The sequence below is a fragment of the Bacillus sp. 01N45 genome, from assembly GCF_056399205.1.
The window spans coordinates 230,687-286,999 of sequence record NZ_JBFTQW010000001.1 but is presented as its reverse complement, the minus strand read 5'-3'; the positions used below and the strand labels follow the sequence as shown (position 1 = coordinate 286,999).

63 protein-coding genes and 2 pseudogenes (2 of these 65 only partly in view) are annotated in these 56,313 nt (G+C 35.7%); 46 read left to right on the top strand and 19 right to left on the bottom strand.

All coding sequences use genetic code 11. The features are described from left to right. The 3 genes from AC1DMU_RS01385 to AC1DMU_RS01375 all read left to right on the top strand — a co-directional run. A protein-coding gene (locus AC1DMU_RS01385; RefSeq protein WP_000301171.1) for an N-acetyldiaminopimelate deacetylase crosses the window boundary here: on the top strand, window positions 1–613 show its 3' portion. The gene continues 518 nt to the left of window position 1, outside the view; 613 of the gene's 1,131 nt are visible here — the last part of the coding sequence; its start codon lies off the left edge, out of view; it ends in the stop codon at window positions 611–613. A gap of 254 nt (window positions 614–867) precedes the next feature. Continuing rightward, window positions 868–1,734, top strand: coding sequence for a hypothetical protein (locus tag AC1DMU_RS01380; protein ID WP_046956446.1), 867 nt, complete (start codon window positions 868–870; stop codon window positions 1,732–1,734). A gap of 83 nt (window positions 1,735–1,817) precedes the next feature. After that, window positions 1,818–2,483, top strand: a complete 666-nt coding sequence (locus AC1DMU_RS01375; RefSeq protein ID WP_000504032.1) for a potassium channel family protein — start codon at window positions 1,818–1,820, stop codon at window positions 2,481–2,483. A 38-nt stretch (window positions 2,484–2,521) separates the two neighbouring features. On the opposite strand, the gene rnjA is transcribed toward AC1DMU_RS01375, so the two are convergent. Together rnjA and AC1DMU_RS01365 are read right to left on the bottom strand one after the other, a co-directional pair. After that, window positions 2,522–4,189 (bottom strand): ribonuclease J1, encoded by a 1,668-nt coding sequence (rnjA, locus tag AC1DMU_RS01370; RefSeq protein ID WP_000670370.1) that lies wholly within the window; start codon window positions 4,187–4,189, stop codon window positions 2,522–2,524. 4 nt (window positions 4,190–4,193) lie between these two features. Continuing rightward, entirely contained in the window at window positions 4,194–4,406 is a 213-nt protein-coding gene (locus tag AC1DMU_RS01365; protein WP_048546139.1) for a DNA-dependent RNA polymerase subunit epsilon, read from the bottom strand. Window positions 4,407–4,953: 547 nt separating this feature from the next. Between AC1DMU_RS01365 and AC1DMU_RS01360 the strand changes: the two genes are divergently transcribed. After that, window positions 4,954–5,727 carry a Cof-type HAD-IIB family hydrolase gene (locus tag AC1DMU_RS01360; RefSeq protein ID WP_000998280.1) on the top strand — a complete coding sequence of 258 codons (774 nt, stop codon included), beginning with the start codon at window positions 4,954–4,956 and terminating at the stop codon, window positions 5,725–5,727. Window positions 5,728–5,787: 60 nt separating this feature from the next. Here the strand turns inward: AC1DMU_RS01360 and def are convergent, their stop codons facing one another. Both def and AC1DMU_RS01350 read right to left on the bottom strand, forming a co-directional pair. Then, window positions 5,788–6,342, bottom strand: coding sequence for a peptide deformylase (gene def, locus AC1DMU_RS01355; protein ID WP_076539891.1), 555 nt, complete (start codon window positions 6,340–6,342; stop codon window positions 5,788–5,790). Window positions 6,343–6,507: 165 nt separating this feature from the next. Continuing rightward, a complete protein-coding gene (locus AC1DMU_RS01350) occupies window positions 6,508–6,654 on the bottom strand; it encodes a YjcZ family sporulation protein (protein ID WP_000274561.1) in 147 nt (48 codons plus the stop codon). A gap of 513 nt (window positions 6,655–7,167) precedes the next feature. On the opposite strand from AC1DMU_RS01350, the gene pdhA reads away from it, so the two are divergent. The 4 genes from pdhA to lpdA all read left to right on the top strand — a co-directional run bounded on the left by pdhA (window position 7,168) and on the right by lpdA (window position 12,065). Beyond that, window positions 7,168–8,283: a pyruvate dehydrogenase E1 component subunit alpha gene (gene pdhA / locus AC1DMU_RS01345; RefSeq protein ID WP_000536893.1), complete on the top strand. Its 1,116-nt coding sequence runs from the start codon at window positions 7,168–7,170 to the stop codon at window positions 8,281–8,283. 3 nt (window positions 8,284–8,286) lie between these two features. After that, a complete protein-coding gene (pdhB, locus tag AC1DMU_RS01340) occupies window positions 8,287–9,264 on the top strand; it encodes a pyruvate dehydrogenase complex E1 component subunit beta (protein ID WP_000068162.1) in 978 nt (325 codons plus the stop codon). Between the two features lie 93 nt (window positions 9,265–9,357). Then, entirely contained in the window at window positions 9,358–10,647 is a 1,290-nt protein-coding gene (gene pdhC / locus AC1DMU_RS01335) for a pyruvate dehydrogenase complex dihydrolipoyllysine-residue acetyltransferase (RefSeq protein WP_000863412.1), read from the top strand. A gap of 5 nt (window positions 10,648–10,652) precedes the next feature. Beyond that, a complete protein-coding gene (lpdA, locus tag AC1DMU_RS01330) occupies window positions 10,653–12,065 on the top strand; it encodes a dihydrolipoyl dehydrogenase (RefSeq protein ID WP_000260109.1) in 1,413 nt (470 codons plus the stop codon). A 39-nt stretch (window positions 12,066–12,104) separates the two neighbouring features. Here lpdA and AC1DMU_RS01325 read toward each other — a convergent pair. Continuing rightward, window positions 12,105–12,760: pseudogene (locus AC1DMU_RS01325) on the bottom strand (DHHW family protein); the annotation flags it as partial. Window positions 12,761–12,789: 29 nt separating this feature from the next. After that, window positions 12,790–14,183: pseudogene (locus AC1DMU_RS01320) on the bottom strand (MBOAT family O-acyltransferase). 246 nt (window positions 14,184–14,429) lie between these two features. Here AC1DMU_RS01320 and AC1DMU_RS01315 point away from each other — a divergent pair. Further along, window positions 14,430–14,657 carry a hypothetical protein gene (locus tag AC1DMU_RS01315; protein ID WP_048546134.1) on the top strand — a complete coding sequence of 76 codons (228 nt, stop codon included), beginning with the start codon at window positions 14,430–14,432 and terminating at the stop codon, window positions 14,655–14,657. 1 nt (window position 14,658) lies between these two features. On the opposite strand, the gene AC1DMU_RS01310 is transcribed toward AC1DMU_RS01315, so the two are convergent. After that, window positions 14,659–15,051: a DUF1885 family protein gene (locus AC1DMU_RS01310; protein WP_001163318.1), complete on the bottom strand. Its 393-nt coding sequence runs from the start codon at window positions 15,049–15,051 to the stop codon at window positions 14,659–14,661. A 127-nt stretch (window positions 15,052–15,178) separates the two neighbouring features. Here AC1DMU_RS01310 and AC1DMU_RS01305 point away from each other — a divergent pair, with 127 nt between their 5' ends. From AC1DMU_RS01305 to AC1DMU_RS01290, 4 genes are all read left to right on the top strand, one after another. Continuing rightward, complete coding sequence (locus AC1DMU_RS01305; protein WP_088064496.1) at window positions 15,179–15,475, top strand: DUF3055 domain-containing protein; 297 nt, start codon at window positions 15,179–15,181, stop codon at window positions 15,473–15,475. A 194-nt stretch (window positions 15,476–15,669) separates the two neighbouring features. Further along, window positions 15,670–15,798, top strand: coding sequence for a GapA-binding peptide SR1P (locus AC1DMU_RS01300; protein WP_000536778.1), 129 nt, complete (start codon window positions 15,670–15,672; stop codon window positions 15,796–15,798). A 59-nt stretch (window positions 15,799–15,857) separates the two neighbouring features. Beyond that, window positions 15,858–15,986, top strand: a complete 129-nt coding sequence (locus AC1DMU_RS01295) for a GapA-binding peptide SR1P (RefSeq protein WP_000536801.1) — start codon at window positions 15,858–15,860, stop codon at window positions 15,984–15,986. 45 nt (window positions 15,987–16,031) lie between these two features. Next, window positions 16,032–16,160: a GapA-binding peptide SR1P gene (locus tag AC1DMU_RS01290; protein ID WP_000536796.1), complete on the top strand. Its 129-nt coding sequence runs from the start codon at window positions 16,032–16,034 to the stop codon at window positions 16,158–16,160. 35 nt (window positions 16,161–16,195) lie between these two features. Here the strand turns inward: AC1DMU_RS01290 and AC1DMU_RS01285 are convergent, their stop codons facing one another. After that, a complete protein-coding gene (locus AC1DMU_RS01285; RefSeq protein ID WP_088064321.1) occupies window positions 16,196–17,026 on the bottom strand; it encodes a protein-glutamine gamma-glutamyltransferase in 831 nt (276 codons plus the stop codon). A gap of 75 nt (window positions 17,027–17,101) precedes the next feature. Beyond that, entirely contained in the window at window positions 17,102–18,574 is a 1,473-nt protein-coding gene (gene speA, locus AC1DMU_RS01280) for an arginine decarboxylase (protein WP_142291804.1), read from the bottom strand. 366 nt (window positions 18,575–18,940) lie between these two features. Here speA and AC1DMU_RS01275 point away from each other — a divergent pair, with 366 nt between their 5' ends. Continuing rightward, on the top strand, window positions 18,941–19,210 hold the full coding sequence (locus tag AC1DMU_RS01275) for a UPF0223 family protein (RefSeq protein ID WP_000456567.1): 270 nt from the start codon (window positions 18,941–18,943) through the stop codon (window positions 19,208–19,210). Between the two features lie 80 nt (window positions 19,211–19,290). Here the strand turns inward: AC1DMU_RS01275 and AC1DMU_RS01270 are convergent, their stop codons facing one another. Then, the gene (locus AC1DMU_RS01270; protein ID WP_000175087.1) at window positions 19,291–19,917 is read right to left on the bottom strand and encodes a YktB family protein; all 627 of its coding nucleotides are present in this window, start codon (window positions 19,915–19,917) and stop codon (window positions 19,291–19,293) included. Between the two features lie 206 nt (window positions 19,918–20,123). Here AC1DMU_RS01270 and AC1DMU_RS01265 point away from each other — a divergent pair, with 206 nt between their 5' ends. Both AC1DMU_RS01265 and AC1DMU_RS01260 read left to right on the top strand, forming a co-directional pair. After that, entirely contained in the window at window positions 20,124–20,312 is a 189-nt protein-coding gene (locus AC1DMU_RS01265; RefSeq protein WP_001250166.1) for a hypothetical protein, read from the top strand. An 88-nt stretch (window positions 20,313–20,400) separates the two neighbouring features. After that, a complete protein-coding gene (locus tag AC1DMU_RS01260; RefSeq protein ID WP_088064319.1) occupies window positions 20,401–21,192 on the top strand; it encodes an inositol monophosphatase family protein in 792 nt (263 codons plus the stop codon). A 44-nt stretch (window positions 21,193–21,236) separates the two neighbouring features. Here AC1DMU_RS01260 and AC1DMU_RS01255 read toward each other — a convergent pair whose 3' ends face one another. Beyond that, entirely contained in the window at window positions 21,237–21,416 is a 180-nt protein-coding gene (locus tag AC1DMU_RS01255; protein WP_000400128.1) for a DUF5325 family protein, read from the bottom strand. A gap of 140 nt (window positions 21,417–21,556) precedes the next feature. Between AC1DMU_RS01255 and typA the strand changes: the two genes are divergently transcribed. From typA to AC1DMU_RS01240, 3 genes are all read left to right on the top strand, one after another. Further along, entirely contained in the window at window positions 21,557–23,401 is a 1,845-nt protein-coding gene (gene typA, locus AC1DMU_RS01250) for a translational GTPase TypA (protein ID WP_000914755.1), read from the top strand. Window positions 23,402–23,556: 155 nt separating this feature from the next. Next, window positions 23,557–23,859, top strand: a complete 303-nt coding sequence (locus AC1DMU_RS01245; RefSeq protein ID WP_000893656.1) for a YlaH-like family protein — start codon at window positions 23,557–23,559, stop codon at window positions 23,857–23,859. A gap of 14 nt (window positions 23,860–23,873) precedes the next feature. Further along, window positions 23,874–24,149, top strand: a complete 276-nt coding sequence (locus tag AC1DMU_RS01240; protein WP_088064318.1) for a hypothetical protein — start codon at window positions 23,874–23,876, stop codon at window positions 24,147–24,149. A gap of 35 nt (window positions 24,150–24,184) precedes the next feature. On the opposite strand, the gene AC1DMU_RS01235 is transcribed toward AC1DMU_RS01240, so the two are convergent. After that, window positions 24,185–24,385 (bottom strand): YlaI family protein, encoded by a 201-nt coding sequence (locus AC1DMU_RS01235; protein WP_001995040.1) that lies wholly within the window; start codon window positions 24,383–24,385, stop codon window positions 24,185–24,187. A gap of 145 nt (window positions 24,386–24,530) precedes the next feature. Between AC1DMU_RS01235 and AC1DMU_RS01230 the strand changes: the two genes are divergently transcribed. Beyond that, window positions 24,531–24,986, top strand: coding sequence for a PNPOx family protein (locus AC1DMU_RS01230; RefSeq protein ID WP_000024571.1), 456 nt, complete (start codon window positions 24,531–24,533; stop codon window positions 24,984–24,986). Window positions 24,987–25,232: 246 nt separating this feature from the next. Continuing rightward, window positions 25,233–26,561, top strand: a complete 1,329-nt coding sequence (locus AC1DMU_RS01225; RefSeq protein ID WP_000358079.1) for a PhoH family protein — start codon at window positions 25,233–25,235, stop codon at window positions 26,559–26,561. A gap of 45 nt (window positions 26,562–26,606) precedes the next feature. Here the strand turns inward: AC1DMU_RS01225 and AC1DMU_RS01220 are convergent, their stop codons facing one another. Beyond that, window positions 26,607–27,104: a molybdopterin-binding protein gene (locus AC1DMU_RS01220; protein WP_088123318.1), complete on the bottom strand. Its 498-nt coding sequence runs from the start codon at window positions 27,102–27,104 to the stop codon at window positions 26,607–26,609. 150 nt (window positions 27,105–27,254) lie between these two features. On the opposite strand from AC1DMU_RS01220, the gene AC1DMU_RS01215 reads away from it, so the two are divergent. From AC1DMU_RS01215 to pyc, 3 genes are all read left to right on the top strand, one after another. Continuing rightward, window positions 27,255–27,542 carry an Fpa/YlaN family protein gene (locus tag AC1DMU_RS01215; protein ID WP_000135698.1) on the top strand — a complete coding sequence of 96 codons (288 nt, stop codon included), beginning with the start codon at window positions 27,255–27,257 and terminating at the stop codon, window positions 27,540–27,542. 125 nt (window positions 27,543–27,667) lie between these two features. Next, window positions 27,668–28,846, top strand: coding sequence for an FtsW/RodA/SpoVE family cell cycle protein (locus AC1DMU_RS01210; RefSeq protein ID WP_088064316.1), 1,179 nt, complete (start codon window positions 27,668–27,670; stop codon window positions 28,844–28,846). A gap of 333 nt (window positions 28,847–29,179) precedes the next feature. Next, window positions 29,180–32,626, top strand: a complete 3,447-nt coding sequence (gene pyc / locus AC1DMU_RS01205; RefSeq protein WP_048546114.1) for a pyruvate carboxylase — start codon at window positions 29,180–29,182, stop codon at window positions 32,624–32,626. 238 nt (window positions 32,627–32,864) lie between these two features. On the opposite strand, the gene ctaA is transcribed toward pyc, so the two are convergent. Next, window positions 32,865–33,800 (bottom strand): heme A synthase, encoded by a 936-nt coding sequence (gene ctaA, locus AC1DMU_RS01200; RefSeq protein WP_088064315.1) that lies wholly within the window; start codon window positions 33,798–33,800, stop codon window positions 32,865–32,867. 496 nt (window positions 33,801–34,296) lie between these two features. On the opposite strand from ctaA, the gene ctaB reads away from it, so the two are divergent. From ctaB to AC1DMU_RS01165, 7 genes are all read left to right on the top strand, one after another. After that, entirely contained in the window at window positions 34,297–35,220 is a 924-nt protein-coding gene (gene ctaB / locus AC1DMU_RS01195; protein WP_000017546.1) for a protoheme IX farnesyltransferase, read from the top strand. Between the two features lie 93 nt (window positions 35,221–35,313). Next, on the top strand, window positions 35,314–36,363 hold the full coding sequence (gene coxB / locus AC1DMU_RS01190; RefSeq protein ID WP_000745278.1) for a cytochrome c oxidase subunit II: 1,050 nt from the start codon (window positions 35,314–35,316) through the stop codon (window positions 36,361–36,363). Window positions 36,364–36,423: 60 nt separating this feature from the next. After that, on the top strand, window positions 36,424–38,250 hold the full coding sequence (ctaD, locus tag AC1DMU_RS01185; RefSeq protein ID WP_476941472.1) for a cytochrome c oxidase subunit I: 1,827 nt from the start codon (window positions 36,424–36,426) through the stop codon (window positions 38,248–38,250). Continuing rightward, complete coding sequence (gene ctaE, locus AC1DMU_RS01180; protein WP_000557858.1) at window positions 38,250–38,873, top strand: cytochrome c oxidase subunit III; 624 nt, start codon at window positions 38,250–38,252, stop codon at window positions 38,871–38,873. Before ctaD ends, ctaE begins: the two co-directional genes overlap by 1 nt. Window positions 38,874–38,876: 3 nt before the next feature. Then, entirely contained in the window at window positions 38,877–39,209 is a 333-nt protein-coding gene (ctaF, locus tag AC1DMU_RS01175; RefSeq protein WP_000985692.1) for a cytochrome c oxidase subunit IVB, read from the top strand. Window positions 39,210–39,294: 85 nt separating this feature from the next. Next, on the top strand, window positions 39,295–40,200 hold the full coding sequence (ctaG, locus tag AC1DMU_RS01170; protein WP_000069010.1) for a cytochrome c oxidase assembly factor CtaG: 906 nt from the start codon (window positions 39,295–39,297) through the stop codon (window positions 40,198–40,200). A gap of 228 nt (window positions 40,201–40,428) precedes the next feature. Further along, on the top strand, window positions 40,429–41,427 hold the full coding sequence (locus AC1DMU_RS01165; protein WP_000535797.1) for a formamidase: 999 nt from the start codon (window positions 40,429–40,431) through the stop codon (window positions 41,425–41,427). 46 nt (window positions 41,428–41,473) lie between these two features. On the opposite strand, the gene AC1DMU_RS01160 is transcribed toward AC1DMU_RS01165, so the two are convergent. Beyond that, window positions 41,474–41,839 carry a YugN family protein gene (locus AC1DMU_RS01160; RefSeq protein WP_001160938.1) on the bottom strand — a complete coding sequence of 122 codons (366 nt, stop codon included), beginning with the start codon at window positions 41,837–41,839 and terminating at the stop codon, window positions 41,474–41,476. A gap of 206 nt (window positions 41,840–42,045) precedes the next feature. Here AC1DMU_RS01160 and AC1DMU_RS01155 point away from each other — a divergent pair, with 206 nt between their 5' ends. From AC1DMU_RS01155 to AC1DMU_RS01130, 6 genes are all read left to right on the top strand, one after another. Continuing rightward, entirely contained in the window at window positions 42,046–43,080 is a 1,035-nt protein-coding gene (locus AC1DMU_RS01155; protein WP_000735384.1) for a CAP domain-containing protein, read from the top strand. 186 nt (window positions 43,081–43,266) lie between these two features. Beyond that, window positions 43,267–43,716: a YlbD family protein gene (gene ylbD, locus AC1DMU_RS01150; protein ID WP_001143337.1), complete on the top strand. Its 450-nt coding sequence runs from the start codon at window positions 43,267–43,269 to the stop codon at window positions 43,714–43,716. An 11-nt stretch (window positions 43,717–43,727) separates the two neighbouring features. Further along, window positions 43,728–43,973, top strand: a complete 246-nt coding sequence (locus AC1DMU_RS01145) for a YlbE-like family protein (RefSeq protein ID WP_001200991.1) — start codon at window positions 43,728–43,730, stop codon at window positions 43,971–43,973. Between the two features lie 82 nt (window positions 43,974–44,055). After that, window positions 44,056–44,628 carry a histidine phosphatase family protein gene (locus tag AC1DMU_RS01140; RefSeq protein ID WP_033657734.1) on the top strand — a complete coding sequence of 191 codons (573 nt, stop codon included), beginning with the start codon at window positions 44,056–44,058 and terminating at the stop codon, window positions 44,626–44,628. Between the two features lie 116 nt (window positions 44,629–44,744). Beyond that, a complete protein-coding gene (locus tag AC1DMU_RS01135) occupies window positions 44,745–45,194 on the top strand; it encodes a YlbF/YmcA family competence regulator (protein ID WP_000634355.1) in 450 nt (149 codons plus the stop codon). A 126-nt stretch (window positions 45,195–45,320) separates the two neighbouring features. Then, the gene (locus AC1DMU_RS01130; RefSeq protein ID WP_002080814.1) at window positions 45,321–45,587 is read left to right on the top strand and encodes a YlbG family protein; all 267 of its coding nucleotides are present in this window, start codon (window positions 45,321–45,323) and stop codon (window positions 45,585–45,587) included. Window positions 45,588–45,642: 55 nt separating this feature from the next. Here AC1DMU_RS01130 and AC1DMU_RS01125 read toward each other — a convergent pair whose 3' ends face one another. After that, the gene (locus AC1DMU_RS01125; protein WP_000616012.1) at window positions 45,643–46,032 is read right to left on the bottom strand and encodes a DUF7147 family protein; all 390 of its coding nucleotides are present in this window, start codon (window positions 46,030–46,032) and stop codon (window positions 45,643–45,645) included. 530 nt (window positions 46,033–46,562) lie between these two features. Between AC1DMU_RS01125 and rsmD the strand changes: the two genes are divergently transcribed. Further along, complete coding sequence (gene rsmD, locus AC1DMU_RS01120; RefSeq protein ID WP_001266975.1) at window positions 46,563–47,129, top strand: 16S rRNA (guanine(966)-N(2))-methyltransferase RsmD; 567 nt, start codon at window positions 46,563–46,565, stop codon at window positions 47,127–47,129. After that, window positions 47,126–47,617: a pantetheine-phosphate adenylyltransferase gene (coaD, locus tag AC1DMU_RS01115; protein WP_000200598.1), complete on the top strand. Its 492-nt coding sequence runs from the start codon at window positions 47,126–47,128 to the stop codon at window positions 47,615–47,617. Before rsmD ends, coaD begins: the two co-directional genes overlap by 4 nt. Here coaD and ylbJ read toward each other — a convergent pair. Further along, a complete protein-coding gene (ylbJ, locus tag AC1DMU_RS01110) occupies window positions 47,609–48,838 on the bottom strand; it encodes a sporulation integral membrane protein YlbJ (protein ID WP_088064314.1) in 1,230 nt (409 codons plus the stop codon). The two genes, coaD and ylbJ, sit on opposite strands and share 9 nt — an antisense overlap. Window positions 48,839–48,951: 113 nt before the next feature. Between ylbJ and AC1DMU_RS01105 the strand changes: the two genes are divergently transcribed. Together AC1DMU_RS01105 and AC1DMU_RS01100 are read left to right on the top strand one after the other, a co-directional pair. After that, window positions 48,952–49,743 carry a patatin-like phospholipase family protein gene (locus tag AC1DMU_RS01105; RefSeq protein WP_000662602.1) on the top strand — a complete coding sequence of 264 codons (792 nt, stop codon included), beginning with the start codon at window positions 48,952–48,954 and terminating at the stop codon, window positions 49,741–49,743. Next, entirely contained in the window at window positions 49,736–50,761 is a 1,026-nt protein-coding gene (locus AC1DMU_RS01100; RefSeq protein ID WP_000476311.1) for a SepM family pheromone-processing serine protease, read from the top strand. The genes AC1DMU_RS01105 and AC1DMU_RS01100 overlap by 8 nt, the downstream gene beginning before the upstream one ends. Before the next feature lie 24 nt (window positions 50,762–50,785). Here AC1DMU_RS01100 and AC1DMU_RS01095 read toward each other — a convergent pair whose 3' ends face one another. Next, window positions 50,786–52,027, bottom strand: coding sequence for a nucleotidyltransferase (locus AC1DMU_RS01095; RefSeq protein WP_176546123.1), 1,242 nt, complete (start codon window positions 52,025–52,027; stop codon window positions 50,786–50,788). Between the two features lie 153 nt (window positions 52,028–52,180). Between AC1DMU_RS01095 and AC1DMU_RS01090 the strand changes: the two genes are divergently transcribed. The 3 genes from AC1DMU_RS01090 (at window position 52,181) to AC1DMU_RS01080 (ending at window position 53,552) form a co-directional block, all read left to right on the top strand. Next, complete coding sequence (locus AC1DMU_RS01090; RefSeq protein WP_000872150.1) at window positions 52,181–52,681, top strand: YceD family protein; 501 nt, start codon at window positions 52,181–52,183, stop codon at window positions 52,679–52,681. A gap of 61 nt (window positions 52,682–52,742) precedes the next feature. Then, the gene (gene rpmF, locus AC1DMU_RS01085) at window positions 52,743–52,916 is read left to right on the top strand and encodes a 50S ribosomal protein L32 (protein WP_001984764.1); all 174 of its coding nucleotides are present in this window, start codon (window positions 52,743–52,745) and stop codon (window positions 52,914–52,916) included. A 129-nt stretch (window positions 52,917–53,045) separates the two neighbouring features. Then, entirely contained in the window at window positions 53,046–53,552 is a 507-nt protein-coding gene (locus tag AC1DMU_RS01080; protein ID WP_000246481.1) for an RsfA family transcriptional regulator, read from the top strand. Between the two features lie 34 nt (window positions 53,553–53,586). On the opposite strand, the gene AC1DMU_RS01075 is transcribed toward AC1DMU_RS01080, so the two are convergent. Beyond that, a complete protein-coding gene (locus AC1DMU_RS01075; protein WP_000506704.1) occupies window positions 53,587–54,060 on the bottom strand; it encodes an N-acetyltransferase in 474 nt (157 codons plus the stop codon). Between the two features lie 375 nt (window positions 54,061–54,435). Between AC1DMU_RS01075 and panE the strand changes: the two genes are divergently transcribed. Both panE and bshC read left to right on the top strand, forming a co-directional pair. Next, window positions 54,436–55,326 carry a 2-dehydropantoate 2-reductase gene (panE, locus tag AC1DMU_RS01070; RefSeq protein ID WP_088064312.1) on the top strand — a complete coding sequence of 297 codons (891 nt, stop codon included), beginning with the start codon at window positions 54,436–54,438 and terminating at the stop codon, window positions 55,324–55,326. Between the two features lie 79 nt (window positions 55,327–55,405). Then, window positions 55,406–56,313 carry the 5' portion of a bacillithiol biosynthesis cysteine-adding enzyme BshC gene (bshC, locus tag AC1DMU_RS01065; protein ID WP_088064311.1) on the top strand. The gene runs 709 nt beyond the window's last position, so the window shows 908 of its 1,617 coding nt (coding positions 1–908); the start codon lies at window positions 55,406–55,408; its stop codon lies off the right edge, out of view.

Sequence of the window (56,313 nt, the reverse complement as noted above, 5' to 3'; positions counted from 1 at the left end):
AAATACATCAGAGTTATATGTTGATTTGAAAGGGAAAGGTGGACATGCAGCCTACCCGCATACTGCAAATGATATGATTGTAGCGGCAAGTCACCTTGTTACACAACTTCAATCCGTTATTAGTCGTAATGTGAATCCTCTTGATAGTGCAGTGATTACAATCGGAAAAATAACAGGTGGTACAGTTCAAAATATCATAGCAGAAAAGTCTCGGTTAGAAGGAACGATTCGAACTTTATCAGTGGAATCAATGAGGCGTGTTAAAAGTAGGATTGAGGCAATTGTTGCAGGTATAGAAGCTTCCTTCCAATGTGAAGCTGTTATTGACTATGGAGCGATGTATCATCAAGTATATAACCATGAAGTATTAACGAGAGAGTTTATGCAGTTTGTAAGTGAACAAACTGATATGAATGTAATTACATGTACTGAGGCAATGACAGGGGAAGATTTTGGTTATATGCTTCAAGAGATTCCTGGATTTATGTTTTGGCTTGGGGTAAATTCAGAATATGGTTTACATCATGCAAAATTAAAACCAGATGAAGAGGTTATTGAGAAAGCTATCGCATTTTTAGATCAATATGTAAAGTGGAAAGGAACTAGAAAGTAAACTCGCTCGCCAACTTTGAAAAAACTTACAGTGGGTACTTGTTAGTTCCAAGACGAAAACATCTTTCATATTTGTTTTGGATACACATGGGCATACAAATGGATAAAGTAATGAGCAGCGGTTTTGAGCCGCTGCTCATTATTCATTATCGCTTATTGAGAAGATGATTAGTTAACTAGCTTATATATGTTTACATTTCGTGTAGAAAGTGTGTAAAATCAAGGTGAAACATAGAAAAAAGGGTGGGGAATTACGTGCAAATTAGCAGTGCAATGTTGTGTTTCGTCTTATATGCGTATGTTATTATTGCGGCGGTGTATTTTGGGATAAGTTTTTATGCCTACCGTTTAGTAGATAATCACGAATATGACGAAACATATAAATGGGTGAAAAGATATTTATCACCTGTATTAGAAATTATGAATGGGTTTGTGCTCTTTTTATTTATTGGATTAATTGCTTTCTCGACGAGTTTAGTAGGGAATAAAACGACATTATTTGTACTAGGTATCATTATTTTTATGTTGTTAGGGATACGGATTGGTAACACAGTGTTTTGGAATGAAAGAAAAGTAGATGGTTGGACTGGAATGTTAATCCCGTGTATGTTAGCGGCTATCGTGACAAACATAGAGCATGAGTATTATCAATTACATTTTTGGCTTATTATCGTTTTAACAATTCTTTCAGTTTTGTACATAAGTACGGTAGTACTCACATACATTGCACATGAAAAAGGTGATGTTAAAGGAACACGCTTCTTTAGAGGGCGAGCATTATTTTGGAGTGTGCCAACGATGGCTGTTATAGGAATTATTGCGATATTAGTAAATGGATATCAATTTACTAATTGGCAACTGTTTTTAGAAAATTGGTGGATTTTCATTATTTCGTTTATCGCTTTTTTAGGTGCAACACATTATTTATTCCATCAACATCATTATATATTGGCATTGCTATTCGCATTTACACAACTATTATTTGCTTTCTTCGGACAAGAAACGTTATTATTCGTTTTTGAAACATTTAGTTCATTTGGAAATATATTTGTATTTGGTATGTTAATTTTCAGTATCGCATTTTATTTACAACAGTATTTTTATATGCAAAAACAAAAATAAGAATGATATACAGGTTTTTGTAGCAAATCTAAAGTATGTTACAATAAAAATACATAGTATTCGATGTTATTGGAGGAATTCCTGTGGGTGAAAAAGAGAAAGAATTTGCTGTCATTGGCCTTGGACGTTTTGGTGGAAGCATTTGCCGAGAACTCGCTCAATTAGGTATGGAAGTAATGGCAATTGATTCAGATGAAGATAAAATTAATGAGTTTGCAAATATAGCTTCACATGCTGTAATTGCAGATTCAACAGATGAGATGGTATTAAAAAGTCTTGGTATTCGTAATTTTGATCATGTAGTCGTTGCTATTGGAGACAATTTAAATTCAAGTATTTTAACAACATTAATTTTAAAAGAGTTAGGTGTAAAAAATATTACTGTAAAAGCTCAAAATGATTACCATGAAAAAGTGTTAAGTAAAATAGGGGCAGATCACATTGTGCACCCCGAGCGTGATATGGGAAAAAGGATTGCTAATAATATTGCATCAAGTAATGTATTAGACTATCTTGAGCTTTCAGATGAGCATAGTATTGTAGAGATTATTGCAAATAAAAAAATTGATGGTCATTCTTTAATCGAATTAGATATTCGTGCGAAGTTTGGATTGAATATTGTAGCGATTAAACGTGGTAAAGAAGTTATTGTATCTCCTCGAGCTACGGAAAATATTCAAGCGGGAGATATATTAATTGTAATTGGTCATGACGATGAAGTAGATCGTTTTAAACACTTTTTAAGATAAGAGAAAAGGACAATACCATGAAGGTATTGTCCTTTTTCTTATATTTCCATAATGATTGGTAAAATCATTGGGCGACGTTTCGTTTTCTCATATAGGAATGGTGCTAATGTATCTGTAATTTCATTTTTAATTTCAGACCATTGTGTTGTTTTACGCTCCATTACTTTTTCTAAATGAGTTGTAATTAATGTTTGAGCATCATTAATTAAATCACTACTTTCGCGCATATACACAAAACCACGTGAGATAATATCAGGTCCTGCTGCAACTTTAAACTCTTTCATATCAATGCTTACAACTACAATAACAAGTCCTTCTTCAGAAAGAATACGACGATCGCGTAACACGATATTACCGATATCTCCAATACCATTTCCGTCAATATAGACAGATCCAGATGGTATTTTACCAGCTACGCTTGCTTCATCAGAACGAAGAGCAAGAACATCTCCATTATCCATGATGAAACAGTTTTCTTCTGGAATACCACAATCGTTTGCTAACTTCATATGCATACGTTGCATGCGGTATTCACCATGAATTGGCATGAAATACTTCGGTTTAATTAGACGAAGCATTAGTTTTTGTTCTTCTTGTCCACCGTGTCCACTCGTATGAATGTTTGACAGTTTTCCGTGGATTACATCAGCACCAGCACGATACAACATGTTAATTGTACGGCTTACACTAATTGTATTACCAGGGATTGGTGAAGAAGAGAAAACAACTGTGTCGCCAGGAATGATTTGAATTTGACGATGAGTACCATTAGCAATACGTGAAAGTGCTGCCATTGGCTCACCTTGACTACCTGTACATAAAATAACAACTTTATTAGCCGGTAGGCGGTTTAGTTGAGCTGTATCTATGAATGTATCCTTCGGACAGCGAATATAACCAAGGTTTTGTCCGATTTCAATCGCCGCTTCCATACTGCGACCGAACACAGCCACTTTACGATTGTTTTCAACAGCCGCTTCAACAACTTGTTGTAGACGATGGATATTTGATGCAAAGGTTGCAAAGATAATACGACCTTCTACTTTGCGGAAAATATCTTGAATACTATCACCAACACGGCGCTCAGACATTGTAAAGTTTGGAACTTCACTGTTTGTACTGTCAGATAAGAGACAAAGTACGCCGTCTTTTCCGATTTCAGCCATTTTTGTTAAGTCCGCTGGTTCACCGACTGGTGTGAAATCAAATTTGAAATCGCCAGTATGAACAACTTGTCCTTGAGGTGTTTTCACAACAACTCCGTATGAATCTGGGATACTGTGAGTTGTACGGAAGAAGGAAACAGATGTCTTTTTAAATTTAATAACATCATCTTCTTGAATTTCATAAAGTTTTGCTTTACGAAGTAATCCGTGCTCTTCTAATTTGTTTTTGATTAGTGCAATTGCTAATTTTCCGCCATAAATCGGGATGTTTACTTGACGTAATAAGTAAGGAATTCCACCGATATGATCTTCGTGACCATGTGTAATGAATAATCCTTTAATTTTATCTTCGTTTCGCACAAAATAAGTGTAATCTGGTATTACATAATCGATTCCGAGGAGTTCGTCTTCTGGAAATTTAATTCCAGCATCAATAATAATAATTTCATCTTGAAATTGAACAGCATATGTATTTTTACCGATTTCACCAAGTCCACCTAAAGCAAAAACGGCAGCTTGATCATTCTTTAGAAATTTCATATGACTATACGATTTCCGCTAATATTAAATCAGCGTTTTCTTTTTCATATTCAAGATGAGCACCAGTAACAGACTGAACGAACTCGATATTATATGCGAACTTATTTAATTTCTTACGAACATCCTTTTCAGACGTAGCCTCTAAATATAAAACTTTTGTATTTTCACGTACTGGAACCTCAGTCAATTTTACTTGATAAAATACTTTAAAAATCATTTGGAAAACCTCTCCTTGTCTATGTTTTGCATTATCTGTTACTTATTATAAAGCAAACAGTCACGATTTTCATGTTTTTTCGAATGAGAATGAAGAAAAAGCCCGAAATGGGCACAATTTAAGCGATTGTCTTTTTACGGACTAGATCTTTTAAATAACGCTTGAGCTTTTTCTTCAGCTTCTTCAGCATGATTACTCCTTCCTTTCCTTATTTAAAACATGCATATTACTAGTGAAAACTCCGTCTCTGATATAAGAAAGAAGACAAAAGTGAATGTTGAATCTTGTCCTTTCTCATACAGGGAAAGTTATTCTATAGTAACGATTAGTAGCCGTTAGTTATAGGTATAGTATGAGAAAGAATAGAAAAGAAAATTCATACGAACAAGTATCCACATTTTTTACTAATATATATATGCAGGTTTCATAAATAAGGTCAGAAAGTGAACGCTTTCTTCACAGATGTTTAATATGTTATACTTTTTTTTAGAATTTGAAAAGCGATAATCAAAATAGGAATATAGAGTAACAGAAAGGATTTTGACAAATGAATGATAAAATTGTCTTTTTTGATATTGATGGAACATTATTAGATCATGATAAGAAGATTCCGCAATCTACACGAGATGCAGTAAGACATTTACAAGAGAAAGGTGTGCATGTAGCAATTGCGACAGGACGTGCGCCATTTATGTTTGAAGATATTCGTGAGGAACTCAATATACATAATTATGTTAGCTTTAATGGACAGTACGTTGTATTTGAAGATGAGGTAATATTTAATAACCCGTTACATCCAGCTGCCTTACATAAGTTTACTCAGTTTGCAAAACAAGAAGGATATCCACTTGTATATCTTGATCATCAAGAAATGAGAGCATCGGTGGAATATCATGATTATGTGAAGGAAGGTTTTGGAAGCTTAAATTTTGAGCATCCGGCATATGAACCTGATTTCTATGAGAAACGTAATATTTATCAAACACTTCTTTTCTGTGAAGTGAATGAAGAAGAAAAGTTTATTAATCATTATCCAGACTTTCATTTTATTCGCTGGCATGCATATTCAATGGATATTATTCCGAATGGTGGTTCGAAGGCAAAAGGAATTGAGAAATTCATTGAAAAATTAGGATTTAACCGTGAACAAGTGTATGCATTTGGAGATGGTTTAAATGATTTAGAAATGATCGAAGCAGTTGGGACAGGTATTGTGATGGGTAATGGTCATGAAGACTTGAAAAAACTTGCAAATCACGTGACAAAGGATGTTAGTGAAGACGGCATATATCATGGATTAAAATGGGCTGGATTGCTATAAGTGAATATGGAACCCATTTCATATAAAAAAAGGCGGAAGATTAACTTCCGCCTTTTTTTATTATCGCTCTAAAGGTTTTGAATCGTCAGGAGCAGCAAATGGATTTTCTTTATTAATGTGATCATAGAACATAACACCATTTAAATGGTCAATCTCATGCTGAAATACGATTGCTGGTAAACCTTTTAAACGTAATTTTACTTCTTCGCCGTTGATAGATGTTGCTTTCACTGTAATTCTTGTGTAACGAGGGACATAACCAGGTACTTCGCGGTCTACTGATAGACAGCCTTCTCCACTTTGTAAATATGTACGTTCAACAGAATGACTAATGATTTTTGGGTTGAATAATGCATGACTATATAACGTACCGTCCGTATCAGTTACATGAACCGCAATCATTTTCTTCGAAATACCGATTTGTGGAGCCGCTAATCCGATTCCAGGGCGCAAACTATATTTTTCAGCCATTTCAGGATCTTGGCTATTTATTACAAATTCAATCATTTCTTTAAGGGTAGTTGTATCTTCTTCGCTCGCCGGCATTGATACCTCTTCTGCAACGTTTCGCAAAATAGAATCTCCTTCGCGAATTACATCTTTCATTGTAAGCATATGTAATCTCTCCTTTCTTCTTTAGTCTACCAAAGGAGGTGGAAAAAGTCATCGACAAGTAGGGAAGCACTTTGGAAAGTGTTTTACTATAGAATATTTATGTATGTAATAAAAAGAAAAGACGGCAAAGCCGTCTGTTTCTTTCCATAGTTGTTTCATTTTACATTAGCGAATGCAAGCAGCACCAACGATAATTAAAAGAATAAACAACACAACGATTAAGGCGAAGCCGCGTCCAGACCCGCCACAAGAACCGCCATAACCGTAGGATGGATTTGAACAAGTTGGATAGCAATATGAGTATCCGTACATGAGATGACCTCCTTTATCATTTCCCGCTAACACTGCGGTTACTATAATGTATGGAGGGAAGGATAGAAATGTATGGGTAATTACCTATAAAAGGAAGAAGAGTTTGTATATTTTTGCTAAGAAGAGAGAAAAACTAAAGAGAATTAAATCGTTTACATATTATTCTAAGAGAAAAAATAAGTTGAAAAGGGAATAATATAACAGTAGGTTAATGCTTACTAATACAGATGTGAAAAATAAAAACACGTTTGTGTAGAAGAAACCTGCAGATTATTTATAAAAAAACGTATCCAAAGTAATTGACATCGTAATTAGAATAGTTGTAAACTAAAAAACGTGATCAAGATTGTATTAATATGTTTCTGAAAAAACATTAGTACAGATTGTTAGGTACACAAAATTATTCTCAACCGACAGATAAATTTGTTGGTTTACATTGTTGCGTTTTCAGTCTAGCTAATAGATAGTGAAAGCGTTTCAGAATATGGTTCAAGAGAGGAAGAGGTGAACGGAATGGGTACTAAAACAAAAAAGACCCTATTTAATGTTGATGAGCAAATGAAAGCTATCGCAGCTCAATTTGAGACATTACAAATTTTAAATGAAAAAGGCGAAGTTGTGAATGAAGCGGCTATGCCTGAATTATCTGATGATCAATTAAAAGAATTAATGCGCCGTATGGTGTATACTCGCGTACTAGATCAACGTTCTATTTCTTTAAACCGTCAAGGACGTTTAGGTTTCTACGCACCAACAGCTGGACAAGAGGCTTCTCAATTAGCAAGTCATTTCGCACTTGAAGCAGAAGATTTCATCTTGCCAGGATATCGTGATGTGCCACAATTAGTATGGCACGGTTTACCATTATACCAAGCATTCTTATTCTCTCGTGGACATTTCATGGGTAACCAAATGCCTGAGAATGTAAATGCACTTGCTCCACAAATCATTATCGGTGCGCAAATCATCCAAACTGCTGGTGTTGCGTTAGGTATGAAACTACGTGGGAAAAAATCTGTTGCAATTACTTACACTGGTGACGGTGGTGCTTCACAAGGTGACTTCTACGAAGGTATGAACTTTGCGGGTGCATTCAAAGCTCCAGCAATCTTCGTTGTACAAAACAACCGTTATGCAATCTCTACTCCAGTAGAAAAGCAATCTGCAGCTAAAACTGTAGCACAAAAAGCAGTAGCAGCAGGTATTTACGGAATTCAAGTAGACGGTATGGATCCATTAGCTGTATACGCAGCAACTGCTTTCGCTCGTGAGCGTGCAGTAAACGGAGAAGGCCCTACTTTAATCGAGACTTTAACATTCCGTTACGGTCCACATACAATGGCTGGTGATGACCCAACTCGTTACCGTACAAAAGATATCGAGAACGAATGGGAACAAAAAGATCCAATCGTACGCTTCCGTGCATTCTTAGAAAACAAAGGCCTATGGTCTCAAGAAGTTGAAGAGAAAGTAATCGAAGAAGCAAAAGAAGATATCAAACAAGCAATTGCTAAGGCTGACCAAGCTCCAAAACAAAAAGTTACTGATTTAATGGAAATCATGTACGAAAAAATGCCTTACAACTTAGCTGAACAATATGAAATTTACAAAGAAAAGGAGTCGAAGTAAGCCATGGCTCAAATGACAATGATTCAAGCAATCACTGATGCTTTACGCGTTGAAATGAAAAATGACCCTAACGTACTTGTGTTTGGTGAAGACGTTGGTGTAAACGGCGGTGTATTCCGTGCTACTGAAGGTTTACAAGCTGAATTCGGTGAAGATCGTGTAATGGATACTCCACTTGCAGAGTCTGGTATTGGTGGACTTGCAGTTGGACTTGCATTAGAAGGCTTCCGTCCAGTTCCAGAAATCCAATTCTTCGGTTTCATTTATGAAGTAATGGATTCAGTTTCTGGTCAATTAGCTCGTATGCGTTACCGTTCTGGTGGACGTTGGACTGCTCCAGTAACAATTCGTTCTCCATTCGGTGGCGGTGTTCATACTCCTGAACTACATGCTGATAGCTTAGAAGGATTAGTGGCTCAACAACCTGGTCTAAAAGTTGTTATTCCATCTACTCCATACGATGCAAAAGGTCTTTTAATCTCTGCGATTCGTGACAACGATCCAGTTATCTACTTAGAGCATATGAAATTGTACCGTTCATTCCGTCAAGATGTACCAGAAGGCGATTACACAATTGATTTAGGTAAAGCTGATATCAAACGTGAAGGTACAGATGTATCTGTTATCGCTTACGGTGCTATGGTTCATGCTGCATTAAAAGCTGCTGAAGAACTTGAAAAAGAAGGTATCTCTTTAGAGGTAGTTGACTTACGTACAGTTCAACCATTAGATATCGAAACAATCATCGCTTCTGTTGAAAAAACAGGCCGCGTAGTTGTAGTTCAAGAAGCACAAAAACAAGCTGGTATTGCAGCTAACGTTGTAGCGGAAATTAACGACCGTGCAATCTTAAACTTAGAAGCTCCAGTTGTACGTGTTGCAGCTGCTGATACAGTATTCCCATTCTCTCAAGCTGAGAGCGTATGGTTACCAAACCATAAAGATATTGTTGAAGCTGTTAACAAAGTAATGAACTTCTAATTTTTAGCTTTTCATGTGCAAAAGAAATCAGCACATGCTGGTTTCTTTTGTACATATTCCATAATAATGAAATGAATCAGGGGGCTGAATTCCGTGGCATTTGAATTTAAACTACCAGATATCGGTGAAGGTATCCACGAAGGTGAAATCGTAAAATGGTTTATTAAACCAGGCGATGAAGTAAACGAAGACGATGTACTTCTTGAAGTACAAAATGATAAAGCAGTAGTAGAAATCCCTTCTCCTGTTAAAGGTAAAGTACTTGAAGTACTTGTAGAAGAAGGAACAGTTGCAATTGTAGGAGATACATTAATTAAATTTGATGCTCCTGGATACGAAAACCTTAAATTTAAAGGTGACGATCATGATGCAGCTCCAAAAGCTGAAGAAGCAGCAGTAGAAGCTCCAGCAGCGGAAGCTACTCCAGCAGCAACTGCAGAAGTAGTAAATGAGCGCGTAATCGCTATGCCATCTGTTCGTAAATATGCTCGTGAGAACGGCGTAGACATTCATAAAGTAGCTGGTTCTGGTAAGAACGGCCGTATCGTAAAAGCTGACATCGATGCATTTGCAAATGGTGGACAAGCAGTAGCAGCAACTGAGGCTCCAGCAGCAGTAGAAGCTACTCCAGCAGCAGCGAAAGAAGAAGCACCAAAAGCACAACCAATCCCAGCTGGTGAATATCCAGAAACTCGTGAGAAAATGAGTGGTATCCGTAAAGCGATTGCTAAAGCAATGGTTAACTCTAAGCATACAGCTCCTCACGTAACATTAATGGATGAAGTAGATGTAACAGAACTTGTTGCTCACCGTAAGAAGTTCAAAGCTGTTGCAGCTGACAAAGGTATTAAATTAACTTACCTTCCATACGTTGTTAAAGCTTTAACATCTGCATTACGTGAATACCCAATGTTAAACACTTCTTTAGATGATGCTTCTCAAGAAGTAGTTCATAAACATTACTTCAACATCGGTATCGCAGCTGATACAGACAAAGGTCTATTAGTACCAGTTGTTAAAGATACAGATCGCAAGTCTATCTTCACTATTTCTAACGAGATCAATGATCTTGCTGGTAAAGCACGTGATGGTCGTTTAGCTCCGGCTGAAATGAAAGGTGCTTCTTGCACAATCACAAACATTGGTTCTGCAGGTGGACAATGGTTCACTCCAGTTATCAATCACCCAGAAGTAGCAATCCTTGGTATCGGCCGTATCGCTGAGAAGCCAGTTGTGAAAAACGGTGAAATCGTTGCAGCTCCAGTATTAGCATTATCTCTAAGCTTTGACCATCGTTTAATTGACGGCGCAACTGCTCAAAAAGCATTAAACCAAATTAAACGTCTATTGAATGACCCACAATTATTAGTAATGGAGGCGTAATAACAATGGTAGTAGGAGATTTCCCAATTGAATTAGATACAGTCGTTGTTGGTGCAGGTCCTGGTGGATACGTTGCGGCAATTCGTGCAGCACAATTAGGTCAAAAGGTAGCAATTATCGAAAAAGCTAACCTTGGTGGCGTATGCTTAAACGTTGGATGTATTCCTTCAAAAGCGTTAATCAATGCAGGTCATCGTTATGAGAATGCAATGCATTCTGATGACATGGGTATCACTGCAGAGAACGTAAAAGTTGACTTTACAAAAGTTCAAGAATGGAAAAACGGCGTAGTTAAGAAATTAACTGGCGGTGTTGAAGGCCTTCTTAAAGGTAACAAAGTTGAAATCATTCGCGGTGAAGCTTACTTCGTAGATGCTAACACATTACGCGTAATGACTGAAGATGCAGCACAAACGTATACGTTTAAAAATGCTGTTCTTGCAACTGGTTCTACACCAATCGAAATTCCAGGATTCAAATACTCTAAACGTGTTATCAACTCTACAGGTGCTTTAAGCTTACCTGAAATTCCTAAAAAACTTGTTGTAATCGGCGGCGGTTACATCGGTATGGAATTAGGAACTGCATATGCTAACTTCGGTACAGAAGTTACTGTAGTAGAAGCTGGCGACGAAATCTTAGCTGGTTTCGAAAAAGCTATGAGCTCTGTTGTTAAACGTGCTCTTCAAAAGAAAGGTAACGTAAATATCCATACAAAAGCTATGGCTAAAGGCGTTGAAGAAACAGAAACTGGCGTAAAAGTTAGCTTTGAAGTTAATGGTGAAATCCAAACTGTAGAAGCAGATTACGTATTAGTAACTGTAGGTCGTCGTCCAAACACTCAAGAAATTGGTCTTGAGCAAGTTGGAGTTAAAATGACTGACCGCGGCATCATCGAAATCGATGAGCAATGTCGTACAAACGTATCAAACATCTATGCAATCGGTGATATCGTTCCTGGACCACCATTAGCTCACAAAGCTTCTTACGAAGGTAAAGTAGCTGTTGAAGCAATTAGTGGCCATGCATCAGCAATCGATTATATCGGAATTCCTGCAGTATGCTTCACTGATCCTGAATTAGCATCTGTTGGTTACACTAAGAAACAAGCTGAAGAAGCAGGAATGACAGTAGCTGTATCTAAGTTCCCATTCGCTGCTAACGGTCGTGCATTATCATTAAACAGCACTGACGGTTTCCTACAACTTGTAACACGTAAAGAAGATGGTCTTCTTGTAGGTGCTCAAGTTGCAGGTGCAGGCGCTTCTGATATTATCTCTGAGATTGGTTTAGCTATCGAAGCAGGAATGACAGCAGAAGATATCGCTCAAACAATCCACGCTCACCCAACATTAGGTGAGATCACAATGGAAGCAGCTGAAGTTGCTCTTGGAATGCCAATTCACATTGTAAAATAATTATAAAAAAACGTCTTCTAAATTTAGAAGACGTTTTTTTTATTCTTTATTTTCAAATTGATACATTTTTTATTTGTACTAGTGTCATTATAAAGGAATAACACGATATCAGCATTTAGTTTTTCGAGTTCTTGTTTTACATTTTTGCTTGCCGCAAATCGTGGATCAATAAATGTTGTTTGTTCAAACTCTTGTGCAAATAAAGGATAAGTTGCATCTGCATAAGAATCTTTAATAATGACAGCATGTAGTTTGGTTTTTGCATCTGGATTTAAAATATTTATCTGTGCATAGTCTGTTTTGTAAACGGAACTATAGTCTGGTGAAAGCTTATTTTTGTCCACTGCAAAGAATTCCTTCATCGGCATTTTCATCGATTCTTCTGATTTTGGACCGAGATATACAGTGTAATTATCCCACATATTTGGGTTTTGCTTTAATTGTACATATGGGATTGTTTCAGGTGTTTCTATTAAATTATACAGTTGTTTATTCCAGCTACCGATAAAGTGTCCATTCGGTTTTTCTATAGTTATTTTATAATCATCTCGATTAACAGCATTACCTTTAAATGTTTTAGATTCATTAGCAATGTGCTTCATTGTTTGCTCGTATGCATAAAATGCACCTTTCATATTCCAATGATGATCGGTCTTAAAGTATAGATCTTCTAATTGTTCATGAGTAAATTCCTTTAGTGAAATTTTTCATAGTTAGCCCTCCTTTAGAAGCGGAAGTAAATAAATGGATTGTAAGTTGCATTCGTTAAATACATCATAGTTATGATTAAGACACTCAAGTAATAAAGTGGAGATAAAATGACTACCTTTTTATTTGCTAATTGATTCTTGATCCAAGAGAAAAATGGAGCGGATGTAATAATAGCAAGTATTAAAGATTCCCCAATAATTCATCACATAGAAATAACTCGTAATGTCAGTCAACGATCTATTTAATCCGAACATTGCTTGTGAAAATTTAGAACAGTAGCTAAAATTATCAGCGCGGAAGAACATCCAACCAATAATCACTAAAAACATAACGTATACGTGTTGAATCGGCCAACATAATTTTTGTAATAATTTTTCGAAACCAGCCTTTTCTAAAGCGATTAAACATCCGTAATAAATACCCCAAATCATAAATGTCCAACTAGCTCCATGCCAAAATCCGGTTAACGCCCATACAATGAAGAGATTACGATAGATTTTCCAAGTGGATACGCGATTCCAACCTAATGGAATATAAACATAATCACGGAACCAAGAACGAAGTGAAATGTGCCAATGACACCAAAATTCAGAGATGGATTTTGAAATATATGGGTAATTGAAATTTTTTAAGAAATCAAATCCGAACATTTTTCCTAATCCGATTGCTATATCACTGTAACCTGAAAAATCGAAATAAATTTGTAATGTGTAAGCGATCGCACCAATCCAAGCGGTAGATACGCTCATTGTTGCTGGATCCATCGCAAATATTTCATCGGCAATAGCTCCTAATTGATTCGCAATTAAAACCTTCTTTCCTAATCCAATGATAAAATGACGAATTCCTTCTGAAAACTTATCAGCAGTAACTGTTCTAACATGTAATTGAAAAGCGATTGTATTATATCGAACAATGGGTCCTGCTACTAATTGTGGGAAAATAGTAAAGTATAGTGCAAGGTCAAATAGATTTCGCTGAGCTTCTACTTTTTTCTTATATATGTCAATAATATAACTCATTGCATGGAAAGTGAAAAATGAAATCCCAATTGTAAGGGGATTTTTTCTAGTACAATGTTTGTATGAAAAATGTCATTTATATTATCTACTAAGAAATTAGCGTATTTAAAATATCCGAGTATAGCAGTATTGACAACGATTGCTATAGTCAGAATAACTGTTCTATTTGTACTAGACAGTCGGTCTTTATTAAGCCATATTTCGAACCAATAGTTGATGAAAATAGAAAAAAGCATTAGGAAGACATATATTGGTTCTCCCCAAGCATAAAATAATAAACTAAATAATAGAAGAACTATGTTTTGTAATTCTTTCCGTACTAAGTAGTACACGAAAAGAATTGCAGGTAAAAAAGGCATAAGAAAAACAAATTGCTAAATAACATGTATCATTAAATCCGTTCTATCTTTTCTCTTTAAGGAGTATGCCATGCGATGAATGAATAATCTATCTTATAGGAGATATGAGAGAATGTATTGTTAAAAACGAGGAATATTCGCATTAGAATAGTTGGAGAATTTGAAAAAGAAAAATACAACGATGAATTAGGTGGGATTTGGAAAAGTCTACCTTCAAAATGTTAAGAGGGAAGAGCTGAAGCATATAATAGGAAGAAAAAGGAGGTAACGCTATGAAAATTACACTAGCTTCATTTTTTCATCTAGTTTTATGGAGTGGATTTTCAGTAGTGTTATTATTGTCAAGTCGTGATAAACTTCATTATAAAATTTTTCTTTTTCTTATATTTTTGTACTTAGCGTATGTAATAGCGTATGTCATACTAAGTGCAAGGAGAAAAGCGATGCTTCTTACTTGCACAAATAGTATGATCTTTCTAATCATTTATTTTTGTTTTTAAATTAACGTTTATAGAAATACATTGTTCTTCCATTAAATAATTGTAATTCTCCTTCTAATTTCTTCGCTAGAAAACGGCAAAATTCATTTGCTTTTCCTTTATCACCGAATGTTGCATTAGGTGGTAAAGAAATCTGAATAAAAGATTGTTCCTTTTCTATACCAACACCAACATATATGGAGTCATATCGATCGTGAGTAGCTTGTAGTTTTAATGTTGTTGCTGATGTATCTAAAATTTCATAAGGAAAAGCGGTATTTGTATAAGCGTAATTAATTTGAACACCAGTTTTGGAAGTAACTGTTTTATAGTACTGAAAAAGTTGTTTTATATCATCTGTTGAAACAGTTTGTTGATTGGATTTAGGTACAAGCGTAATAAAGGCATGTTGCATATAAGTTCCTCCTAACTTAGTAGAATACTATCATTCTACATCCTACTGAATTTTTTGACAATTAAAAGGAGTATTCCTTTTTTTGTTTAATATACTAATGAAAGGTGATGTAGAAAGGTGGAAACCGATGTTTGAAAAATTGTATGATGAGCATGAAAGTGTGAAGGTACGATTTTTGGGGTTTATGACACATGATACTCGTTATGATTTTGGTGTTATTTATACAAATATGTTTTTTGGAAAGCTGCTCATTGTTTGTATGCAAACAGGAAGGTCTACTTTACTTGGAAGAGATGATGTAGAGAATGTGCAACATATACAGGAAGTTTTTAAATTAGGGTCAGAAGAGGAAGCAGCAGAGTTAGCTCAGTTTTTTAAATTTTTAGTCCCATCTACTTCTTTGCATGCGGAATATGAAGAATAATTAATGTAAAACAGTCGTACGTATAAATATGGCTGTTTTTTTGTTCGAATATCGCATACTAATTTAAATTAAAAATATTTAATGTGTTATACTAAAAACCTATTGACGTAAAAAGTATAACATATTAAAATAAAGACAGAAAGTTAAGCGGTTACAAAAGTTTTTGGGATTATAAACTTAGGGGGAAATGAAAAATGGGAACGATCGTATGTCAAGATTGTGAAGGTACAATTGCACACTTCGAGGATGAGAAAGTAACGGTACTTTACGGGAAATGTGGATCTTGCGGATGTGATCACACAGAGCATACAAAAGCCCAATAATTGATAGGAAATGGACAGCTAAAAGTTTTTAGGACCATAAACTTAGGGGGAAATGAAAAATGGGAACAATCGTATGCCAAGTATGTGAAGGAACAATCGGACATTTTGAAGATGAAAAAACGACAGTGCTTTACGGAAAATGTGGTACAAATTGTGACTGTGCTAATAGAGACAAGGCGAAAGCTTAATTATAAATAAGTAGATTATTATTAAAACTCAGGGGGAAATGAAAAGTGGGAACAATCGTATGCCAAGTATGTGAAGGAACAATCGGACATTTTGAAGATGAAAAATCAACAGTACTATACGGAAAATGTGGATCTCATTGCGAATGTGACCATAAAGAACATACAAAAGCTTAAATAAGAAGAAGCGCCTACATATGTAGGCGCTTTTTTTAATGAATTGTAGTTGTATGGCCAACTGTTGCAACGATTGCATCATCTCTAATCGGAATAAATCCTATCGATGTCTGTGGAGTGCTAGGAGAGGCGTAGTGGCTCATGAGACGGCTATCAATACGGGTAATAGTATCGGTCAAGAAAGCTGAAATAAAAGCGTAAGGGACTCGTCGTTCATTTAATGAGTATATAATTTCCTCTTTTGTTTTTACACCTACGCCATGTCCGTAAAAAAAGAAATTTCCTAGATAGATTGTATTTTCTCCTTGCCACTCGATCGTAGCTGGATTCACTTGTGGATTTTTAAAATAAACGAGATCACCTGGAACAAGATCGCCACCCGTTTTTGTTATGAGCTTTAAATCTTGATCGTAGTCCCACGTATAAAGTAAAAGGTTTGCAAAGAGACGGTTGAAAGTTTCTTCCTCATATAATGATAGTAAAGCTTTGTAAAAAATAATGATCATAGCGGTGGCGCATTCAGTTCCATATAGTTTTCCGTTTTTGAAAATATCTTGTATGGCAATGGAAGGGGGTATGTTTGGTAGTAGCTCGAATCCTCCAAGTGGTGTTCTTTTCCAATACTGGGGGTTGCAAAAGGATTGTTGAAATGTGCGAAACTGAAATCCACTTTGAAAAAGTTCTAATGCAGAAGTAATAATATTCACTCGCAAATTTAGATCAAAGCTGAGTTCATCAGATGTTCGGAAGGAATAAATTTCTTGATTTCCTGCCATTATCGATAAAATTTGTTGTTTCTCAGCTGCAAATGGCTCATATTCATTTGTGATATAAGGATGTACAATAGAACGGCCTATTACAATCATAATAGTATCCCCACCTATACGTTACATTACTTAATATCGTATGGGAAAAGAGAAAAAAGGTGAAAGAAAAGCCTATCAACTGATAGGCTTGTACTCTTTAATCACACGTAATGTTTGTAATGTCATATCTTCAGGACCTTGTACAGGCAAACCCGCTTCTAAGTTTTTACGAATATACTCTAAGTTATCTTGTGTAATAATTTCCCCCGGAGTAAAGATTGGAATCCCTGGCGGATAAACCATAACGAAATCAGCTATAATACGACCTGCTGCATTTTCAAACGGAATGACTTCTGTTTCCGAATAAAAAGCATCTCGAGGAGAAAGTGCTAGCACTGGTATTTCTGGAATTTCTACTTGTATTTGAACACCTTTATCGGCTTTATTTCTAAATGTTGCTGCTAAATCTTGTAATGCTGCAATAAGTGTATTTGTCTCACTTTCTGTATCCCCAAAAGTGACAAGACATAGTATGTTGTATAAATCCGAGAGTTCTACTTCAATGTTATATTGCCCTCTAAGCCATACTTCAGCCTGATGGCCTGTAATACCTAAATCTTTTACAGATACAATTATCTTTGTAGGATCGTAGTTAAAAGTAGCATCTGTACCTAGCATTTCTTTCCCAGGACAGTAAAGATCCTCAACAGCATTAATAGCATCACGAACTTGTTCCGCTAATTGAATTGTTTGTTCTATGAGTGCTGTTCCTTCTGTAGCAAGACGTTTTCTAGCAACATCTAGGGATGCTAACAAGATGTAAGAAGTTGATGTAGTCGTAAGCATGCTAATAATAGATTGAACATGTTTAACGTTCACAAGGCCTTCCTTCACGTTAAGAATAGAACTTTGCGTTAAAGATCCTCCTAATTTGTGAACACTTGTTGCTGCCATATCTGCACCGGCTTGCATCGCTGACATCGGCAATTCATCGTGAAAATGAATATGAACACCATGAGCCTCATCAACTAGTACAGGGATATCATAAGAATGGGCTAATTGGACAATCTGTTCTAAGTCCGCAGCAAAGCCAAAGTATGTTGGATTAATAACAAGTAAGCCTTTCGCATCTGAATGCTCTTCAAGTGCCTTTTTGACAGATTGAATTGTGATTCCGTGTGAAATACCAAGTTTTGGATCGATTTCAGGATGCATGAAAATCGGTTTTGCACCTGAGAAAATAATAGCTGACATTACTGATTTATGCACGTTTCGTGGCACTAGGATTTTGTCACCAGGACCGCACACGCTCATCACCATTGTCATTATTGCACCACTTGTACCTTGAATAGAAAAGAAAGTATGATCTGCACCAAATGCAGCGGCTGCTAAATCTTGTGCTTCTTTAATCATACCTTTTGGATGATGTAAATCATCGAGCGGCGCAATATTAATTAAATCAATTGCTAATGCATTATGCCCAATAAATTCGCGAAATGTAGGATCCATGCCCTGTCCTTTTTTGTGACCAGGAATATGGAATTGAATTGGATTTCGCTTACTGTGCTCAACTAAAGCGGTAAACAATGGTGTTTCGTATTGGGACAATCTATACACCCCTTCTTTTTCATAATATTTATTAGAGTTTGTTTTATATAATCTTGTTCTAAAAAAGTTAAGTGCTTTTTAGAATGAGACTTGTTTTTCTGCCAATCACAAAAGCATTTTTGAGATGGTAGGTTCACTTTATTTTCTATAAAACAAAAGCATTATATCACCAATAATTATAGATGTATAGAAAAAATATTTTTACAGTGAGTATGTTAAATAGTTATTTCCAATTAACTTATAGAGGAAGACAATTCCATCACAATGAATAAATAGTGTATAATGCAAAGTGGCTATAGTGAAGAAGAAAAAAATCCCTTTAAGATAGCATATTGAAATAAGAAGAAATGATAAATGAGGTGCGAAATGGAATATCAATATCCGTTAGATTATAATTGGTCAAATGAGGAAATGGTTGTAATTGTGAAGTTTTATGAAGCAATTGAGAAAGCATATGAAAAAGGAATTATAAGAGAAGAATTAATGGGATTATATCGTCGTTTTAAAGAGATTGTTCCATCTAAAGCAGAAGAGAAGAAAATTGATAAAGAGTTTCAAGAAGTAAGTGGATATTCTATATACCGTGCGATTCAAAGGGCGAAAGAAACTGAAGAACAAAAGCTTGTAAAAATGTAAAAAAATTTTGAAAAATGAAAACTGAAGTGATATAATGTGATAACAACTAAAAACGGACAATATAAATTGTCCGTTTTCTACTATCGATTACAAAGTGCATATAAAGGAAGGAGTGATTGCATCGTAGATTCAATCTTAGCAAGGAATTGTTCGTTGGTCATTGCTGAAAACTCCTCTGGTGATATATGAATACCAACTAATAATTCTGCTTTTTTCACAGTAGCTAGACGTTCAATCATCTTTTGTAAGTCTTCTGTTTCAAGTGTTTTATGTAATTTTACACTTGGTTTAGTATGGTCAATGGACCAAACGAAGTCATTTGGAATATTTGTTTTTAAATCATTTAAATGTTCTAAGAAGGCGTGAGCCGTCTCCACTTTTTGTGGACACTCATAGATTAAACCAAAGTATATGAAGGCATGAGTACCCCATAATCCAATTTGGAAATGTGGCAGCATTTTATAACCGCGTTTATTTGTTGAAAAAGCAACCCAAGTATCGTTTGGTGGATTGACTTTGCGGCGTGCATGTTTTGCTACATGATAAAAAAAGTTCTCATCAGTTTGTTTGGATAAATACGTTGCAAACTGTTCCCCTAAAGCTTCAAGCTTAGGATGAATGTTCGTTTTAATTGCACTCATTCGTTCTTCGAGACCATCAACTGTAAAGACCTCAAAATCAGTTGACTTGAATGTTTGTAGTGTCATGATTGTTCCTCCAACTCCTATTTTGCTTTTATTTTAGCATAGCTTGTACTATTCATAAAAAAAACAGCACAAAAAAATTTAAATAAAAAAATATAATTTTGTTGCATAGATGATTTATCCAACATAGTATAGTATAAAACAAAAAATCAGAAAATTGAATCAATTCTAGTCCGAGGGCAGACGAATATTGGGAGGAGGCAAATAATATGAGACAGGTGATTAATGCGTTAAAGAGAACAGATGCTGAAAAGAGAATACCGGTGCTACGTTTGGAGCTAGATTATGAATTAGCAACTTTATATGATGCGATGATGGAAAATGATAAACTGAAAAAAGAAGAGTGTGTACAAAAGTTAGAAGTGTTAAGACTTGAAATGATTCGTTTAGAAGCGTAATAATAGTATATGTATAAAAAATTAGTTGGTGCGAACCTTATAAAGGGTTCGTTTTTTCTGTGAACAGTATAGATCGGAGTGTTTAAACATGCAAGAAGTATGGAAAGACATCGATGCACACGCCAAACAGTGGATTCGAGATGCAGGAGAGTTTTTAATGGCATCAATGGAAAAAGCACTTACTATAGAAACGAAATCCAATGCAGCTGATTTAGTAACAAATATGGACCGAGAAATAGAACAGTTTTTAATTGGGAAAATTAAAGAAACATTCCCGAACCATAATATTTTAGGAGAAGAAGGTTATGGAGATGAGGTAACTTCTTCTGATGGGGTTGTTTGGTTAATTGATCCAATTGATGGCACGATGAACTTTGTTCATCAAAAAAGAAATTTCGCAATTTCAATTGGAATTTATGAGAACGGTATCGGAAAGGTTGGACTCATTTATGATCCAGTTCATGATGAATTATACCATTCGGTAAAGGGAGCTGGAGCATTTTGTAATGAAGTACCAATACCTTTATTGGAAAAAGGAACTGTAGAGCAAGGTATTGTAGCTTTAAATGCGATATGGCTTACTGACAATCCAATGCTTAATAAGGAAAGTATGATGGCACTGGTTAAGAAAGCAAGAGGCACGAGATCATATGGCTGTGCAGCGTTAGAGATGGTATACGTTGCAACAGGAAGAATAGATGCATATGTAACGCCGAGATTATCACCATGGGATTTTGGTGGGGGACGGATAATTGTAGAGGAAGTTGGAGGCAAGGTGACAACTTTTTCTGGATCCCCGCTTTCTATCGTAGAGAAGAGCAGCGTATTAGTTGCAAAACCAGGAGTGTATGAAGAGTTGTTACGATTTATAGCGGAGTAACAAAAAAAGTAAGAGGCTGTATAAGCGCTTCTTACTTTTTGACGTTATTTCGATTTACGCATTTTTCTTTTTGTTACAAAACCGTATCCAACTGTAACAAATGTGCCGATAATGCAAATAATAATACCGATGGGACTATTTTCAGCAACCATAATGCCGATACCGATTAAGAAAATAACACCGATAATTGCAGTTAATAAAAAGCGATATTGAATGTGTTCCATTTCTTCACCCTCCAATCTCATTTTACTTTCACAAAAGTAAGAATACAACTATATTTTCATTCTTGATTTTATTTTGATTGCCATTGTATCCCCTTCGCTCTTATAATAGAGAAGGATTAAAAAGACATTAGGAGTTGGACATGTTGAAAAAACGACAAGATTTACGAAATATAGCAATTATTGCCCACGTTGACCATGGTAAAACAACACTTGTTGACCAGTTATTACGTCAAGCGGGGACGTTCCGTGCGAATGAACATATTGAAGAACGCGCAATGGACTCAAACGATCTAGAAAGAGAACGTGGTATTACAATTTTAGCGAAGAATACTGCGATTCACTATGAAGATAAAAGAATTAACATTTTAGATACACCTGGTCACGCTGACTTCGGTGGAGAAGTAGAACGTATCATGAAAATGGTTGATGGTGTTCTACTTGTTGTTGATGCATATGAAGGTTGTATGCCACAAACACGATTTGTTTTAAAGAAAGCTCTTGAGCAAAACTTAACTCCAATCGTTGTTGTAAACAAAATTGACCGTGACTTCGCTCGCCCTGATGAAGTAGTTGATGAAGTAGTTGACTTATTCATCGAACTTGGTGCAAACGAAGATCAATTAGAGTTCCCAGTTGTATTTGCATCAGCAATGAACGGAACAGCAAGCTTAGATTCAAATCCAGCAAATCAAGAAGAGAATATGAAATCATTGTTTGACACAATTATTGAACATATTCCAGCACCAGTTGATAACAGCGAAGAGCCACTTCAATTCCAAGTAGCACTTCTTGATTACAATGACTATGTTGGTCGTATCGGGGTTGGACGCGTATTCCGTGGTACAATGAAAGTAGGACAACAAGTTGCATTAATGAAAGTTGATGGAACTGTAAAACAATTCCGTGTAACGAAATTATTTGGTTACATTGGATTAAAACGTCAAGAAATTGAAGAAGCAAAAGCTGGAGATTTAGTAGCTGTTTCGGGTATGGAAGACATTAACGTAGGTGAAACGGTATGTCCGGTTGAGCATGAAGAGGCTTTACCATTATTACGTATTGATGAGCCAACACTACAAATGACATTCCTTGTAAATAACAGCCCATTTGCAGGTCGTGAAGGTAAATTCATTACATCTCGGAAAATTGAAGAGCGTCTTCGTTCACAATTAGAAACAGATGTAAGTTTACGTGTAGATAATACAGATTCTCCTGATGCGTGGATCGTATCTGGACGCGGGGAATTACATTTATCTATCCTAATTGAAAACATGCGTCGTGAAGGTTATGAACTACAAGTATCTAAGCCTGAAGTAATTATTAAAGAAGTTGATGGCGTAAGATGTGAGCCTGTAGAGCGCGTGCAAATCGATGTACCTGAAGAATACACTGGTTCTATTATGGAATCTATGGGTGCACGTAAAGGTGAAATGTTAGATATGGTGAATAACGGAAACGGTCAAGTTCGCCTTACTTTCATGGTTCCAGCACGTGGTTTAATTGGTTACACAACAGAATTCTTAACATTAACTCGTGGTTACGGTATTTTAAACCATACATTCGATTGCTACCAACCAGTACACGCTGGACAAGTTGGTGGACGTCGCCAAGGTGTTCTAGTTTCACTTGAAACAGGAAAAGCATCACAATACGGTATTATGCAAGTTGAAGACCGTGGTGTAATCTTCGTTGAACCAGGTACAGAAGTATATGCTGGTATGATTGTTGGAGAACATACTCGTGAGAATGACTTAACAGTTAACGTTGTAAAAATGAAACAACAAACTAATATTCGTTCTGCGACGAAAGATCAAACTTCAACAATGAAAAAACCACGCTTAATGACTTTAGAAGAGTCATTAGAGTACTTAAACGATGACGAGTTCTGTGAAGTAACTCCAGAATCAATTCGTCTACGTAAAAAGATTCTTGATAAGAGCGAGCGCGAAAGAGCTGCTAAGAAAAAGAAATCTGTAGAAGCGTAAAATAATAGAACAGCTACCTTTGAGGGGTGGCTGTTTTTTATTGTATTTATTTTTGGAATATTTACTCTTTTTTGTGGACAGTATTTTTTTTGCGGGTTACTCTTGTATTAAGTACATAAATAAAATTTGTTTCTTGTGAGAAAGGGGGATGAATGATGTTAGAAAGAATGTCGTTTTTTGCGAAATTATGTAAAGTTGATGAAAATCCGGAACTAGGGATGTGGTTGCTGTATGGCATCATTATTATATTAAGTGCACTTGTGTATAATTTAGGTTTTGCAAGAAAACTATCAATAATAAAAAATATAGTGATATATATATCGTTAGCGATTGGATGTACAGTTTTAACTTTCTTTGCAGTTTTTTTACCTGTTGGAGAGGGCCTTGTTGTAGCGGCAATTGTACTTGGGATTTATAGGTTGCGTTTACGTCAAGCGAGACAACAAAAAGCAGGGTGAGGGGGCAAATTTTTATGCGTTCAGTACAAGATGCGTTATATAATTGGTTAACAATTAAAACAGTTGCCGAAGCACGTCCAGATGATCGTGCTGCACAAGAAACGTATTTGTTATTTGAAAATATGATATATGAAGAACATAAATTAAAGAATGTGGAAGTTAAAAAGAATGAAGAAATGTATTTGATTACATATGAAATGAATGGAGAAAGAAAATCTGCAAGGTTTCCGTTAGAAGCTATTGATTGTTTTGTGGATCAAATGAATCGTGAACCTGAAAAATATAAATAAGTCCTTATCTATATGATTAAGGACTTATTTACATTTTACCAATCGTCTTCGACTTTTTTATCACGGTATAATCGGAAATTACCACTTGCATGACGTTCCATCGTACGTTCTGCAATTCGTTCCGAACATTCCATGCACATATATGTATGAATAGGGCGGTTACGTAGTTTTTTTGCCATAGGATTTTCATCATCTAACATATCTTTTTTATCACAAATCATACACTTGACTCTCATTTCGTCACCTCAATACGAATTCTATCAGTATAAGTATATCATGGAAGTGTAATATTTTTGAATAATAGCGGGAAAAAATAATATTTTCGCAATTCGAAAAATAAGTTATGATAAGGATATAGTAAGTATATTTGGAGGTGGAAATATGGCGAATGTAGTAGATCCTACATTAACAGATGATTTAGTACAAACGTTACGTAAAGAATGTATTGTTATGGTAGCAACAACAGACTTCGAAAAACAAGTTCCTAACGTAAGTGCTATTTCTTGGGTGTATGCAGTGAGTAAAACTAGTATTCGATTTGCAGTAGATCAACGTTCACGTATTGTGGAAAATATACGGCATAGTACTGGGCTAGTATTGACTATAATGGCGAATGAATCCGTATTTTCCATTAGTGGTGCAGGTGAAATTTTGACTGATAGAATGGAAGGCATTCCTCTAAAATTAACTGTAATAGAAGTAAATGTACAAGAAGTACGTGATGTTATGTTTTATGGAGCGAAGCTTGCAACTGAGCCAACCTATGAAAAAACATATGATATTCGCGCAGCGAAAAAGCTGGATAACCAAGTGTTAGTAGGAATAAAAGAATTATAAATGTGATAAATAAGAAAATAAGTTATTAACTTTTGTAATCAGTTATTGTGATTTTATGTTAATAATTATAATTAAAAGTAATATATTGAATAGAAATGAATAAAAAATAAATAAAAGGTTTCATGGTTATGAATTTCGATTCTACCTCGTTTATACGGTACATATAATTATAACAATGGTTCGTCCATATTTTATGGATGAAACCCTTGTTCTACAAATTTAAAAGTGGAGTCAGGGGGTAACAGGTTGGATAAAATTTATGTGTTAGATACGAATGTACTTTTGCAGGATCCTTTATCTATTTTTTCATTTGAAACAAATGAAGTAGTGATTCCAGCAGTTGTATTAGAAGAGGTTGATTCGAAAAAACGTTATATGGATGAAGTAGGACGAAACGCTCGTTATGTATCTAAGTTAATAGACAAATTTCGTGAAATAGGAAAGCTGCATGAAAGTATTCCGTTAGAAAACGGCGGTACATTTCGTATTGAATTAAATCATCGTTCATTTGTTCAACTACAAGATATTTTTGTAGAAAAAACAAATGATAATCGAATTTTAGCTGTAGCAAAAAATCTATCTTTAGAAGAACAAGAAAAAGAGGACGGGAAGTCTGTTATTTTAGTAAGTAAAGACGTGCTCGTAAGGGTAAAAGCTGATGCAATTGGTTTGAAGGCGGAAGATTATTTAAGTGATCGTGTAATTGAAGTAGATAATATATATTCAGGATTTTTAGAAGGGTATATATCAAAAGAGCAATTAGATTATTTTTATGAAAAAGGTGAATTGCCTTTATCCGAAATTGCAAATCACCCTTTTTATCCAAATCAGTTTGTAGTAATGAAAGATGCATTAGGGGGATCTAGTTCAGCACTTGGCATTGTGGATCATTTAGGTAAGAAGGTAAAGAAACTTATTTTTCACAATGAACAAGTATGGGGGATACGACCACGAAATGTGCAGCAAATTATGGGGTTAGAATTGTTGCTTCGTGAAGATATTCCGCTAGTAACGTTAACGGGGAAAGCTGGTACAGGAAAAACATTACTCGCGTTGGCTTCAGGACTCATGCAAACGGAAGATTTAGGACTATATAAAAAACTACTCGTTGCAAGGCCAATTGTTCCAGTCGGAAAAGATATCGGTTATTTACCAGGAGAAAAAGAAGAAAAGTTAAGACCATGGATGCAACCGATTTTTGATAATCTAGAGTACTTATTTAATACGAAAAAGCCAGGAGAGTTAGATGCTATTTTAGCTGGAATGGGTTCGATTGAAGTAGAGGCCCTTACCTATATACGTGGGAGAAGTATTCCAGATCAGTTCATTATAATTGATGAAGCACAAAATTTAACGAAGCATGAAGTGAAAACGATATTAACAAGGGTAGGAGAAAAAAGTAAAATTGTATTAATGGGGGATCCTCAGCAAATTGATCACCCGTATTTGGATGAATATAATAATGGTTTAACATATGTTGTAGAGAAGTTTAAAGAGCAACGTATTAGTGGTCATGTAAAGTTTGTTAAAGGGGAGCGGTCTAATTTAGCTCAACTTGCAGCGGATTTATTATAAAAGGAGTGAGCTGAGGCTCACTCCTTTTTCTTCCAAGTATACACTTTAAATAATTGTAAATTTACGGATGTTACGGATTGGATTTTGTCTATTAGATCCATCATTGTAATATAGATGAACAGGTCCATCCTCTTTTAATGGCTTTCCTTCTTTTGAAAAACCAAGAATAGCATTTTCTACAGTTTCTAATGGAAGTATTATTGTTTGATCTACTGTTTCAATTTCGACTTGCGTAGCGTCCTCTGAAATTTCGGCGTTAGCAAGAAATGGATGAAATGGTATACCGAACGTTCCAGTAATTAGTTGTTCTTTTTTATATTTCTTTACACTTTGTTGTATCGGTGGAAACGCAGCACCATCACGGATTTCGCGATCCCAATGCTCTGAAGTGTTTTTTAAATAAGCTTCTAGTTCTGAAGTGTTTTCTCTTGTTTCATCAAAGTAAGTTGTCAAATCTACTTTTCGATCATCAAAGATCCAAACAGTTGGATCGATAGTGATTGGAAAACGAACTTTTCCATTAATAAATAAAATTTCGCTCATTGTTGTTCCCCCATTTGTGTTATACTCCCACTTTTCAGTATAATAGCATTAGACACGGTTGTCACAAAAAATGTTTCTATTGCAATTTACTAAAACTATCGCTAATATTAATAGATAGGAGAGAGTAGGACGGAAACGGAGGGAATCAATTTGGCGTCTGAGACAGTATCAAATCATCAGGAAAAGGCACTAGCCCTTCTACAAGCGGATGCGGAGAAGATTTTAAGACTTATTAAGGTGCAAATGGACAATCTTACAATGCCGCAATGTCCATTATATGAAGAAGTGTTAGACACACAAATGTTTGGACTATCCCGCGAGGTCGATTTTGCAGTTCGCCTTGGTCTTATTGCAGAAGAACAAGGGAAAGCAATGTTAGGAGAGCTTGAACGTGAGTTATCTGCACTTCATGAAGCATTTACGAACAAACAACAATAACGGGTTCAAATAGGGGGGCTCAAACTGAAATAGTTTGGGCTTTTTATTTGTATAATAAAGCAGGAAGAATCAATGTACATATGGAATACAACAATAATTAAATTGAAACAGAAAGAGGAAATGAAATGAAAAGAGTATGGAAATCAATGGATTATTCATTGTTACTTCCTCTTGTTATCTTATGTGTGTTGGGAGTTATAATGGTATATAGTTCTAGTTCCATTGTCGCGATTTCACGATTTGATAAACCAGCAAATTTCTTTTTTAAAAGACAATTAATTACTTTAGTTGTTGGGACAATAGTATTAATAATTATTGCTACTATCCCATATAAAGTTTGGAGAAAACGAATTTTTTTGTTGGGGAGTTACGGTGCTAGTGTTGCCTTATTAGCTGCAGCTGCCTTTTTCACTAAGTCAGTAAATGGTGCAAACGGATGGATATTTGGAATACAGCCTGCGGAATTTGTAAAGATAACGGTTATCCTCGTCTTAGCTCATTTTTTTGCGAAAAGACAAGAAACGAATACACCTGTTTTTAAAGGGTCAGGTCCAGTACTTATTGGTGTTGGTATAATCATGTTTTTAATATTAAAGCAAAATGATTTAGGTACTGATTTGTTAATTGCAGGAACAGTAGGAATTATGTTTCTTTGTTCGGGAGTACAGGTTAACTTATGGATTAAACGAATTGGTTTAACTTCTATAGTATGGATTCCGGCACTATATCTTCTTGGTAATTATGCATTAAATCCATATCAAAAGGCACGTTTTTCTGTTTTCCTTGATCCGTTTAATGATCCTCAAAAGGATGGATTTCAATTAGTGAATTCATTTATTGGAATTGCTTCTGGAGGGCTTAATGGTAGAGGTTTAGGGAATAGTGTACAAAAATATGGTTATTTACCAGAACCGCAAACGGATTTTATAATGGCAATTATATCTGAAGAACTTGGTTTTATAGGTGTAGCTATCATTTTAATCTGTTTATTACTTATTATTATTCGGTCATTTAGAGTTGCACAAAAGTGTACAGATCCATTTGGAAGTTTAATAGCTATCGGAATTGCAAGCTTGTTTGGAGTTCAAACGTTTATCAATGTCGGTGGTATGTCTGGAGTAATACCGCTAACAGGGGTACCATTACCGTTTGTTAGTTACGGCGGAAGTTCTTTATTAGCTAATCTACTTGCAATGGGAATACTACTCAATATTGCTAGTCACGTGAAACGACAAGAGAAACAACAGAATGGTCTAATGAAAGAAAGAGAACAAAATGGACCACATCTTGTAGTTGTAAAATAAAAACACATTATGCTTTAGAGCATAATGTGTTTTTTTATTTTTTAGTTGTTTTAAATAGGATGTATTAATTTCTCTTTCAGTTAAAAGATATATCACATTAACTCAAATGTGATATACAATTAAGTTGTTAGAAAAGGAAGAGGTATGCTATACTATTTTTGTGAAACAAATTGATCAGAAAACTTATCATTTGTTAAAAAATAAGGTATGATGGATAAAAATAAAGTGAAGCTTTCTAAGTATAATATAATATAGAAAGTGAAGAACTTCACGCTCTTTAGGGTGTGTATATATTTTATCTCTAGAGTGGTAGGAAAGTAGAGGGGGAAAATCATGACAAAGCTGCAACGTATTCAAAAAGTATTGGTAGCTAACCGTGGAGAGATTGCAATTCGTGTGTTTCGAGCTTGTTCGGAACTTGGATTAAAAACAGTTGCAATCTATTCTAAAGAGGATAGTGGTTCTTATCATCGTTATAAAGCCGATGAGTCCTATTTAGTTGGGGAAGGGAAAAAGCCAATTGATGCTTATCTAGATATTGAGGGCATTATTGAGATTGCGAAAAGTAATCATGTAGATGCAATCCACCCTGGATATGGTTTCTTATCAGAAAATATTCAATTCGCAAAACGTTGTGAAGAAGAAGGGATTATCTTTATTGGTCCAAAGAGTAAGCATTTAGATATGTTTGGAGATAAAGTGAAAGCAAGAACACAAGCGCAGCTAGCACAAATTCCAGTTATTCCTGGTAGTGATGGGCCGGTAAATTCAGTAGAAGAAGTTGGAGAATTTGCTGAAAAGTATGATTACCCGATTATTATTAAAGCTTCCCTTGGTGGTGGCGGTCGTGGTATGCGTATTGTACGTAGTAGTGAAGAATTAAGAGAATCGTATAATCGAGCGAAGTCAGAAGCGAAAGCAGCCTTTGGTAATGATGAAGTATACGTTGAAAAATTCGTTGAAAAACCTAAACATATAGAAGTTCAAATTTTAGCAGATGAAGAGGGCAATGTTGTTCATTTATACGAGCGTGACTGTTCTGTACAACGTCGTCACCAAAAAGTGGTAGAAATCGCACCTAGTGTGTCGCTTTCAGATGATTTGCGTCAGCGTATTTGTGATGCGGCTGTGAAATTAACGAAAAATGTAAATTATTTAAACGCAGGAACAGTAGAATTTCTTGTAAAAGGTGATGAGTTTTACTTTATTGAAGTAAATCCGCGTGTTCAAGTTGAACATACAATTACAGAAATGATTACAGGGGTAGATATCGTTCAATCGCAAATTTTAATAGCTGATGGACATGCATTACATAGTAAAATGGTAGGTGTTCCGAAGCAAGAGGAAGTAGTTGTTCATGGATTTGCGATCCAATCTCGTGTAACGACTGAGGACCCACTAAATAATTTCATGCCGGATACAGGGAAAATTATGGCATACCGATCAGGCGGTGGTTTCGGTGTTCGTCTTGATACAGGTAATAGTTTCCAAGGTGCTGTTATTACACCGTACTATGATTCTTTACTTGTAAAAGTTACAACATGGGCACTTACTTTTGAACAAGCTGCTGCGAAAATGGAACGTAACTTAAAAGAATTCCGTATTCGTGGTATTAAAACAAATATTCCATTCCTAGAGAATGTAGTAAAACATAAAAACTTCTTATCAGGAGAATATGACACTTCATTTATTGATGCGTCACCTGAACTATTCCTGTTCCCGAAACGTAAAGACCGCGGAACAAAAATGTTAAATTACATTGGGTCAGTAACAGTAAATGGCTTCCCAGGAGTAGGGAAAAAAGAGAAACCAATTTTCCCGGATGCTCGTATACCGAATGTATTACACTCAGAGCCGGTTCAAAATGGAACAAAACAAATTTTGGATGAGCGTGGAGCGGACGGATTAGTAAAATGGGTACAAGATCAAAAGCGTGTACTTTTAACGGATACAACATTCCGTGATGCGCATCAGTCATTACTGGCGACGCGTATTCGTACAAAAGATTTACATCAAATTGCAGAGCCGACAGCGAGAATGTTACCGAACCTATTCTCAGCGGAAATGTGGGGTGGTGCAACGTTTGATGTTGCATATCGTTTCTTAAAGGAAGATCCATGGGAACGATTACTAGATCTTCGTGAAAAAATGCCAAACGTTTTATTCCAAATGTTACTTCGCTCTTCAAACGCAGTTGGTTACAAAAACTATCCGGATAATTTAATTCAAAAATTTGTGGAATGTTCTGCTCAAGCTGGAATTGATGTGTTCCGTATTTTTGATAGCTTAAACTGGGTAGAAGGTATGAGAGTTGCGATTGATGCTGTACGAGATACTGGTAAAATTGCAGAAGCAACAATGTGCTACACAGGAGATATTCATGATCCGTTACGTAGTAAATATGATTTAAATTACTATAAAAACTTAGCAAAAGAGTTAGAAGCATCAGGAGCACATATATTAGGAATTAAAGATATGGCAGGCTTATTAAAACCTAATGCGGCATATGATTTAGTTTCTGCATTAAAAGAGACGGTATCGATTCCGATTCACTTGCATACACACGATACGAGTGGAAATGGTATATTAACGTATACAAAGGCAATTGAAGCAGGTGTTGACATTGTCGATGTAGCAGTAAGTTCTATGGCTGGTCAAACGTCACAACCAAGTGCGAACACGCTATACTATGCATTAGGTGGAAACGAAAGACAGCCAGACGTTAATATAGATTCATTAGAAAAACTATCTCATTATTGGGAAGATGTACGTAAATACTACGCACCGTTTGAAAGTGGTATGAATGCACCTCATACAGAGGTATATATGCACGAAATGCCAGGCGGACAGTATAGTAATCTACAACAACAAGCGAAAGCGGTTGGTTTAGGAGATCGCTTCGATGAAGTGAAAGTAATGTACCGCCGTGTGAATGACATGTTTGGCGATATTGTTAAAGTAACGCCATCATCTAAAGTTGTCGGTGATATGGCATTATTTATGGTTCAAAATCACTTAACAGAACAAGATGTTTTAGAGCGTGGGCATTCTATGGACTTCCCAGGATCTGTTGTTGAAATGTTCTCAGGAGATTTAGGACAGCCATATGGTGGTTTCCCGAAAAAGTTGCAAGAAATTATTTTAAAAGGGAAAGAGCCATTAACAGTAAGACCGGGTGAATTATTAGAGCCAGTAGATTTCGATGCGTTAAAAGAAGAGCTATTCCATAAGCTTGGACGCGAAGTGACGATTTTTGATGTAGTTGCATATGCATTATATCCAAAAGTATTTATGGATTACGAAAAAGTTGCTGAGCTTTATGGAAGTGTATCTGTGCTTGATACACCGACATTCTTCTATGGTATGAGACTTGGTGAAGAAATCAATGTGGAAATCGAACAAGGTAAAACATTGATGGTTAAACTAGTATCAATCGGAGAGCCTCAGCCAGATGGAAATCGTGTTCTTTACTTGGAGTTTAACGGTCAACCACGTGAGATAGTTGTGAAAGACGAAAGTGTGAAAGCAACAGTGGCACAACGTGTGAAAGGAAACCGTGAAAACCCAAACCACATTAGTGCAACAATGCCAGGAACGGTTATTAAAGTAGTTGTTAAAGAAGGCGATGAAGTGAAAAAAGGCGATTCTATGGCAATTACAGAAGCGATGAAAATGGAAACGACAGTTCAAGCGCCGTTCAATGGGAAAGTGAAAAAAGTATATGTTAACGATGGAGATGCAATTCAGACGGGTGACTTACTCATTGAATTAGATCACTAAAAAAGAAAAAGAGCTGTGTAAATGCAGCTCTTTTTTTTATCCCGCTATTCGCCGGGCAGTAAGACACCCGCCTCAAAATTCAGCGAAAACAAAGAAGTTAGATGGGGGATCAACTGCCCATAAAAGCCTGATTGGTGCGGGCTAATAATCAGTGGGGGGATGAAGACCCCCACTGATTAAAGTTTCACTTTATTGCAAAAAATACCTTGCCAATTCAGCAAGGTATTTTAATTTAAATTTATTTTGTTTGTTTAGAAGTTGATTCAGCTTCTTTTGCATTCACTTTACTTCGTGTACCTAACATAACTAAATAGCATAGTACAGCAAACAAGCAAGAAATGAATAGTGAATGTAATAATGCCATTACTAAATTAGCATTTGTAAATACGACTAAAATTCCTACGATAGCTTGAAGTGTAACAAGGATAAATGAAATGATCCATCCCCAGTATACGACAGGCTGCTGCTTGTAATGGCGAATAGCGAGAATCATCGCGTATAGTATCCAAGCGAAAATTAACATCGCTGCAACTCTATGTCCCATTTGAACCCATTCATGTAGTTGAGATGGCATAGGTCTATTTTTGCTACATAAAGGAAAGTCTGGACAGGCTAAGCTAGCTCGTTCGTGACGTACTAAAGCACCTGTGTAGACGACAATATAACTGTAAATTGTTACACCATAAATATGAAATTTCATTTTTTTGTCCATAATAAGTGAACGTGCATCAAATTTCTGATCAATTTCAAAGATAAGACACGTTAATAAAATGACAGAAGCAAATGAAATTAAGGAAATACCGAAATGGATAGCAAGTACAGCTGGCATTTGTCCCCAAACAACTGCTGCCGCTCCCATTAATGCTTGCGCAACTAAAAATACGAAGGATAAAATTGCTAACGTTTTTGTTTCGCGCACATGTTTATAATATTTCCAGGACAAAATACAAAGGAGAGTGACAAGAATTCCTGCTGATCCTGATGTAAGGCGGTGACTTAGTTCAATAATAGTTTCCATTGATAAATTAGATGGAACAAATTCACCGTTACAAAGTGGCCATGATTTACCGCACCCTTGGCCAGAACCTGTTTTTGTAACTAAGGCGCCTCCTAGTAAAACTATTAATAAATCAAGACTCGTAATGACTGCTAACCATTTAATAAAGCGTTGCAATCTATTTCACCATCTTTCTGCTATGAAGTTATTGCGAAATATTTTCATTCCATTATGTATAGAATAAAAAGCGCTAGTTTCTATGATATATAAAAAATAATAAAATAGCAAAGAAATGGCGGGGGCAGACAGGGGAGAGAAAATGGGTGTGGAAATAGGATATATAAGGGAATTTTTAGGTGAAAAACAGGCTATTTTGAAAAGATATGGGGAGAATACGTGTTAAATATGACAAAAAAGTTTATTATAGAAGGTAACATCATGTTATGATAAGGACAAGTAAGAATTAAGTTTTTATATTCGACACAAAAAGTTCATGTTTTCTTCACAAAATGTTCGGGAAATATGATTTAATATATTGGAGTATGGGCGTAGATTAGTAGTAGAATGGATTAACAATATTTCTACTGTAATAATATTGCTATATAGAAGCGAAATATTTCATTCGAAATAGGCGCAAAAAGAAAGATGAAAGTTTTAAGAGGGGGTTAAAGTGATGAGCCATGCAACAAGTGAGCTGCATGATGAGTCAGCTGTTACAAGTGTACCGGAAACAACTCGGCTACAAGATTTATCAGCGCTCGTTAAAATGGGGATTGTAAACTCAAATACACTTACTGTATTTACAGGATTTTGGTTGGCATTACATTTTAATGGATTAAGTGTGATGGACAATCTGGATAAGTTATTCTTTACAATCGTTGGTTCTGGATTAATTATGGCAGGGGTATGTTGTTTAAATAACTACATTGATCGAGACATCGACCCGTTAATGGAAAGAACAAAAACCCGTCCAACAGTTACTGGGAAGTATAAACCGGGATTTGCACTTACATTTGGACTAGTTATATTACTTCTTGGATTTGTATTTTTATTATTAACAACACCAATGGCAGTATTAATGGGATTTATTGGTGCTTTCACATATGTTGTCTTATATACGTTATGGACAAAGAGAAAGTATACACTAAATACTGTTGTAGGTAGTATATCTGGAGCAGTTCCACCTTTAATTGGATGGGCAGCAATCGATCCATCTTTAGGCCATCCAATTGCTTGGATGTTATTTTTAATTATGTTTATTTGGCAAATCCCACATTTCCTCGCATTAGCGATGAAACGTGTTGATGAATATCGAAATGCAGGAATTCCAATGCTTCCTGTAGTTCATGGATTTGAAATTACGAAACGCCAAATTATGATTTGGACAGTATGTTTATTACCACTACCATTTTATATGAGTGGACTAGGGATAACATTTATGGTAATTGCAACATTGTTAAACATCGGATGGATCGTTTTAGGATTTTATGGCTTCCGTAAGCAAGATGACATCAAATGGTCCGTACAAATGTTTGTTTATTCCCTAAATTATTTAACAATCTTATTTGTATCAATGATTGTAGTTACATTCTTCTAAGACAACGACATAATTGGATTTCTTTACGTTGAGATTTACTTTACTTAACTATAAAGTACAATCTAATTCACAAGGAAAGTGGGGGTTGTTTGTATGAAGAAACAGTGGCGACTGCTTTCGTTCGTTTCACTGCTGGCTTTACTGTTAGGGGGATGCGGTAAAGCCTTTCAATCTACTTTAATTCCGCAAGGAGAAGTAGCAAAAATGCAATATGATTTGCTCTTACTAGCAACTGCGATTATGGTAGGAGTAGTACTAGTAGTTACTATTATTTTCTTATATGTAATTGTGCGTTTCCGACAAAAGAAAGGTCAGGAAGATTATATTCCAGAGCAAGTTGAAGGGAATCACAAACTAGAAATTATTTGGACAGTTATTCCGATTATTCTTTTGTTAATCTTAGCTGTTCCGACGGTTACATATACATTCAAACTTGCTGATGTAAGTGCGATGGAGAAAAAGAATATTGATAAAGATACTATCGTTGTTGATGTAACAGCGAATCTTTATTGGTGGGAATTTTCTTATAAATCAGAAAAAATAGTAACTTCTCAAGATTTAGTCATCCCCACAGGTAAGAAAGTGTATTTGAATTTGAAGGGTGCCGATATTAAACATTCGTTTTGGGTTCCATCTTTAGCTGGGAAAATGGATACAAATACAGACAATGTGAACAAAATGTGGTTAAAGGCAGATAAATCGGGCACTTATAATGGTTTTTGTACAGAATTTTGCGGCCCATCACATTCTTTAATGCAATTCAAAGTGAAAGCTTTAGATGAAAGCGAGTACAAAAAGTGGCTTGCTGATATGAAGAAGATTGATGGGAAGAAAGAAGTAGCTTCAACAAAGGCGCAAGAGGGCCAAGAAATATTTAATAAAAGCTGTATTGGTTGTCACGCAGTTGGATCTAATGATAGTAGACCACCTTCCGCTCGTATCGCACCAAACTTAGCAAACTTTGCGGATCGCGATATGGTTGCCGGTATTGCCGAAAACAATGAAGAAAACTTAAAAAAATGGCTGAAAGATCCTGAAAATATGAAACCAGGAAATAAAATGACTGGTAAATATGGCAACTTAACGGATGATCAAATTGATGCATTAAATGCATACTTACAAACGTTAAAAGTTGAAAAGTAAAGAGGGATTATTCGCGAAGGGGAGGTTGAAAACGTGAGTTCTGTAGCAAAAAAACAGGGGATGGGTGCTGTCATATGGGATTATTTAACGACAGTAGACCATAAAAAGATTGCCATTCTCTATTTAATTGCAGGTGGATTGTTTTTTATAATAGGCGGAATAGAAGCTCTATTTATTCGCCTTCAATTAGCGATTCCTAACAACGCTTTTCTTGTTGGGGATGCTTATAATCAAATATTAACGATGCACGGTACAACAATGATTTTCCTCGCAGCTATGCCACTCGTGTTTGCATTTATGAACGCCGCTGTACCACTTCAAATTGGTGCACGTGATGTAGCGTTCCCGTTTTTGAATTCACTCGGATTTTGGTTGTTTTTCTTTGGTGGAGTATTTTTAAATTTAAGTTGGTTTTTAGGTGGAGCACCTGATGCAGGCTGGACATCTTATGCATCTTTAGCTTTAGCCTCTAAAGGCCATGGTGTTGATTTTTATGTACTCGGCTTGCAAATCTCCGGTATTGGTACATTAATTGGAGGTATTAACTTCCTTGTAACCATTATTAATATGCGTGCGCCAGGAATGACGTATATGCGTATGCCGATGTTTACATGGACGACATTTGTAACATCTTCTCTAATATTATTCGCTTTTCCGCCGTTAACTGTAGGATTAGGACTTTTAATGTTAGATCGTTTATTTGGAACAAGTTTCTTTAATCCAGCATTGGGCGGGAATACGATTATATGGGAGCATTTATTCTGGATTTTCGGTCATCCAGAAGTATACATTCTTATACTCCCAGCTTTCGGAATATTCTCAGAAATCTTCGCGACATTTTCGAAAAAACGATTATTTGGTTATTCGTCGATGGTGTTCGCGACAGTATTAATTGGATTCTTAGGATTTATGGTATGGGCGCATCATATGTTTACTGTTGGACTTGGTCCAGTTGCAAATGCTATTTTCTCAGTTGCAACAATGGCGATTGCAGTACCGACCGGTATTAAAATATTCAACTGGCTCTTTACGATGTGGGGAGGAAGTATTCGTTTTACGACACCGATGATGTGGGCAGTAGCTTTCATTCCATCATTCGTAATGGGTGGAGTTACAGGTGTTATGCTAGCATCTGCACCAGCGGATTATCAATTTCATGATAACTATTTCGTAGTAGCTCACTTTCATTATGTAATTGTCGGCGGTGTTGTATTTGGTTTACTTGCAGGAGCTCATTATTATTGGCCACTGATGTTTAATAAAGTATTGAATGAAACGTTAGGAAAGATAACATTTTGGCTATTCTTTATCGGTTTCCATTTAACGTTCTTCATACAGCATTTCCTTGGTTTAATTGGTATGCCACGTCGTTACTACACATATCTTGAAGGCCAAGGGTTGGAAATGGGGAATATGATTAGTTCTATTGGAGCGGTATTTATGGCTCTTGGAACGATTGTTCTTCTATTCAATGTAATTAAAACGACAGTTTCAAAAGAAAAGGCTGGTCGTGATCCATGGGATGCACGTACATTAGAATGGACAATGCCAGCACCAACACCAGAATATAACTTTAAACAATTACCATTTGTTCGCGGGTTAGATCCGTTTTGGATTGAAAAACGTGAAGGGAATAAAGAAATGACAGCGGCGGAACCAATTGGTGATATTCATATGCCAAATCCATCGTTTTCACCATTTATCATTTCTTTAGGATTGTTTATAGCGGCATTCGGTGCAATGTATATGCAGGGTGGAAAAGATAAGTTTTGGTTATTAGTAGCAATTATCGGTTTAATCATTACATTTGGTACAATGTTCCTACGTTCAGTAATCGATGATCATGGATATCATATTCATAAGGAAGATAAGGGGGGCAAGGCATAATGCATGTAGATGAAAAATTAACGAATGAAACATTTCCAGCAGAGCCTGAAAAAGCAACCCTTGAGGGAAAAAATAAGTTCGTCGGTTTTTGGTTATTTCTTGGAGGCGAAACAGTATTGTTCGCTTCCTTGTTTGGCACATATTTAGCGTTAAAGAATTCTACAAATGGTGGACCAACATCTCAAGAGATGTTCCAAATGCCACTCGTTTTCATTATGACGATGCTTTTATTAACGAGTAGCTTAACGAGCGTATATGCGATGTATCATATGAAAAACTTTAACTTTAAGAAAATGCAACTTTGGCTATTAGTAACAGTGTTGCTAGGTTTAGGGTTTTTAGCATTTGAGATATATGAGTTTTATCATTATACGCATGAATTTAAGCATACTATGAGAAGTAGTGCATTTGGTTCCGCGTTTTATGCTCTTGTTGGTACACATGGTCTCCACGTATTGTTTGGATTATGTTGGATTTTAACATTAATCTTTAGAAATGCGAAGAGAGGTCTAAATTTATACAATGCACCGAAGTTTTATGTTGCATCGATTTATTGGCACTTTATTGACGTAGTTTGGGTGTTTATTTTCACTGTAGTATATTTGATGGGAATGGTGGGATAAACAATGGCGATAAAGCAAATGAATAATCCTAAAGTTGATCTTGTTTATCGGAAGAGAAAAAGTGCGGAGGAAATGAAGCATCAAGTTATTACATTTGCATTAATGATTTTTTTAACATTAGTTGCATTTGCAGCAGTCGCATATCCGAAAACTTTTAGTCCGACTTTCTCAGTACCATTTATTTTACTATTAGCAGTGGTACAAGTAATTTTTCAATTGTATTATTTTATGCATATGAGTCATAAAGGACATGAAGCGGCAAGTTTCTTTCTTTATTCTGGTCTGTTGATCGGGTTAATTACAATTTTAGCTTTTATGACAATTGTGTGGATTTGAAAAGTGAAGAATAAGGGAGCTTGTGTCGTCACAGCTCCCTCTTCATGTTATGTGAAAGGATAACCTTAAGAAGGTAGGTGTGACAATGAGTAACTTGTGGATATTTGGTTTTCAAGCTCTATGGAGTCCAATCTTTTTACTATTTATGCTTTCGATCCTTATCGGGTACTTTTTAATTATTGGGCCATATAGAATGCGATTTGAACATGCGAAAAAGGTAAGTAAGAAGCAAGTTTTTTATTTTACGACCGGGATTGTTCTTTTGTATTTTGTAAAGGGAGGGCCTATTGATTTAATTGGTCATATTATATTTAGTGCACATATGTTTGAAATGGCAGTTATGTATATTGCAGTTCCACCGTTATTGTTGCTTGGTATACCAGTTTGGTTATATCGTTATATTACTTCTTTTAAGTTCGTTCAAATTATATTGAAGATATTTGCTAAGCCACTTATTGCATTGTTTGTATTTAATGGCCTGTTTTCTTTTTATCATTTACCAGTTGTTTTTGATACAGTAAAACAAAGTCAAATTGCTCATCCTATTTGTCTCGCTATATTGTTCTTTACGGCAATCATGATGTGGTGGCCGATGCTAAATCCATTACCAGAATATCAAACGTTAAGTGATATAAAGAAACTGGGTTATATGTTTGCTAACGGTATATTATTAACGCCAGCTTGCGCGTTAATCATTTTTGCGACGGCGCCATTATTTGCAACGTATACGGATCCGGCTGCTTGGATGAAGGCGATGGAACTATGTGTACCAGCGGGAACTTTATCTGATTTAAATATAACTGGACCAGAATTTTTACACTGGATGCCAGTCGTACAAGATCAACAAACAGGTGGCATCATTATGAAAATTGTCCAGGAAATAGTGTACGGTACGATTATTGGTTATGTATTTTTTAGGTGGGCACGTAGAGAACGTGAAAAAGATAAAGAGCAGTTGCAACAATTACCGCCATATTTACAAACTAAGTAAAAAAGTGTATGGGTTTCCATACACTTTTTTAGTTTTAGTAAACTATAAAAAGATTGAATTTTCAATTTATTCATGTTAAGTTAGTGTAGGCATGTACTAAAAGTGGATATAAGATTTACTACTAGCTTTAATACGTAATGATTCCATGTGTAGTGCAAGTTTTTTAGAGAGTTACAAATTTATATTGTTATCTTTAATAAACAAGAACTATTTTAAGGGGGAATTTAAATGGGTAGTAGTGGAAGTATGGTAAAGCCAATTAGTGGTTTTTTAACAGCATTAATACAATATCCAGTACCGGTAGTAGAGTCACGTGCAGACATTGATAAACAAATTAAACAGATCATAAAAACAATTCATTCAACTAAATCAGGGTATCCTGGATTGGAATTGATAGTATTTCCAGAATATAGTACACAAGGGCTTAATACAAAAAAATGGACTACAGAAGAGTTTTTATGTACAGTTCCTGGGCCAGAAACAGACTTGTTTGCTGAGGCATGTAAAGAGTCTGAGGTATATGGTGTTTTTTCTATAATGGAAAGAAACCCTGATGGTGGAGAACCGTATAATACAGCAATAATTATTGATCCACAAGGTGAAATGATTTTGAAGTATCGTAAGCTAAATCCTTGGGTGCCAGTCGAACCTTGGAAAGCTGGAGATTTAGGCTTACCTGTTTGTGATGGACCTGGAGGAAGTAAATTAGCTGTTTGTATTTGTCATGATGGTATGTTTCCTGAAGTAGCTCGTGAAGCAGCTTATAAAGGTGCAAATGTCTTGATTCGTATTTCTGGATATAGCACACAAGTTAGTGAACAATGGATGTTAACTAATCGTTCGAATGCATGGCAAAACTTAATGTATACATTGTCAGTGAACTTAGCGGGTTATGATGGGGTATTTTATTACTTTGGTGAAGGACAAGTTTGTAATTTTGATGGGACTACTTTAGTGCAGGGACACCGAAATCCTTGGGAGATTGTTACTGCCGAAGTATATCCAGAGCTAGCAGATCAGGCTAGATTAGGATGGGGTCTCGAAAATAATATATATAATTTAGGTTCAAGGGGATATGTAGCGACTCCTGGAGGGGTGAAAGAAAACCCGTATACGTTTGTAAAAGATTTAGCTGAAGGTAAATATAAGGTTCCTTGGGAAGATGAGATTAAAGTAAAGGATGGAACTATTTATGGGTATCCAGTCAAAAAGACGATTCATTCTTAAGTAAGATAAATAGAAAAAGCGCATCAATATGATGCGCTTTTTCTATTTACTCAATGATTTGGAACTCTTTTAACTCTTTTTCGATATTTTGTAGGAGTTGTTCGCTTTTTTGAAGTACATTCGTTGGGAAAGTTTCACCATCACCATATTCAACGCCGTGAGGATAATAATGTTTTCCTAATAAGGGAGGAAGTAGCTTTATTTCAGCGTGTCTGCTACCAACATCACCTTCAACAGCCAAACCTTGTACGCGCAAATAATAAATATCATTTAATATTTCAAATTTATAATCGTATGTAACTCGTTCATAATCCCACTGTCCAGCAAGTACAAAATGGTTCTTTTCCATAATCTCTGTTAATAGTGTTAAATCAACGACTGCCCCATTAAATTTCGTATTTGTAAATTGCATATAATACCTCCTCTTTTCATGTTACATCATTATTTTTATAATAGTATGAATAATAAGAAAGTGCAATTCATATTGAGAGAAAAGGTAGAATCCAGACTTTTTTTGCGAAAATATGATATAGTGAAAAGAGTACGGTACACACAAAAAAGGAAAGAAAAGGATTTGTGTATATCTCAATTTTATGTTTTGTGCAGGAGGTATATCGATTGAAGAAATTATTGCGTATCGTAATGATTACATTTTTAATTTTAGCTGTTGATTTATACGGGAAATTACTCGTTTCACAATATATATTAACCCCATCTCAATCAAAGCAAGAAAATAAAATTGTGAAAAAGAAAAAACAAGTAAATGAAGACTCTTCCGATACTGTTTTAAATATGATTGGTGGGGACTCTGAAAATTTATTAGCAAAATGGGGCGAACCATCTCGAATAGAGCCATCTGCTTACGGATATGAATGGTGGGTATATAATCAAGATTTAACTAAGTATGTTCAATTTGGAGTTGCAGAACGAAAAGTTGTAACGGCGTATGTTGCTGGTGAGCAGGTTAAGGTGCCGCCTTATTATATAAATGAAAAGTATGAAGAAGTGTATAAAAAAAATCCACTCTCGCATGAGATTTCGTTAAAAAGAGGGAAAAATAGTTATCAATTTGAGTTATCTGACACGGAAGTGATGGAACAACCATTAATACCTGTAGAAGATGGCTGGGCACAATTATATTTTGATCATTTTACACATGAGCTTGTTGGTGTTCGTTATATGGATGATGAAACGTTATTACGCCAAAGACCGTATCAGCTTGTTTATTCGGGTGAATTACTAGCTGAACAACCATTGACTCCAGATAAAATGAAACAAATAGAGAATGGGAATATGCAACAAATTTTTGATTTAACAAATATTATTCGAAGTCGCCATAAGTTACCGCTGTTAGCTTGGGATCAACAAACAGCAGAGGTGGCTATAGGGCATAGTAAAGATATGAAGGATAATAATTACTTTTCACACGATTCACCTACACTAGGTACGTTAGGAGATCGTTTACAGCGCGGGAAAGTAGGGTTTCAACTTGCTGGTGAGAACATAGCGGCGCAACATAGTGATGGAATTGCGGCGGTGCAAGGTTGGTTAAATAGTGAAGGGCATAGAAAGAATGTATTAAATGAACAATTTACAGGATTAGGTGTTGGGGTATACGATAAGTTTTATACACAAAACTTTATTCGAAAATAAAGTGAAATTTTAAGTTGTGTAGGGGAAACCTCACGTTTAAGTACTTCGTATTCACTGAAGTGTAGGTCGGAATCTTACCGTATGCAAATAGCAGGATAAAAAGGTGCATGAATCGTCTAAAAATAGGCGAACCATGTGCCTTTTTTTTCTTACTATATAGTAGATATACATGAAGAGGTGAGGATTATGCCAACAACAAAAGGACCGTTACATCCATCGGTTCAACAGTTTAAAGAGTTTGTAAACCATCACCCTAAAATGGTTCATGAGGTTAGAAGTGGTCACAAAACTTGGCAACAGTTTTATGAAGAATGGTACTTACTTGGTGAAGAAGATCCGATATGGGCAACTTTTAGGCCTGATGGAGCGCCAGCTTTTTCTTCGGTAAAAGAAAATAAACAAGAAAAAGAAAAAGAAAAAGATAATCGAACTGAAGAGGAAAAAACTGCTGATGTGATGGGACAAATGCTTTCTTTCTTTAAAAAGCTAGATGTGGAACAGATGCAACACCATTTAGCTAATGTGACGAGTGCTATTGGTAGTGTGCAACAAGTTTTTCAACAATTTCAAGGGAAGCCCGCGCGGCAAGAAGAAAGTACTTCCGAAAATAATCCATTTTTCTTTCAGAAGGATTAGGGGGAAAGCGGATGAGAGCAGAAATTATGGAGTTTATAAAGGCTGATGAGGATTTATCTCGCTATATTAGGGAACAACCGTACTGGTATAGAAAACTAACGCGAAACCCTGAAGAAAAAGAGGCATTTGAGTTAGCGGCTATGCAGCATTTCAAAAAAACGATACCAGATAAAGTTGAGAAATTTCAAAACCAATTGGCAGTTGCCTCCATTATGATCGATATGTTTCAGTATATGAAGCAGCAAAATACAACATAATTGGAAGGGAAAACTATGTCCGTCATGCAGAACTTTTGATACAATAGAAGCGGATTATTTAAAAAGGAGTTGCAGCATGAGCATGACGGAAATTTGTTTAGTACGACATGGACAAACTGATTGGAATTTTCAAGAGATTATTCAGGGACGTGAAGATATTCCACTTAATGAAGTGGGAAAGAAGCAAGCAAGTCAAAGTGCAGTTGCTTTGCAAGCGGAAGCATGGGATGTAATTATAAGTAGCCCATTAATTAGAGCGCACGAAACAGCTAAGGAAATTGCAGGGGCTGCAGGATTGCAATCGATTTTATTAGATGAGCGATTTGTTGAACGTAATTTTGGTGAAGCTTCTGGGAAGCCGGTTGCGACTGTTAGGGAGCTAATTGCAGAAGGTAAAGTAGAAGGTATGGAGCAAGATGAAGAGATTGTAACTCGTTGCTTTGCTGCTATAAAAGATGTTGCAGAAACCCATTCTGGCAAACGTATTATCATTGTAGCTCATTCACATGCGATAAAAGCAATTTTACATGCAATTGCACCGGAAGATATTTCGTTTAAGACACCATTAAAAAATGCATGTATTAGTTATGTGAAAGAAAATAGTGGGAAATGGGATGTTCTGAAATATAATATTGCGGAACATATTAATGTATAAGTATGTGCTGGGATTATACGGAAAATAGTTAGAGTGATATCTTTCTGTTTAGTGAGACACTTCAATTAGTAGTTCTATTCTAAATGTGGTATGATGAATACTCGGAGGTGTCTCTCATGATTGTAGCGACGCTGGAAAGCGTATTGATATTAGATAAGGCAGAGCAGCTTGCAAAAGCGATTATCTGTTCAGATATAGCAGAAGACTATCGTAAGTGTTATAAAGAATTGCATGAAGATATGGAAGTTCAGACGTTAATTCAGCAATTTACAGCGATGAAAGAACGATATGAAGAAGTGCAACGTTTCGGTAAATACCATCCTGATTATACTTTCGTTTCGACGAAAATGAGGGAGTTAAAGCGTTCTGTAGACTTACATGATAAGGTTGCAGCTTTTAAACGAGTAGAAACAGCTTTGCAAAAGTTGTTAGATGAAGTTAGTGTAGCAATCGGTTCTGAGGTGTCTTCTTCCATCAAAGTTCCAACAGGAAATCCATTTTTTGATGCTGGTGGCTGTGGTGGCGGTTGTGGTACCGGCGGAGGTTGTGGCTGTAAAACGGGGTAAATTACCCCGTTTTTTAGAAGATAGAAGAAAACGTATACAGAGTTTGTCCTGTAATGTCATAAATTTCTGATTGGTTTTCATAAAATATAAAATATATGTTTTTAAAAGGAGAAGATGGAGAAGATTATGTTCGGGCAACGACAAAGTATGATTGTTTATTTACATTCATTGAAACATGCCAAGATTTTAAGGAAATATGGTAACATACATTACATATCAAAACGCTTAAAATACGCAGTAGTATATTGTGATATGGAACAAATTGAGCATATGATGCAAAAGTTGAACAAACTTCCTTTTGTAAAGAAGATAGAACAGTCGTACCGCCCGTATTTAAAAACGGAATTTGAAAATTCACGTCCTGATCGGGCAAAAGAATACGATTATAGTTAATAGAAAAAATCCCCTGCTAATTTTAGTAGGGGATTTTTTTACTTGAAATAACACTTTATTTCATTGGAGGAATGAAATTATTCATTCGTAAAATACCAATTAAATGATTGAAAAACAGTTCTTTTTCTGGGAAAGTTGTGGATGGTTTTACCGTAAAGGTAGTCACTTTTCTTCCTAGTTGTTCTGCCGTTTCTTCAAATAAAATGACGCGTTTACTTTTTTTATTTTCAAGTACAGGAATGCCTTCACGACATATGTATAATGGTTGGAAATCACCAGTAGTAGTTGGTTTTAATATTACAACAAGTGAGCACACTTTTTTTTCATTTTTAATCGTTTCAAATTGTAACATATGTGTTATACGTTCTTGATTTGCTTTGGCAATTTCAAGTAATTCATATAAATCAGAGTAGCCTTCTCCGAGTTCTATAAAGCGTTGAATCATATTTTTTCCTCCTCTTTCTTTTACTTACTGTACCATCTCACTTTTTAAATGAAAAGTAGACAAAGAAAAAAAACCCTGCAAAGCAGGGCCCTTCTTATACTAGCATGTACTAGTAAGAAGGCAAAGGGAGAGGAGAAACCGGAGGAAGAACTTATGGGGAAACGTAAGTCTTCTCCGCGGTTGGCAACAACATCGAAGGTGATGTTGTTATAATTATTTATGTCCAATCTAAATGAAGATATACATCATGAAATTAAATTTTATGTTTGGCTTTTTATTTTTCTTTTTTTTATTTTATGATAGGATAAAAAAGATAAAGTGAAACGAATATACATATTGGGTTCGTGTTAGCGCATGGTGAGATGAATACATAAAAATGCAGAGCGGTTATTTTAAGCCAAAGTTCTCCTATTGTTCGTTGAGAAATGAATGGAAAATTTCATGGAATAGTATAGTTTGGTAGCGGTTACCGAATGGAGAAAGGTTTTCTATAATTGCTCGATAGATTGAAATAAAGGTAGTGACAACAGATGAGAGTAGTTTCAGGAAAATGTAAAGGGCATCCACTAAAAGCGGTGCCAGGTAATACAACACGTCCAACGACAGATAAAGTAAAAGAATCAATCTTTAATATGATAGGTCCTTATTTTGATGGTGGTATCGCTCTTGATTTATTTGGCGGTAGTGGTGGTCTTGGAATCGAGGCTATAAGTAGAGGGATTGATAAAGCAATTTTTGTTGATCGAGATAATAAAGCGATAAAAGTAATCCATCAAAATTTAGAAAGTTGTCGAATACAGGAACAAGCTGAAGTATATCGAAATGATGCAGAACGTGCGGTAAAGGCTCTTATAAAACGTGAAATATCATTCGATCTTATACTAATTGATCCTCCATATAAAGATCAAAAAATTGTATCTTTAATTAGTGTGATGGATCAACATGGATTGCTACATAGAGATGGATTAATTATGTCAGAGCATGGTAATGATGTGGTTTTACCTGATTCTATAGGGAGTCTTGTAAAAGTAAGAGCTGAAAATTATGGGATTACAGCAATATCGATTTATAAGTATGAAGGTGAGGGGACGGAATGACTAGTATAGCTATTTCTTCGGGAAGTTTTGATCCAATTACCCTTGGGCATCTGGATATTATTAAAAGGGGAGCAAAAGTATTTGATGAGGTATACGTAGTAGTTTTAAACAACTCGTCAAAAAAACCGTTCTTTTCAGTTGAAGAGCGCTTAGATTTAATTCGAGAAGCAACAAAGGATATCCCGAATGTAAAAGTAGATTCACATAGTGGACTACTAGTGGAGTATGCGAAAATGCGTAATGCAAACGCGATTTTGCGTGGGTTACGAGCGGTTTCTGATTTTGAATATGAGATGCAAATTACTTCTATGAATCGAAAATTAGATGAAAATATTGAAACCTTTTTTATTATGACAAATAACCAATATTCATTTTTAAGCTCGAGCATTGTAAAAGAAGTTGCGAGATATGGAGGAAGCGTAGTAGATCTTGTACCTCCTGTTGTAGAACGTGCTTTAAAAGAAAAGTTTCAAACCCCGTTAAAGTGAACGGGGTTTTTCTTTGTTGCTACGAAAAAATAATAAGATAACATATACATATAAACAAAATAAAGTAAAGATCGGTCCATAGTGTACAAAAGATGTCCAAATTTCTTGCAGTATAGAAGAATGATTCGATAAAAATACGGGGATATCTTTTTGCATAGGTGAAAAAGAGCTTACTTTTTCATAAAATGGTTTCCAAAATATAAAAGTAAAAATAGGAGCCAGAATACTTTGGATAATTCGTGCGAAAAAATAGGGCTTAAATCGGATGTCTGTTTCAGCTAATATGCTAGCAACTTGTGCCTGAATAGAAAGGCCGCTAAACGCTAAAATAAAGCTTGTTACCATAGCTTGCTGCAGGAGGGGTGTTTCATTTATTTGACTAATCATTTGGCTACCGAGTGTCATTTCAAAAATGCCTGATAAGATTGGAATACTAAATTCTGTAGTTAGTTGGAAGAATGATAAAATATGTTGCATAATAAAAGAAAGTGCTGCTGTAATATGAAATACAGTAATCATTTTATTTAAAACAGAGAATAAAATAATAAATCCACCAATCATAAGTAACGTTTGAATAGAAGAAACGATAGCGTCCCCAAGTAATTTTCCTAATGGTCTTTTTTCTTGCATGCGCGTCTCGTGTAGGACTGAAAAAGGGTTTTGAAAAGGACGTTTTTTAGTAGGATGTTGATCCTTCGTGGAAATATTGTTATTGCCGTAAAAACGCATCAATAACCCGACGGCAAAGTTACTTAAATAATGTGCAGCAGCTAATACGATTCCTAATTTCGGATTATTGAAAAAACCGATAGAAACAGCTCCAAAAATAAAAAGTGGATTAGATGAGTTTGTAAAAGATACGAGGCGTTCTGCTTCGATTTGTGTTAGCTGATTACTTTTACGTAGTCTAGCGCTTAATTTGGCGCCAGCAGGGAATCCAGAAGCCATTCCCATTGCCCAAACAAATCCGCCTATCCCTGGAACGCGAAAAAGTGGTCGCATGAGTGGTTCTAATATAACACCTATAAATTTTACAACACCAATACTAATTAGAAGTTCCGCAATGATGAAAAACGGTAAAAGTGAAGGGAATACAACTTCCCACCATATATTTAACCCTCGAATGGAAGCTTGCAAAGCAGCTTGGGGGTGAAGTACAAGAGAAAAGGTTAAAAATAGTGTTGATAGGGTAAGAAAAGCCGTTTTCCATTTTTCATACATGTAAGTAAATCCCCCTTTGTCCCAAAAAACGTTCATTTCAGTATACGTGGATACGTAGTGCATTTAGACCATAAGTATGAAAAAGGAATGAAAAAAATTAAAGGGTGAGAAAAATGAAAGAACCGAAAATTGGTTTAGCTCTTGGATCTGGGGGCGCAAAAGGGTTTGCGCATATTGGTGTTATAAAAGTTTTAAGAGAAAATGGTATACCGATTCATATGATTGCAGGAAGTAGTATGGGGGCTTTAGTAGGTACGTTTTATGCAGCTAGCTCAAACGTTGAAAGGTTGTATAAACTGGCAAATGTTTTTAAGAGGAAATATTATTTAGATTTTACAGTTCCGAAAATGGGATTTATTGCTGGAAAACGTGTCAAAGATATGATTAAAATGTTTACATATAATAAAAATTTAGAAGAGTTAGATATCCCGACGGCTGTTGTGGCTACTGACATCTTGAAGGGGGAAAAAGTAGTTTTTACAAGTGGTCCTGTTGCAGAGGCTGTGAGAGCTAGCATATCTGTACCTGGAGTGTTTGTACCAGAAAAGATAGATGGACGATTATTGGTGGATGGCGGAGTGATTGATCGCATTCCAGTATCGGTTGTGAAAGAGTTAGGTGCCGATATTGTTATTGCTGTTGATGTATCGCCGATTAAAGTGAATGGAGAGGTTACGTCTATTTATGATGTAATTATGCAGAGTATTGAAATTATGCAACATGAGCTGGTGATGAATCGACAAATTGCATCGGATTTAATGATGCGACCAGCTGTAGAACAATTTAGTTCACGTGCTTTTACAAACATTGAAGACATTATTCGAGTTGGAGAAGTAGAGGCGGAAAAACATGTTGCAAATATTTATTTATTAATTGAGCAGTGGAAGGAGAAACATAATGTTTAAGCGTTTTCGGTTTATATATGCAATTTTAATAGGGGTTATATTGGCGATGTTACTTGTTTACGTACGTTTACCGTATTATGTAACAAAACCAGGAATGGCGGCCAAATTAGAGCCTTACGTTCAAGTTGAGGGTGGAACGAAAGAATCCGGTGATTTTATGCTTGTTACGGTTTCAATGGGACCAGCAAATGTGGTGAATTTAATAGCGGCACAGTTTAATAAATATACACATATTTCGAAAGCGGAAGAAATATTGCAAAAAGGTGAGAGTGATGAAGAATATCAATTTCGCCAAAATTATGCGATGAAAGATTCGCAAAATGCAGCAATCTATAATGCGTATAAACGTGCAAACCGTACTGTTTCTTTTGAAAATAAAGGTGTATTGGTTGCAGGAGTAGCGAAAGGGATGCCGTCAGAAGGAAAGCTTAAGCTTGGAGATGTCATCATAGCTGTCGACGGAAAAACATTTGAAAAGACGGAGCAATTTATTGAATATATGACAGGGAAAAAAGAAGGGGAAGCAGTAAATATTGAGTACAAGAGAAATGGAAAACAGTTAAAAGAAAATTTAAATGTAAAGACCATTCCGAATGGAAATGGGCGTGTTGGTATAGGGGTTTCTATCGTTACTGAAAGAGAATTAATGGTAGATCCGAAAGTGAAAATTGATTCTCATGAAATAGGCGGACCATCGGCAGGCCTAATGTTTACATTAGAAATATATAATCAACTTGTGGAAGATGATTTAACAAGAGGGCATGAAATAGCTGGAACAGGGACGATAAATGAAAAGGGAGAAATTGGTCCGATTGGTGGTATTCAGCAAAAAGTGGTTGCTGCAAGTGATGCTGGTGCTGAAGTGTTCTTTGCGCCAAATGAAAAAGGTGCGGAGAAATCGAATTATAAAGATGCGCTTGAGGCTGCGAAAGATATTAAAACAAAAATGAAAGTTGTACCAGTTGATACGCTGGATGATGCATTGCTGTATTTGGAAAAAATGGGCGAGAAAAAATAAACCTCTCTGAAAAAGAGAGGTTTTTTATAGAAATTTTGCAGTTGTTTCATCATAACGAATTGGATGGTGTGTTGCATCTTGTTTTAGTAGTTGTGTTCGTAATGGTTCTTGCATGATGGAGAAATATACAGAATTGGCTTTTCGCTCTATATGTAAAGTAGGATGGTCAAATGTTTTTGTATGGGTAAGGATGGGAAGCTCTATTTTTTTCTTGTTTTTTGAAAGGTAAGTTTGTCCTTTTTGTGACATGCCTAGTAGACGAATGTACGGTGCATGCTGCTCTATATTTGCGCTATGTATTTCTTGTTTTGTTGTATTTGTTAAAATGTGTGTACAAGCTCTTTGTAATCTAGTCCATGTATAACGCTTCGTTTTTAATGCTTCCATGAATGAATGGAAGGAGGAACTGTTTTGTATTTTTGATAAAATACGATGCTCTAAACCTTCTTCTATTTCATATATATGTCGTAAGTCTTCTGGAGACATCGTCATGAGTTTGTATTTGAAAAATGAAAAGTATTGTTCCCAATTATGTAATATCCCGTAGTTTTGTTTGTAACTTGCTAAAAGAGAAGCAGTCGCTTTTGGGATAAAAGGCTCAATTTCTGTAAAAGAACTATTTTCGCTAAAAAGTTTTTTACGAATACTAGTTGCGCTTGCAATATGTTGGTCGCTAAATGTTTCATCATGATAATGAGATGCGAATCTTTTTATCGTTTGTGCTTGCATAGAACTATTTTGTAAGAAAATTGATTTCATGTATTGGAATCCTAATATGTTATTCGGTTGTGACATGTCTATGTTTTTTTCGGATGGTAAAATGTGTAGGAAGGCTTCAGATGTAGCTTTTGCGTAACTGTTACCTGCATTCATAAATTGCTTTACAAGACGATTAAAAGTATCTTCTTCATTTTTTTGCACAGAGATGGTGTTATGAAAATTTTCAATCTGCCCATCTTCACTACCGAAACAAATTTCAGAAACACGCAGGGCGTTTAAAATAGAAATAGCGCCATTTGCAAAGGTTTCAGCCTTTTGTGTTGAGAAGGCGTATGGAAGCTCTACAACAAGGTCTACACCGCATGATAAGGCCATTTTGGTACGATACCATTTGGATATGAGTGCTGGCTCACCACGCTGTAAAAAAGGGCCACTCATAACAGCGATTGTAATATCGGCGTGTGTTAACTTTTTTGTTTGTTGCACATGATAATCATGACCGTTATGAAAAGGGTTATATTCAACAACAATACCACTGGCTTTTATGGTAATCTCTCCTTTCGATGTAGCATCTTTTTCAAAAACGTGATACTCTATATATTATTTACTATGATGACTTCATTATAGTGTAAAGAAAAAACATTGACAAATATAAAATGGCTAGCTATAATTTTGTTTGTTGCCTTGAGGTGATATGATATGAAATGGTCCATCCATCAATTGAATAAATTGAGAAATAAAGGATTGACATTGGATGAGATGGTAGATGTAAGTGAGCTACAAGAGGTCGAGAAAGATATTCGTGAAATTAATCCTGCTCATGTAACAGGAAGAGTTGATTTTGGCTCCGGTAAGTTTACGTTCCATCTACATATAACTGGAAGCATGGTTTTACCATGTTCTCGCTCTTTAGTAGATGTGACATTACCATTTGACATTAAAACAACTGAGGTGTTCCAAACTTCACAAGAAGAATTTGAAACTGAAGCTGAAATTCATTGTTTAGAAGGAGAAGTACTTGACTTACTGCCCGTAATCAAGGAAAATATACTTTTGGAGATTCCAATGCAAATTTTCAGTGATGATGTTTCTGGTGGAGCACCGATGCAAGGTCAAGACTGGCAAGTGATTTCGGAAGAAAACAAAGAAAAGACTGTTGATCCACGATTAGCAGGACTTGCAAAGTTTTTTGACAAATAATCGGAAGACTGGTTTAGGCCTTCATATGAAAATAACTATTTCTTTTAAGGAGGTGGGAAGAATGGCTGTACCTTTTAGAAGAACTTCTAAAACAGTAAAAAGAAAGCGTCGTACGCATTTCAAATTATCAGTACCTGGTATGGTAGAGTGCCCAAGCTGTGGTGAAGCGAAATTAGCTCACCGTGTATGTAAAGCATGCGGTACTTACAAAGGTAAAGAAGTAATCAGCAAGTAATTGCGGGAAAATAAACGTAGAAGATATCTTCTGCGTTTATTTTTTTTGTCTTATTCTTTATTTGTTGTATTCTATCTTTTCTAGTAACTGCATATGCTTAATAAAAAATGCATAGGGAGGACTAGAGAGATGGCGACAACAAGACAAGATGCTTGGACTGATGATGAAGATTTGCTTCTGGCAGAAGTAGTACTCCGGCATATTCGAGAAGGTGGAACGCAATTATCTGCCTTTAAAGAAGTGGGAAGACATTTATCTCGTACACCAGCAGCATGTGGCTTTAGATGGAATTCTTACGTTAGAAAGCAATACAAAGAACGTATTGAAGAAGCGAAGCAACTACGTAAAGTAGAAAATTATGAAGTAAAAGAGACAAAGGTAGTAGAGCCTACGTCAATTACATTGAATGATGTTATTGATTTCTTGCAAAATTATAAAGATGAAAACTCTTTAATGGTGTTGCAACAGCAAATTGAATCGTTACAAACAGAGAGAGAGAGTCTTTTGGAGCGATTATCAGTATATGAGGAAGAGTATAGAACATTGCTTGATTATATCGATCAAAAAAGAAGTGTAATGGTAGCGGAAAGAAATAGCGCTCGTTCGAATGGGAAATTAGAAAAGTTAAAGAAATAAAAAAACAGCTGCTATGTAGCTGTTTTTTTATTTTTTATGCAGACTCTTCGTTTGTAACCGTATTCAAATTTGTTTCTGGGTTCCAAACATAAAAATCACCATCAGGTACTGATACAGGCTGGAAATTTAATTTATCCCAAAAACCAGCTGAATGGATACGTGCGATCGTTTTAATTGGGAACTGTAGCCCCTTCGCATAATTTACAAGCATTTCTCCGAATCCTTGTTTTTGGAAAGTTGGTAACACTTCAAGTTTATAGAGTTCTAGGTAAGTACCTGTAATTTCGAATGGTTCTCCGCCGTTCCTTTTCATATATAGACTCATACGTGCAATTAGTGATCCGCCATAATAAATACCGTAAAATGGAGATTCACTATCGTTTTCAATAATGTTTGCCTGTAATTCTTCTAACATGGATAGTTCTTGAGCTCCGCAACCTTTAAATTTTTTAAATTCGTCTAATGTTTTATAATTGATGAGCAAGCGCTCAACTTTTGGGAATCCCATAACATCACATCCTTTTCTTGTCTCGTTGAATGCAGAAAAGTAAAAATATTTACAATAATATTATAACTCATTTTTTTATTTTTATGAAGAAGATAGTATATTTCTTTTATTATTTTTTTGAGGATTTGCTAAACTAAGAGTAGAAACATATTAATAGGTAGTATATACATATTGAAAGTAGAGGTTGCATTTGTTTGTTAAAGAGTAATGAAATTGTAAACTATGTTCATGGAATTGAGAAAGGTAAAGTGAAACTGTAATCAGTGGGATTTGTTCACCTTTAGTTAATTATGATTCCGCACCAATCAGGCGTTTGCGGGATAAAAAGGGGGAGGGAAAAGGGACTTGTGTAACGTATTTATATGAGTTCCTTGTGTGAAAATGAAAATCGGAGTTGTGGGACCAGGAGCTATCGGTCTGTTATATGCATTTTATTTACAAAAAAGTAATCAAGATGTTACGTTGTTTACAAGGACAGCTAAACAGGCTGAGGAATTGAATAGAACGGGTGTAACTTGTATGAGGGAGGAAAAACGTGAAACCGTATTCCCACCTGCTTTACCAATAGAAAGTATGCTAGACCAGAAGCTAGACTATATATTTATTGCTGTTAAGCAATATCATATAACTGACATACTACCTTTTGTGCGAGGGGAATCCTCATTAATCTTTTTGCAAAACGGAATGTCGCACCTTCATGCTATGCAGCAAATAAGGAATGAAAATATTGCGGTTGGGATTGTAGAGCATGGTGCAAAAAAAGAAGAAAGACATATCGTTTATCATACGGGGATAGGTGTAACGAAGTTTGGAATCGTGCACGGCCAGTCTATACATTTTGAAAAAATATTTAATTGCTTTCCATTTCCTCATTTTCCGATTCAAATAGAAGATGATTGGAAGGATGTCATGCACAAAAAATTAGTAGTTAATGTATGTATCAATCCATTGACAGCATTATTACAAGTCCAGAACGGAGAGTTGATTACGAACCCATTTTTTTATCGATTGATGGAGCAAGTTTTTCAGGAAGTCGTTTTTCTTGTTAAAGAAGAAAAAGAAATGGTATGGAAAATGGTACGTCACGTATGTGAAAGAACGTCTCGTAATACATCATCTATGCTGGCAGATGTAAGGGCAAATAGACAAACGGAAATCGGTGCGATTGTTGGATATGTACTAGAAGAAGCTAAGAAACAGCAACGATCTGTTCCGACACTGCAATTTTTGTTCGATGCAATAAAAGGATTAGAAGTAAAAGAATAAGTGTAATTCTTTGCTTTTACGTGCAACATTGACTACAATGTGGATTGGTGAGAGAACAGGATACGAAAGGAAGAATTATATGGAGATAAAAGAAATCTCTGTTCCGCAACAAGGTGTTGTAGCGGACTATATGAACGGTAAAAAAGAGATACAGTCGTGTTTTGACTATATGTTAACAGAAGATGCTTTTAAACAGCGTGTACATGATTTGCGTGAGAGGGAGTTTTTCCGCCAAGGTTTAGTAGCGCATTTATTAGAATATAATACAAAATTACAAGCGGGAGAAGCTACGATTCAAAATGTAAAAGCGCTTGGAGATGAAAATACATATGTTGTTATAGCTGGACAACAAGCTGGGTTATTAACTGGACCACTTTATACAATTCATAAAATTATTTCAGTTTTACAGCTTGCGAGGGAAAAGGAAGAAAGTTTAGGTGTTAAAGTCGTTCCTGTTTTCTGGATTGCTGGTGAAGACCATGATATGGATGAAATTAATCATACTTTTGTAACGAAGAATAAAAAAATAAAAAAGACTATTTTTCATGACCGTAATCCGAAAGTGGCGAGTGCTTCAGAGTCCGAGCTTTCTTTGGAAGACTGTAGAAAGTGGATTGAAGAAATTTTCAAAACATACCCTGAAACGAATTTTACAAAGGATGTACTGCAATTTATTGATGATTCTTTGGGGAAATCGAATACGTATGTAGATTTCTTTGCCCATCTTATTATGAAAATGTTCGTTAATTCTGGTTTAATTCTTGTTGATTCGCATCATCCTGAATTAAGAAAATTAGAAGTGCCGTTTTTTAAGCAAATTATAGGTAAGTATAAAGAAGTGCAAGAGGGGCTTCATAACCAACAGGAAATAATTAAAGAATTAGGATATAAACCGATTATTGAAACAAAGTATAATGCAGTACATATATTCATGGAAATTGATAATGAGCGAGTATTACTTGAAGACGATCAAGGGAAGTTTGTAGG

What these genes read in the sequence shown, in the direction of transcription:
- AC1DMU_RS01295 (WP_000536801.1), top strand. Translation starts at nt 15,858, where the DNA reads ATGGGAACAATCGTATGCCAAGTATGTGAAGGAACAATCGGACATTTT.
- AC1DMU_RS01275 (WP_000456567.1), top strand. Translation starts at nt 18,941, where the DNA reads ATGGAATATCAATATCCGTTAGATTATAATTGGTCAAATGAGGAAATG.
- ctaE (WP_000557858.1), top strand. Translation starts at nt 38,250, where the DNA reads ATGCATGTAGATGAAAAATTAACGAATGAAACATTTCCAGCAGAGCCT.
- rsmD (WP_001266975.1), top strand. Translation starts at nt 46,563, where the DNA reads ATGAGAGTAGTTTCAGGAAAATGTAAAGGGCATCCACTAAAAGCGGTG.
- typA (WP_000914755.1), top strand. Translation starts at nt 21,557, where the DNA reads ATGTTGAAAAAACGACAAGATTTACGAAATATAGCAATTATTGCCCAC.
- AC1DMU_RS01365 (WP_048546139.1), bottom strand. Translation starts at nt 4,406, where the DNA reads ATGATTTTTAAAGTATTTTATCAAGTAAAATTGACTGAGGTTCCAGTA.
- AC1DMU_RS01105 (WP_000662602.1), top strand. Translation starts at nt 48,952, where the DNA reads ATGAAAGAACCGAAAATTGGTTTAGCTCTTGGATCTGGGGGCGCAAAA.
- rnjA (WP_000670370.1), bottom strand. Translation starts at nt 4,189, where the DNA reads ATGAAATTTCTAAAGAATGATCAAGCTGCCGTTTTTGCTTTAGGTGGA.
- ctaF (WP_000985692.1), top strand. Translation starts at nt 38,877, where the DNA reads ATGGCGATAAAGCAAATGAATAATCCTAAAGTTGATCTTGTTTATCGG.
- coxB (WP_000745278.1), top strand. Translation starts at nt 35,314, where the DNA reads ATGAAGAAACAGTGGCGACTGCTTTCGTTCGTTTCACTGCTGGCTTTA.
- AC1DMU_RS01300 (WP_000536778.1), top strand. Translation starts at nt 15,670, where the DNA reads ATGGGAACGATCGTATGTCAAGATTGTGAAGGTACAATTGCACACTTC.
- pyc (WP_048546114.1), top strand. Translation starts at nt 29,180, where the DNA reads ATGACAAAGCTGCAACGTATTCAAAAAGTATTGGTAGCTAACCGTGGA.
- pdhA (WP_000536893.1), top strand. Translation starts at nt 7,168, where the DNA reads ATGGGTACTAAAACAAAAAAGACCCTATTTAATGTTGATGAGCAAATG.
- AC1DMU_RS01260 (WP_088064319.1), top strand. Translation starts at nt 20,401, where the DNA reads ATGCAAGAAGTATGGAAAGACATCGATGCACACGCCAAACAGTGGATT.
- AC1DMU_RS01090 (WP_000872150.1), top strand. Translation starts at nt 52,181, where the DNA reads ATGAAATGGTCCATCCATCAATTGAATAAATTGAGAAATAAAGGATTG.
- AC1DMU_RS01310 (WP_001163318.1), bottom strand. Translation starts at nt 15,051, where the DNA reads ATGCAACATGCCTTTATTACGCTTGTACCTAAATCCAATCAACAAACT.
- AC1DMU_RS01130 (WP_002080814.1), top strand. Translation starts at nt 45,321, where the DNA reads ATGTTCGGGCAACGACAAAGTATGATTGTTTATTTACATTCATTGAAA.
- coaD (WP_000200598.1), top strand. Translation starts at nt 47,126, where the DNA reads ATGACTAGTATAGCTATTTCTTCGGGAAGTTTTGATCCAATTACCCTT.
- AC1DMU_RS01245 (WP_000893656.1), top strand. Translation starts at nt 23,557, where the DNA reads ATGTTAGAAAGAATGTCGTTTTTTGCGAAATTATGTAAAGTTGATGAA.
- AC1DMU_RS01265 (WP_001250166.1), top strand. Translation starts at nt 20,124, where the DNA reads ATGAGACAGGTGATTAATGCGTTAAAGAGAACAGATGCTGAAAAGAGA.
- AC1DMU_RS01270 (WP_000175087.1), bottom strand. Translation starts at nt 19,917, where the DNA reads ATGACACTACAAACATTCAAGTCAACTGATTTTGAGGTCTTTACAGTT.
- def (WP_076539891.1), bottom strand. Translation starts at nt 6,342, where the DNA reads ATGCTTACAATGAAAGATGTAATTCGCGAAGGAGATTCTATTTTGCGA.
- ylbJ (WP_088064314.1), bottom strand. Translation starts at nt 48,838, where the DNA reads ATGTATGAAAAATGGAAAACGGCTTTTCTTACCCTATCAACACTATTT.
- AC1DMU_RS01160 (WP_001160938.1), bottom strand. Translation starts at nt 41,839, where the DNA reads ATGCAATTTACAAATACGAAATTTAATGGGGCAGTCGTTGATTTAACA.
- AC1DMU_RS01075 (WP_000506704.1), bottom strand. Translation starts at nt 54,060, where the DNA reads ATGGGATTCCCAAAAGTTGAGCGCTTGCTCATCAATTATAAAACATTA.
- AC1DMU_RS01220 (WP_088123318.1), bottom strand. Translation starts at nt 27,104, where the DNA reads ATGAGCGAAATTTTATTTATTAATGGAAAAGTTCGTTTTCCAATCACT.
- AC1DMU_RS01235 (WP_001995040.1), bottom strand. Translation starts at nt 24,385, where the DNA reads ATGAGAGTCAAGTGTATGATTTGTGATAAAAAAGATATGTTAGATGAT.
- AC1DMU_RS01125 (WP_000616012.1), bottom strand. Translation starts at nt 46,032, where the DNA reads ATGATTCAACGCTTTATAGAACTCGGAGAAGGCTACTCTGATTTATAT.
- AC1DMU_RS01255 (WP_000400128.1), bottom strand. Translation starts at nt 21,416, where the DNA reads ATGGAACACATTCAATATCGCTTTTTATTAACTGCAATTATCGGTGTT.
- AC1DMU_RS01240 (WP_088064318.1), top strand. Translation starts at nt 23,874, where the DNA reads ATGCGTTCAGTACAAGATGCGTTATATAATTGGTTAACAATTAAAACA.
- AC1DMU_RS01100 (WP_000476311.1), top strand. Translation starts at nt 49,736, where the DNA reads ATGTTTAAGCGTTTTCGGTTTATATATGCAATTTTAATAGGGGTTATA.
- ctaG (WP_000069010.1), top strand. Translation starts at nt 39,295, where the DNA reads ATGAGTAACTTGTGGATATTTGGTTTTCAAGCTCTATGGAGTCCAATC.
- ctaD (WP_476941472.1), top strand. Translation starts at nt 36,424, where the DNA reads ATGGGTGCTGTCATATGGGATTATTTAACGACAGTAGACCATAAAAAG.
- AC1DMU_RS01165 (WP_000535797.1), top strand. Translation starts at nt 40,429, where the DNA reads ATGGGTAGTAGTGGAAGTATGGTAAAGCCAATTAGTGGTTTTTTAACA.
- AC1DMU_RS01135 (WP_000634355.1), top strand. Translation starts at nt 44,745, where the DNA reads ATGATTGTAGCGACGCTGGAAAGCGTATTGATATTAGATAAGGCAGAG.
- AC1DMU_RS01350 (WP_000274561.1), bottom strand. Translation starts at nt 6,654, where the DNA reads ATGTACGGATACTCATATTGCTATCCAACTTGTTCAAATCCATCCTAC.
- AC1DMU_RS01360 (WP_000998280.1), top strand. Translation starts at nt 4,954, where the DNA reads ATGAATGATAAAATTGTCTTTTTTGATATTGATGGAACATTATTAGAT.
- AC1DMU_RS01285 (WP_088064321.1), bottom strand. Translation starts at nt 17,026, where the DNA reads ATGATTGTAATAGGCCGTTCTATTGTACATCCTTATATCACAAATGAA.
- AC1DMU_RS01230 (WP_000024571.1), top strand. Translation starts at nt 24,531, where the DNA reads ATGGCGAATGTAGTAGATCCTACATTAACAGATGATTTAGTACAAACG.
- ctaB (WP_000017546.1), top strand. Translation starts at nt 34,297, where the DNA reads ATGAGCCATGCAACAAGTGAGCTGCATGATGAGTCAGCTGTTACAAGT.
- AC1DMU_RS01080 (WP_000246481.1), top strand. Translation starts at nt 53,046, where the DNA reads ATGGCGACAACAAGACAAGATGCTTGGACTGATGATGAAGATTTGCTT.
- AC1DMU_RS01210 (WP_088064316.1), top strand. Translation starts at nt 27,668, where the DNA reads ATGAAAAGAGTATGGAAATCAATGGATTATTCATTGTTACTTCCTCTT.
- lpdA (WP_000260109.1), top strand. Translation starts at nt 10,653, where the DNA reads ATGGTAGTAGGAGATTTCCCAATTGAATTAGATACAGTCGTTGTTGGT.
- rpmF (WP_001984764.1), top strand. Translation starts at nt 52,743, where the DNA reads ATGGCTGTACCTTTTAGAAGAACTTCTAAAACAGTAAAAAGAAAGCGT.
- AC1DMU_RS01145 (WP_001200991.1), top strand. Translation starts at nt 43,728, where the DNA reads ATGAGAGCAGAAATTATGGAGTTTATAAAGGCTGATGAGGATTTATCT.
- pdhB (WP_000068162.1), top strand. Translation starts at nt 8,287, where the DNA reads ATGGCTCAAATGACAATGATTCAAGCAATCACTGATGCTTTACGCGTT.
- AC1DMU_RS01315 (WP_048546134.1), top strand. Translation starts at nt 14,430, where the DNA reads ATGAAAATTACACTAGCTTCATTTTTTCATCTAGTTTTATGGAGTGGA.
- ylbD (WP_001143337.1), top strand. Translation starts at nt 43,267, where the DNA reads ATGCCAACAACAAAAGGACCGTTACATCCATCGGTTCAACAGTTTAAA.
- AC1DMU_RS01140 (WP_033657734.1), top strand. Translation starts at nt 44,056, where the DNA reads ATGACGGAAATTTGTTTAGTACGACATGGACAAACTGATTGGAATTTT.
- AC1DMU_RS01305 (WP_088064496.1), top strand. Translation starts at nt 15,179, where the DNA reads ATGTTTGAAAAATTGTATGATGAGCATGAAAGTGTGAAGGTACGATTT.